Source organism: Kribbella sp. NBC_00889 (assembly GCF_045207705.1).
Taxonomy (GTDB): domain Bacteria; phylum Actinomycetota; class Actinomycetes; order Propionibacteriales; family Kribbellaceae; genus Kribbella.
The window spans coordinates 8,947,463-9,004,436 of the sequence record NZ_CP108783.1 but is presented as its reverse complement, the minus strand read 5'-3'; the positions used below and the strand labels follow the sequence as shown (position 1 = coordinate 9,004,436).

General features: G+C 68.6%; 52 protein-coding genes (2 of these 52 cut by a window edge). 20 read left to right on the top strand and 32 right to left on the bottom strand.

The features are described from left to right. From OG817_RS44395 to OG817_RS44375, 5 genes are all read right to left on the bottom strand, one after another. Nucleotides 1-664: the 5' portion of a ketose-bisphosphate aldolase gene (locus tag OG817_RS44395; RefSeq protein WP_406051157.1), read on the bottom strand. It extends 182 nt beyond the left edge of the window; 664 of the gene's 846 nt are visible here — the first part of the coding sequence; the start codon lies at nucleotides 662-664; its stop codon lies beyond the left edge, outside the window. A gap of 17 nt (nucleotides 665-681) precedes the next feature. Then, a complete protein-coding gene (locus tag OG817_RS44390; protein WP_406051155.1) occupies nucleotides 682-1,596 on the bottom strand; it encodes a 1-phosphofructokinase family hexose kinase in 915 nt (304 codons plus the stop codon). Beyond that, nucleotides 1,584-2,714, bottom strand: a complete 1,131-nt coding sequence (gene nagA, locus OG817_RS44385; RefSeq protein WP_406051154.1) for an N-acetylglucosamine-6-phosphate deacetylase — start codon at nucleotides 2,712-2,714, stop codon at nucleotides 1,584-1,586. Before nagA ends, OG817_RS44390 begins: the two co-directional genes overlap by 13 nt. After that, entirely contained in the window at nucleotides 2,711-3,664 is a 954-nt protein-coding gene (locus tag OG817_RS44380; RefSeq protein WP_360445105.1) for an ROK family protein, read from the bottom strand. The genes nagA and OG817_RS44380 overlap by 4 nt, the downstream gene beginning before the upstream one ends. A 145-nt stretch (nucleotides 3,665-3,809) precedes the next feature. Beyond that, on the bottom strand, nucleotides 3,810-4,436 hold the full coding sequence (locus OG817_RS44375; protein ID WP_406051152.1) for a TetR/AcrR family transcriptional regulator: 627 nt from the start codon (nucleotides 4,434-4,436) through the stop codon (nucleotides 3,810-3,812). A 237-nt stretch (nucleotides 4,437-4,673) separates the two neighbouring features. Here OG817_RS44375 and OG817_RS44370 point away from each other — a divergent pair, with 237 nt between their 5' ends. Further along, nucleotides 4,674-5,396, top strand: coding sequence for a hypothetical protein (locus OG817_RS44370; RefSeq protein WP_406051151.1), 723 nt, complete (start codon nucleotides 4,674-4,676; stop codon nucleotides 5,394-5,396). Here OG817_RS44370 and OG817_RS44365 read toward each other — a convergent pair. The 4 genes from OG817_RS44365 to OG817_RS44350 form a co-directional block, all read right to left on the bottom strand. After that, the gene (locus OG817_RS44365; protein WP_406051150.1) at nucleotides 5,393-6,004 is read right to left on the bottom strand and encodes a CGNR zinc finger domain-containing protein; all 612 of its coding nucleotides are present in this window, start codon (nucleotides 6,002-6,004) and stop codon (nucleotides 5,393-5,395) included. The two genes, OG817_RS44370 and OG817_RS44365, sit on opposite strands and share 4 nt — an antisense overlap. 13 nt (nucleotides 6,005-6,017) lie before the next feature. Then, nucleotides 6,018-6,980, bottom strand: a complete 963-nt coding sequence (locus OG817_RS44360) for an SPFH domain-containing protein (protein ID WP_406051149.1) — start codon at nucleotides 6,978-6,980, stop codon at nucleotides 6,018-6,020. Beyond that, complete coding sequence (locus tag OG817_RS44355; RefSeq protein ID WP_238163536.1) at nucleotides 6,980-7,273, bottom strand: hypothetical protein; 294 nt, start codon at nucleotides 7,271-7,273, stop codon at nucleotides 6,980-6,982. The genes OG817_RS44360 and OG817_RS44355 overlap by 1 nt, the downstream gene beginning before the upstream one ends. 290 nt (nucleotides 7,274-7,563) lie before the next feature. Further along, complete coding sequence (locus tag OG817_RS44350; RefSeq protein ID WP_360445093.1) at nucleotides 7,564-8,283, bottom strand: TetR/AcrR family transcriptional regulator; 720 nt, start codon at nucleotides 8,281-8,283, stop codon at nucleotides 7,564-7,566. 115 nt (nucleotides 8,284-8,398) lie between these two features. Between OG817_RS44350 and OG817_RS44345 the strand changes: the two genes are divergently transcribed. Next, nucleotides 8,399-10,588 carry an MMPL family transporter gene (locus tag OG817_RS44345; protein WP_406051146.1) on the top strand — a complete coding sequence of 730 codons (2,190 nt, stop codon included), beginning with the start codon at nucleotides 8,399-8,401 and terminating at the stop codon, nucleotides 10,586-10,588. On the opposite strand, the gene pdxH is transcribed toward OG817_RS44345, so the two are convergent. The 3 genes from pdxH to OG817_RS44330 are packed head-to-tail and all read right to left on the bottom strand — an operon-like array spanning nucleotide 10,537 to nucleotide 13,856. Then, a complete protein-coding gene (gene pdxH, locus OG817_RS44340; RefSeq protein ID WP_406051145.1) occupies nucleotides 10,537-11,178 on the bottom strand; it encodes a pyridoxamine 5'-phosphate oxidase in 642 nt (213 codons plus the stop codon). The two genes, OG817_RS44345 and pdxH, sit on opposite strands and share 52 nt — an antisense overlap. A gap of 20 nt (nucleotides 11,179-11,198) precedes the next feature. Further along, complete coding sequence (locus tag OG817_RS44335) at nucleotides 11,199-13,130, bottom strand: hypothetical protein (protein ID WP_406051143.1); 1,932 nt, start codon at nucleotides 13,128-13,130, stop codon at nucleotides 11,199-11,201. A gap of 51 nt (nucleotides 13,131-13,181) precedes the next feature. Beyond that, the gene (locus OG817_RS44330; protein ID WP_396392116.1) at nucleotides 13,182-13,856 is read right to left on the bottom strand and encodes a hypothetical protein; all 675 of its coding nucleotides are present in this window, start codon (nucleotides 13,854-13,856) and stop codon (nucleotides 13,182-13,184) included. Between the two features lie 138 nt (nucleotides 13,857-13,994). Between OG817_RS44330 and OG817_RS44325 the strand changes: the two genes are divergently transcribed. Continuing rightward, a complete protein-coding gene (locus OG817_RS44325) occupies nucleotides 13,995-15,107 on the top strand; it encodes a citrate synthase 2 (RefSeq protein WP_360445085.1) in 1,113 nt (370 codons plus the stop codon). 14 nt (nucleotides 15,108-15,121) lie between these two features. Here the strand turns inward: OG817_RS44325 and OG817_RS44320 are convergent, their stop codons facing one another. Beyond that, a complete protein-coding gene (locus OG817_RS44320) occupies nucleotides 15,122-15,889 on the bottom strand; it encodes a helix-turn-helix domain-containing protein (RefSeq protein WP_406051141.1) in 768 nt (255 codons plus the stop codon). 122 nt (nucleotides 15,890-16,011) lie between these two features. On the opposite strand from OG817_RS44320, the gene OG817_RS44315 reads away from it, so the two are divergent. Beyond that, nucleotides 16,012-16,848, top strand: coding sequence for a phytanoyl-CoA dioxygenase family protein (locus OG817_RS44315; protein ID WP_406051139.1), 837 nt, complete (start codon nucleotides 16,012-16,014; stop codon nucleotides 16,846-16,848). A 112-nt stretch (nucleotides 16,849-16,960) separates the two neighbouring features. Beyond that, nucleotides 16,961-18,085, top strand: coding sequence for a phosphoserine transaminase (gene serC / locus OG817_RS44310; protein WP_406051137.1), 1,125 nt, complete (start codon nucleotides 16,961-16,963; stop codon nucleotides 18,083-18,085). Nucleotides 18,086-18,245: 160 nt separating this feature from the next. On the opposite strand, the gene OG817_RS44305 is transcribed toward serC, so the two are convergent. The 3 genes from OG817_RS44305 to OG817_RS44295 all read right to left on the bottom strand — a co-directional run bounded on the left by OG817_RS44305 (nucleotide 18,246) and on the right by OG817_RS44295 (nucleotide 21,075). After that, a complete protein-coding gene (locus OG817_RS44305; RefSeq protein ID WP_406051135.1) occupies nucleotides 18,246-19,412 on the bottom strand; it encodes a hypothetical protein in 1,167 nt (388 codons plus the stop codon). Further along, a complete protein-coding gene (locus OG817_RS44300) occupies nucleotides 19,409-20,638 on the bottom strand; it encodes a class I SAM-dependent methyltransferase (protein ID WP_406051133.1) in 1,230 nt (409 codons plus the stop codon). Before OG817_RS44300 ends, OG817_RS44305 begins: the two co-directional genes overlap by 4 nt. Before the next feature lie 71 nt (nucleotides 20,639-20,709). Then, nucleotides 20,710-21,075 carry a hypothetical protein gene (locus OG817_RS44295; protein WP_406051131.1) on the bottom strand — a complete coding sequence of 122 codons (366 nt, stop codon included), beginning with the start codon at nucleotides 21,073-21,075 and terminating at the stop codon, nucleotides 20,710-20,712. Nucleotides 21,076-21,248: 173 nt separating this feature from the next. On the opposite strand from OG817_RS44295, the gene OG817_RS44290 reads away from it, so the two are divergent. After that, a complete protein-coding gene (locus tag OG817_RS44290; protein ID WP_406051129.1) occupies nucleotides 21,249-21,848 on the top strand; it encodes a helix-turn-helix domain-containing protein in 600 nt (199 codons plus the stop codon). Nucleotides 21,849-21,875: 27 nt separating this feature from the next. Further along, a complete protein-coding gene (locus tag OG817_RS44285; protein ID WP_406051128.1) occupies nucleotides 21,876-23,174 on the top strand; it encodes an MFS transporter in 1,299 nt (432 codons plus the stop codon). Here OG817_RS44285 and OG817_RS44280 read toward each other — a convergent pair. Next, entirely contained in the window at nucleotides 23,104-24,210 is a 1,107-nt protein-coding gene (locus tag OG817_RS44280; RefSeq protein ID WP_406051127.1) for a hypothetical protein, read from the bottom strand. The two genes, OG817_RS44285 and OG817_RS44280, sit on opposite strands and share 71 nt — an antisense overlap. 421 nt (nucleotides 24,211-24,631) lie before the next feature. Here OG817_RS44280 and OG817_RS44275 point away from each other — a divergent pair, with 421 nt between their 5' ends. After that, complete coding sequence (locus OG817_RS44275) at nucleotides 24,632-24,862, top strand: hypothetical protein (RefSeq protein ID WP_406051125.1); 231 nt, start codon at nucleotides 24,632-24,634, stop codon at nucleotides 24,860-24,862. Nucleotides 24,863-24,872: 10 nt separating this feature from the next. Further along, nucleotides 24,873-27,392, top strand: coding sequence for a hypothetical protein (locus tag OG817_RS44270; protein ID WP_406051124.1), 2,520 nt, complete (start codon nucleotides 24,873-24,875; stop codon nucleotides 27,390-27,392). Between the two features lie 109 nt (nucleotides 27,393-27,501). Here the strand turns inward: OG817_RS44270 and OG817_RS44265 are convergent, their stop codons facing one another. Beyond that, complete coding sequence (locus tag OG817_RS44265) at nucleotides 27,502-29,148, bottom strand: acyltransferase (protein ID WP_406051123.1); 1,647 nt, start codon at nucleotides 29,146-29,148, stop codon at nucleotides 27,502-27,504. Nucleotides 29,149-29,234: 86 nt separating this feature from the next. Here OG817_RS44265 and OG817_RS44260 point away from each other — a divergent pair, with 86 nt between their 5' ends. The 4 genes from OG817_RS44260 (at nucleotide 29,235) to OG817_RS44245 (ending at nucleotide 33,762) form a co-directional block, all read left to right on the top strand. Next, the gene (locus tag OG817_RS44260; RefSeq protein WP_396392131.1) at nucleotides 29,235-30,320 is read left to right on the top strand and encodes a LacI family DNA-binding transcriptional regulator; all 1,086 of its coding nucleotides are present in this window, start codon (nucleotides 29,235-29,237) and stop codon (nucleotides 30,318-30,320) included. A 215-nt stretch (nucleotides 30,321-30,535) separates the two neighbouring features. Then, nucleotides 30,536-31,855: a sugar ABC transporter substrate-binding protein gene (locus OG817_RS44255; protein ID WP_360445055.1), complete on the top strand. Its 1,320-nt coding sequence runs from the start codon at nucleotides 30,536-30,538 to the stop codon at nucleotides 31,853-31,855. 91 nt (nucleotides 31,856-31,946) lie between these two features. Continuing rightward, nucleotides 31,947-32,930 (top strand): carbohydrate ABC transporter permease, encoded by a 984-nt coding sequence (locus OG817_RS44250; protein ID WP_396392133.1) that lies wholly within the window; start codon nucleotides 31,947-31,949, stop codon nucleotides 32,928-32,930. Continuing rightward, nucleotides 32,923-33,762 (top strand): carbohydrate ABC transporter permease, encoded by an 840-nt coding sequence (locus tag OG817_RS44245; RefSeq protein WP_393379946.1) that lies wholly within the window; start codon nucleotides 32,923-32,925, stop codon nucleotides 33,760-33,762. The genes OG817_RS44250 and OG817_RS44245 overlap by 8 nt, the downstream gene beginning before the upstream one ends. 174 nt (nucleotides 33,763-33,936) lie before the next feature. Here the strand turns inward: OG817_RS44245 and OG817_RS44240 are convergent, their stop codons facing one another. The 5 genes from OG817_RS44240 to thpR are packed head-to-tail and all read right to left on the bottom strand — an operon-like array spanning nucleotide 33,937 to nucleotide 38,268. Beyond that, a complete protein-coding gene (locus OG817_RS44240) occupies nucleotides 33,937-34,362 on the bottom strand; it encodes a hypothetical protein (RefSeq protein WP_406051119.1) in 426 nt (141 codons plus the stop codon). 35 nt (nucleotides 34,363-34,397) lie between these two features. Further along, nucleotides 34,398-35,648, bottom strand: coding sequence for an iron uptake transporter deferrochelatase/peroxidase subunit (efeB, locus tag OG817_RS44235; RefSeq protein ID WP_406051118.1), 1,251 nt, complete (start codon nucleotides 35,646-35,648; stop codon nucleotides 34,398-34,400). Next, complete coding sequence (efeO, locus tag OG817_RS44230; protein WP_406051116.1) at nucleotides 35,645-36,787, bottom strand: iron uptake system protein EfeO; 1,143 nt, start codon at nucleotides 36,785-36,787, stop codon at nucleotides 35,645-35,647. The genes efeB and efeO overlap by 4 nt, the downstream gene beginning before the upstream one ends. Nucleotides 36,788-36,812: 25 nt before the next feature. Beyond that, nucleotides 36,813-37,658: an iron uptake transporter permease EfeU gene (efeU, locus tag OG817_RS44225; protein ID WP_406051115.1), complete on the bottom strand. Its 846-nt coding sequence runs from the start codon at nucleotides 37,656-37,658 to the stop codon at nucleotides 36,813-36,815. Nucleotides 37,659-37,704: 46 nt separating this feature from the next. Further along, nucleotides 37,705-38,268, bottom strand: coding sequence for an RNA 2',3'-cyclic phosphodiesterase (gene thpR / locus OG817_RS44220; protein ID WP_406051114.1), 564 nt, complete (start codon nucleotides 38,266-38,268; stop codon nucleotides 37,705-37,707). 33 nt (nucleotides 38,269-38,301) lie between these two features. On the opposite strand from thpR, the gene OG817_RS44215 reads away from it, so the two are divergent. Then, entirely contained in the window at nucleotides 38,302-39,759 is a 1,458-nt protein-coding gene (locus OG817_RS44215; RefSeq protein WP_406051113.1) for an LLM class flavin-dependent oxidoreductase, read from the top strand. Here the strand turns inward: OG817_RS44215 and OG817_RS44210 are convergent. The 3 genes from OG817_RS44210 to OG817_RS44200 are packed head-to-tail and all read right to left on the bottom strand — an operon-like array spanning nucleotide 39,742 to nucleotide 42,992. Next, a complete protein-coding gene (locus OG817_RS44210) occupies nucleotides 39,742-41,145 on the bottom strand; it encodes a mycothione reductase (RefSeq protein WP_406051111.1) in 1,404 nt (467 codons plus the stop codon). The two genes, OG817_RS44215 and OG817_RS44210, sit on opposite strands and share 18 nt — an antisense overlap. 36 nt (nucleotides 41,146-41,181) lie before the next feature. Further along, a complete protein-coding gene (locus OG817_RS44205) occupies nucleotides 41,182-42,546 on the bottom strand; it encodes an MFS transporter (RefSeq protein ID WP_406051110.1) in 1,365 nt (454 codons plus the stop codon). Continuing rightward, a complete protein-coding gene (locus OG817_RS44200; RefSeq protein WP_131518819.1) occupies nucleotides 42,543-42,992 on the bottom strand; it encodes a MarR family winged helix-turn-helix transcriptional regulator in 450 nt (149 codons plus the stop codon). Before OG817_RS44200 ends, OG817_RS44205 begins: the two co-directional genes overlap by 4 nt. A 102-nt stretch (nucleotides 42,993-43,094) precedes the next feature. On the opposite strand from OG817_RS44200, the gene OG817_RS44195 reads away from it, so the two are divergent. Next, nucleotides 43,095-44,174: a hypothetical protein gene (locus OG817_RS44195; RefSeq protein ID WP_396392143.1), complete on the top strand. Its 1,080-nt coding sequence runs from the start codon at nucleotides 43,095-43,097 to the stop codon at nucleotides 44,172-44,174. A gap of 562 nt (nucleotides 44,175-44,736) precedes the next feature. Here OG817_RS44195 and OG817_RS44190 read toward each other — a convergent pair. Both OG817_RS44190 and OG817_RS44185 read right to left on the bottom strand, forming a co-directional pair. Continuing rightward, on the bottom strand, nucleotides 44,737-46,743 hold the full coding sequence (locus OG817_RS44190; RefSeq protein ID WP_406051108.1) for a prolyl oligopeptidase family serine peptidase: 2,007 nt from the start codon (nucleotides 46,741-46,743) through the stop codon (nucleotides 44,737-44,739). Between the two features lie 189 nt (nucleotides 46,744-46,932). Continuing rightward, a complete protein-coding gene (locus OG817_RS44185) occupies nucleotides 46,933-48,405 on the bottom strand; it encodes an NCS2 family permease (protein WP_406051107.1) in 1,473 nt (490 codons plus the stop codon). 96 nt (nucleotides 48,406-48,501) lie between these two features. On the opposite strand from OG817_RS44185, the gene OG817_RS44180 reads away from it, so the two are divergent. Beyond that, entirely contained in the window at nucleotides 48,502-48,813 is a 312-nt protein-coding gene (locus tag OG817_RS44180) for a DUF2530 domain-containing protein (RefSeq protein WP_406051105.1), read from the top strand. Nucleotides 48,814-48,883: 70 nt separating this feature from the next. Here the strand turns inward: OG817_RS44180 and OG817_RS44175 are convergent, their stop codons facing one another. Then, nucleotides 48,884-49,711, bottom strand: coding sequence for a DUF3027 domain-containing protein (locus OG817_RS44175; RefSeq protein ID WP_406051103.1), 828 nt, complete (start codon nucleotides 49,709-49,711; stop codon nucleotides 48,884-48,886). 84 nt (nucleotides 49,712-49,795) lie between these two features. Here OG817_RS44175 and OG817_RS44170 point away from each other — a divergent pair, with 84 nt between their 5' ends. Then, nucleotides 49,796-51,724 (top strand): MFS transporter, encoded by a 1,929-nt coding sequence (locus tag OG817_RS44170; protein ID WP_406051102.1) that lies wholly within the window; start codon nucleotides 49,796-49,798, stop codon nucleotides 51,722-51,724. 79 nt (nucleotides 51,725-51,803) lie between these two features. On the opposite strand, the gene OG817_RS44165 is transcribed toward OG817_RS44170, so the two are convergent. Then, nucleotides 51,804-53,348, bottom strand: a complete 1,545-nt coding sequence (locus tag OG817_RS44165; protein WP_406051100.1) for an MFS transporter — start codon at nucleotides 53,346-53,348, stop codon at nucleotides 51,804-51,806. A gap of 116 nt (nucleotides 53,349-53,464) precedes the next feature. Here OG817_RS44165 and OG817_RS44160 point away from each other — a divergent pair, with 116 nt between their 5' ends. Beyond that, nucleotides 53,465-54,241, top strand: a complete 777-nt coding sequence (locus OG817_RS44160) for a TetR/AcrR family transcriptional regulator (protein ID WP_406051098.1) — start codon at nucleotides 53,465-53,467, stop codon at nucleotides 54,239-54,241. Nucleotides 54,242-54,243: 2 nt separating this feature from the next. On the opposite strand, the gene OG817_RS44155 is transcribed toward OG817_RS44160, so the two are convergent. Further along, nucleotides 54,244-54,627 (bottom strand): cold-shock protein, encoded by a 384-nt coding sequence (locus tag OG817_RS44155; protein ID WP_131360638.1) that lies wholly within the window; start codon nucleotides 54,625-54,627, stop codon nucleotides 54,244-54,246. Nucleotides 54,628-54,769: 142 nt separating this feature from the next. Next, complete coding sequence (larE, locus tag OG817_RS44150; protein WP_406051097.1) at nucleotides 54,770-56,239, bottom strand: ATP-dependent sacrificial sulfur transferase LarE; 1,470 nt, start codon at nucleotides 56,237-56,239, stop codon at nucleotides 54,770-54,772. A gap of 120 nt (nucleotides 56,240-56,359) precedes the next feature. Here larE and OG817_RS44145 point away from each other — a divergent pair, with 120 nt between their 5' ends. Continuing rightward, nucleotides 56,360-56,950, top strand: a complete 591-nt coding sequence (locus OG817_RS44145; RefSeq protein ID WP_406051095.1) for a TetR/AcrR family transcriptional regulator — start codon at nucleotides 56,360-56,362, stop codon at nucleotides 56,948-56,950. Beyond that, nucleotides 56,947-56,974: the start of a R2-like ligand-binding oxidase gene (locus tag OG817_RS44140; RefSeq protein ID WP_406051094.1), read on the top strand. The gene runs 923 nt beyond the window's last position; 28 of the gene's 951 nt are visible here — the first part of the coding sequence; its start codon is at nucleotides 56,947-56,949; the stop codon falls past the right edge of the window. The genes OG817_RS44145 and OG817_RS44140 overlap by 4 nt, the downstream gene beginning before the upstream one ends.

Here is a 56,974-nt window from a genome sequence, read left to right as displayed (position 1 = left end):
CGGCCTCGACGGCTCGGGTGAGGTCGGGGTCGGCGACACCGGAGGAGCCGTGCAGGACGAGGGGGACGGGGACGGCGGTGTGGAGTTCGGCTATGAGGTCGAAGTCCAGGGACGCCGTACGTTCGGTCATCGCGTGGGACGAGCCGACGGCGACTGCCAGGGCGTCGACGCCGGTCGCTTCGGCGAAGGCGAGGGCCTCCTCGGGGCGGGTGCGGGCGCCGGGTGCGTGCACTCCGTCCTTGCCGCCGACCTCACCGATCTCGGCCTCGACGAACACCCCGTGGTCGTGACAGAACGCCGTGACCTCGGTGGTCGACGCGACGTTGTCGGCGTACTCGAGCTTCGACGCGTCGTACATGACGGAGGTGAAGCCGAGTGAGACCGCTTCGGTGACCAGGTCGCGGTCCATCGCGTGGTCGAGGTGGACGACGACCGGGACCGTCGCGGCGGCCGCGGCGGCCAGGGTGGCGACGCCGATCGGCTTGAGGGCGCCGTGGTACTTCACCGCGTTCTCGCTGATCTGCAGGATGACCGGCGCACCGACCTGCTCGGCGCCGGCGATCAGCGCGGTCGCGTGCTCCAGCTGGATCACGTTGAACGCACCGACCCCACGACCAGCCTTGGCGGCGGCCAGCACGACCTCGGCCCCGGAGACCAACGGCATGAGCTTTCTCCTTCTGACTAACGAACGGTGACCTGGGGCTGCCAGCGCCGGTACGCGGCCAGATCGATGTCCCCGGCAACCGGTGTCAGCACCGCGGCGGCCGACGCGGCCACAGCGGACTTCAGGACGACGGACCAGTCGGGCTCCGGCGACTCGGCGACAGCCACCGCAACCACAGCTGTGCAGGCGTCGCCGGCACCGGTCGGGTTGCCACTCACCTTCTCGACCGGCAGCGCTCGCCAGACACCCTTGTTGCTGGCAGCAACCATCCCGCGTGATCCATCGGTGATCACGGCCGCGGTCGCACCCAACCCGACCAGCTGACGAGCGCCGTCCTCGACCGTCGTGTCACCCAGCGCGTCACGCAACTCGGCCGCGTTGGACCGCACCACCGCACCAGCCTTCGCAGCCGCGGTCAGCGCGGCACCGCCGGCGTCGATCACGGTCAGTACGTCGTGATGCCGCGCGCGGACCGCGAGCTCGGCGTACGCGTCAGCGGGCAGTCCCGGCGGGATGCTGCCCGAACAGGCCAGCACGCCCAATCGTGACCACGGCATCCGGTCCCCGAACGCACGCCACTCGTCGGCGGTCACCGAAGGGCCGGTCTCGTTGAAGATCGTCGCGTCCCCGTCGGCACCGTTGACGATGGCAACGGTACGCCGAGTCTCCCCGGCGATCGGCGTCAGCAGTGCGGTGAGGCCCGCATCGAACAGTTCCTCCGCAACCAGCTCACCGGTCACACCGCCGACGAACCCGAGCACCAGCACCTGGTGCCCCAACGTCGACGCCACCCGGGCGACGTTCACACCCTTGCCACCGGCCCGCTGCCGAACAGTACCGACGCGATGACTGCCACCGACGACGAGCTGGTCGACCTCGTACGTGACGTCCAGCGCGAGGTTGAGGGTGATGGTCCCGATCAGTCCAGCCACGACCCTGCCCGCATCACCTTCTGAACGACGTACTCGTCGTCCAGCACCACCAGGTCCGCCCGCTTGCCGGTCTCGATCGCGCCCACGTCGTACCAGCCGAAGGCCTGCGCCGGCGTTGTCGACGCCATCCGGGACGCGTCCACCAGGGACACACCGGCCTTCACCGCGTTGGCGTAGGACACGTCCATCGTCAAGGTACTGCCGGCGATCGAATGCTTGCCGTGGGCAAGCGTCACCAGGCCTTCCTTCACGTCCACCTCGAGGTCGCCGAGCTTGTACCGGCCGTCCGGCATCCCGGTGGCCTCCATCGCGTCGGTGATCAGGGCGATCCGGTTCACCCCGGCCGCCGCGAGGGCGACGCGGACGACCTGCGGATCCAGGTGCAGCCCGTCGTTGATCACCTCGAGCAGCAGCCGTTCGTCGTTCAGGGCGGCACCGACCGGACCCGGGTCGCGGTGGTGGAACGGCCGCATCCCGTTGAACAGATGCGTGGCGACGGTCGCCCCGGCGTCGGCGCCGGCGATCATCTGCTCGTACGTCGCATCGGTGTGCCCGAGGGCGGCGACGGCACCCGCGTCGACGACCTGGCGGATCGCGTCCAGTCCGTGCTCGAGCTCCGGCGCGATCGTCACCATCTTCACCGCGTCGCTCAGGACCTTCGTGACGTCGTCGGCGACCGGGTCGCGCAGCAGCGTCGGCTCGTGCGCACCACACCGCGCCGCGGACAGGAACGGACCTTCCAGGTGGACACCGGCGATCACGCCATCGGTGATCAGGTCGGCGAGACAGGCGGTCTGCGAGACGATGTCATCGAGGGGCGCCGTCACCAGGCTGGCGAGCGTGGTCGTCGTACCGTGCCGGGCGTGGAAGGCCGCAACCTTGCGCGCCTCCTCCGGATCGGTCGTCGAGTACGTCGATCCGCCGCCACCGTGGGTGTGGATGTCGACGAAGCCCGGGACGACGGTGACGTTGCCGAGATCCTCGGGCCGCTTGCCGTCGGCCGGCATCCCCTCCGACCTGCGGCCGAACGCGACGATGTCCGCGTCGACCACCTGGATCCAGGCGTTCTCCAGCACGTCGTCCGGCGTGACGAGCCGGCCCACGCGATAGGTAGTCATACGGTCTGATCTCCACTCTCGTCGGCCGTCACGCGGTCCCAGGCCATCACCGCGGCGCCGAGGCAGCCCGCGTCCTCACCGAGTACGGCGGCCACGATCTCGGGCTCGCGCTGAAAGGTGAGCCGCGCGTGGATGCCGTCGCGCAGCGGTTGCAGCAGTGTCTCCCCCGCGCCCACCAGTCCGCCGCCGATCGCGATCCGAGTCGGCGCGACCAGGGTCGTGTAGAGGACGAGCGCATCGATCAGCGCCTTCAGTGCGTCGTCCCAGACGTGCGCGGCGTCCGGATCACCGGCGGCCAGCAACTCCAGGACCTCACGTGCACCGTCCACGGTGCGGCCGGTCCGGGCGCCGTACCTGCGGGCCAGCGCAGCCGCGGAGGCGACCGTCTCGAGGCAGCCCCACTGGCCGCAGGCGCACTGCTCGGCCGCATCGCCGTGGACGAACCGGGTGTGGCCGAGTTCGCCGGCCCAGCCGTCGCCGCTGACCAGCGAGCCGTCGATCACCATCGCGGCGGCGATGCCGGTGCCGAGCGGCAGGAACATCGAGTTCGTGGTGCCGGTGAGCGCGCCCTGGCGGAGTTCGGCGTACCCGCCGGCGCGGACGTCGTGGGCGAGCACGATCGGTACGCCGTCTCCGATCGCGGCCTCCAGTTCGGCGCGCACCGGCGTACCGACCCAGGCCAGGTTCTCGGCGCCGACCGTGCCGGTCTCGGCGTCGATGACGCCGGGCACGACGACACCGATCGCACGCACTCGGTGACCGTCCGCAGTCGCCTTCTGGCTCAGCTCGACGACGGTCTCCAGCAGGGCATCGAGCACGGCGCGGCCCCCGGCCTCCCGGGGAGTCGGCCTGGTCTCGCGGTGCAGCACGGCACCGTCCGCGGCGACCAGGCCGCACTTCATCCGGGTTCCACCGAGATCGACGGCAACCACGACTTCACAGGGGTCCACGGAGCGCCATTATGCAGCGTTACCGGGCAGTCCGAACATCCGTGAGCAATCTCTGGACACCCTCGACCAGACCACTGGTGTCCCTGGTTCAGTTGCGTCCGAAAATCCGCGGGCAGGGCGCCGCGGGTCATCGGCCGCCACCGGATCAGGTCCGAAGGCCCCGGTCGAAGGCGGCGACCAGGAACGTGACCAGGTTCTCGGCCAGCTTGCCCGGGTCCTCGACATCATCCACGCCAGGCGCGCGGGACAAGGCCTGGGACTGGTGCAACGCAAGCAGTCCGAGCATGTTCACGTATCCGAAGGCGACCGCCTCGGGCGAGGCGTGTGGCAGGGCCGACTGAAGCGCGGCCAGGTACCGCGACTCGATCGGGTCGGACTCGGCGGCGTACAACTCCCGGATCCGCTGGCTCGGATCGAACGCGATCCGGCCGATGAAACGCGCGACCACCGCGCCACGATCACCCCGGCGCAGGACCAGGTCCAGCCCGGGCTCGATGAATGCCCGGATCAGCTGCTCCGGACTCGGCCCGCCGCGGGCCTCCAACTGGTCCAGCCGGCGCCGGCGTTCGGCGTTGACCGGCGCCATCGCCCGCGCGACCGCGGCTCGCAGCAAGGCCTCCTTCGAGCCGAAGTGGTAGTTGACCGCGGCGATGTTCGCGGCCGCCGCCACCGTGATGGCACGCAGCGACGTTCCTTCGTAGCCCCCTTCACCGAAGCGTTGCTCGGCGACGTTGAGCAATCTCTCCCGGGTCGATTCGACCGGTGTTTCCACAGACTTCTCCTTCCCCCCGGCTACCGCTCGCTCAGGCACCCCACCTGCTCACTCGCCGTAGCCTGCAGTCAGCATAGTTCAAGCGGTCGTTTGAACTGGAGGGCTTAGCTCTTTAATCTCCGAGAATTCCTCAGATTTATCTGAAAACTCCTTCCTTCCCATGGTTCACAGCCCTCACACGTCCCGATCGCGGTCCGGTTGCCGGCCGGATCGGGCGTCTGGTTAGGGTCATGCGGTATGAGTCTGGTTCGGGTGGAACGGCGGTTTCAGGGACCCAAGCGGTCGGGCAACGGCGGGTACGTCGCCGGACAGGTGGGTACGGCGCTGGCCGCGCGGATCGACGCCGGCGTGGTGCCGCGGGTGACGCTGCGAATGCCGCCGCCGATCGAGAAGGACCTGACGCTGGACGCGGACGTCGAAGGGGCGCGGTTGACGGACGGCGAGGCCGTCGTTGCCGACGCCGTACCGGTGGACGCGGACTTCCTGGCCGACGCGACCATCGACCCGGTATCGCCCGACGAGGCTCGCGCGGCCGAGGCGGCGTACAAGGGTTTGAGCAATCATCCGTTCCCGAGCTGCTTCGTCTGCGGGCCGGAGAACGCGGACGGCCTGCAACTCAAGCCGGGTCCGCTCGGCGACGGACGGACGGCGTGCACGTGGCAGCCGGGCGGCGATCTGGTGACCGGCGGCCTGGTGGACGACGTCTTCCTGTGGTCCGCGCTCGACTGCCCCGGCGGCTGGGCGATCGACCTGGAGGGCCGCCCGTCGGTGCTCGGTCAGTTGACGGCCTGCATCGACGCGCGCCCGCAGCCCGGCGAGCAGTGCGTGGCACTCGGCCGCTACCTCGGTGAGGAGGGCCGCAAGACGTTCACCGCCAGCACCCTGTACGACGCCGACGGCCGCGTGCTCGCCCGCGCCCGGCACACGTGGATCACGGTCGACCCCGCCGTCTTCAACTAACGGGCGCGCGCCGCGTGCGCGCGGACCTTGGCCCGGTTCCCGCAGGTGGCCATCGAACACCACCGCCGGCGCCCGCGGGGATCGAGGAACAACCAGCCGCACGACTCCCCCGGGCACATCCGAACGTGCGCCCGCGACGGCCCGGTCAGCAGCTCACCCGCGAGCAGCGCCAGGTTGTCCAGCGGCAGCGCCAGATCCTCCGGCAGCTCCCACACTGGGCCGTCGTCCGCCAGGACCAGCTGCCGTCGCCCGGACGCCCGTTCGATCACCCGGGCCACGGCCTCGAACGACTCATCGGTCGCCTGCCCGGTCAGGACGTCGTACAGCTCGGTCCTGAACTCGAGTGTCGCGTGCAGCCGCCGCGCCGCCTCGGTCGGCTTGCCACCGGCCTGCTCGATCAGCCGGAACACGGTCGCCGGCGGCACCAGGCCGACGTACGAGGTCCAGATCAGGAAGGCCTCGTACGACGTCAGCCACTCGGTCCGGGCCGGGCCACGGGTGGTCCAGTCGGACCGGGTGTTGACGAAGTCGAGGACCGGGTCCGCGCCGACCGGCTTGGGCAGGACGACGCCCTGCACGAGCTCGAGGTGCGACGGCAGCGCGGACATGTCCCAGCTCAGCTCAGTTGGCGGGCTGCTGGGTCGTGGTGGTCGGTGTCGGCACCGGGATGCTGACGTTGCCGTTCTGCGGGATGACCATGAACTGGATCTTGCCCGATTCGATCGCGGTCTTCAGCAGGTAGCCCTGCGCGCCGAGCATCGCGACCTGCGCCTTGACCGACTGCAGTTCGACGTTGACCTGCTGGTTCTTCTGCTCCTGGGTCGCCTTGGCCAGCTCGGCCCGCTGCTTGGCCTCGAGGCCGTCGATGATGCCCTTGTCCAGCGGCGTCGGCTTCTGGATCGTGAAGGACAGCTCGCCACAGTCGTTGGTGCCGTTGTACGACGGGCCGCAGAAGTAGTCACCACCGACGGCGGCCGGCAGCAGCCGGGTGAACTCCTTGGCCGCGGCGGACTGGAACGCCGCCTTCTTCGACTCGTTGTTGTAGAGCTCGGCCCAGCCGTAGTCGGCCGCGACCGCCGCCAGCGCCCGGTCGATCTGGGGCCGGAAGTAGCTCTGCAGCATCTGGTCCCAGCCGTCGTCCTCGTAGGCGTCGGTCTTGAGCCCGATCCGCTCGTGGAACGACTTCAGCACCGCCTCGTCGCGGTTCAGCGTGAAGTAGACCTGGACCCGGACGCCGAGCCGGACGTTGTCCTTGCTGACCACGGTGACCTCGTCGGCCGCGTCGGTGTCGGCGCCGTCGCCGCCGATGATGTACGAGCGCTGGTCGATCGGGTAGGTGTAGACGGTGTCGCCCGGGCCGATCAGCGTGTTCGTCGAGCCCGGGGGGATGACGGACTTGAACTTCTTGTCCTCGATCACGCCACCGCCGTAGTGCAGACCGATCCGGTTCGCGTCGGTGTCGGCGAAGTTGAAGATGTTGAACAGCGCGATGATCACGATCACGGCCACGATCAGGCCGCCGATCACCTTGACCTTCGTGCTTCCGCCCTTGGCGACGGCGGTCGCACTCCCCAGTTTGGCCATCAGTCGTCGAGCTCCTTGCGTTCCACCAGTCGCCGGATGTCGGCGAGGGTCAGGTCTGCGGTGACCGCGACATCGCGCGGCACCGACGGATGCGAGCTGAGCGTACGCAAGCCCTGCTCGGCAGCCGCGACCGCCCGTTCCAGCGTCCTGACCTCGTGCATCAATGCCCGGTGTTCGGCGTTGACCTCGGCCAGGGCCTGCTCGGCCTGGGCAGCCCGGCGGTACGACGCCCACGCCATCCAGGCGGTTCCGACCAGCAGGATCACGATGACCGGAAGTCCGAGTCTCAGCATGTCTCCTATGGGACCACGGCACCCCGTTCGTCTGTGCGCGAAAACTGGTTGAACGCCGGGCCTTCGGCCAGTAGGTTTTCAGTACACGCGAAGGGAGGTGGTCCAACGCATGAATTGCTATCGGACTCGTGAGGTGGCGGCGGGCTAACCGCCAACCACTAACAAGTGGGCATGTGGTCGGCCAATTCAACGCCAGCCACCGGGCCCGCGGGCAGTCAGGTCAGTCCGCCTGACCCAGAGTTCGGCCACCCGGTCGCGGTCTGGAAGCGCTCGCGGGCTTTTTTCTGCCCTCACTCCGGCAGTGGGCAGTCCAGGCCGAGCTCTTCGCCGATCTCGCGGAGCTGGGCTTCGAAGTACGCGCCGGCATCCGGCAGCACCCAGTGCAGTTGTCCGAAGACCTCCATGCAGATCAGGCCGTAGAGCCTGACCCAGTAGCTCAGCGCGAGGTAGATCGCGCCGGCCGGCATGCCCTGGAACTCCTCGGTCTCTTGCTGCAACTGAGCGAGCAGCACCGGTCCGAGGTCCTCGTCGGCCGGGTACGGGAACGGCTTCCAGTGCCAGATCTGCGCGACCAGGTCCTTGAACACGGCCCCGAACCGCATCGCCGCCTGATGCCCAGGCGTGTCCGCGTGGTCCTCGGCCTCCGGGTTCGGGATCGCCGTACCGAACAGCAGCGCGAACTCGGACGGATGGGCCAGCGCCCAGTCCCGCAGTCCATTGGTCAGCAAGAACAACCTGGCACCGAGATCCGCATCGGTGTCGGCGGCCTGCAACTCCATCAGCGCACCGGTCAGTTCGTCGTACAGGTCGGCGATGAGGGCGGTGACGAGGGCCTCGTGGCTCGGGAAGTAGCGGTACAGGGCCGGCGGGGTCAGGCCGAGCTCGCGCGCGACCGCACGCAGGCCGACCGCGCCCACGCCGCCGCTGACCAGCAGCCGCCGCGCGACCGCCTTGATGTCGGCCAGTGTCGCGGCCCGCTGCCGGTCACGCCGGGTCGCACCCTCGTCCATCGAAATTCTCCTTGACAGGCCGGCCTCCCGGATGTCTAGAGTTAACACCGTTAACAGTTAACGCTGTTCACTGAGACACCCGCCGCTCAAATCTAACTTGCTGGGGGAGAGTTTCGTGTTCGAGACGCTCGGCCACTTCACGTTCCGGCGCCGCCGCCTGGTGCTCGCCCTGACCGGAGTCCTCGTCGCCGTCGGGCTGGCCTGGGGCACCGGCGTGTTCGGATCGCTGGCCAACGGCGGGTTCGACGCACCGGACACCGAGGCCGCCAACGCTGTCGCGACGATCGAGCAGAACGTCGGCCGCACCGGTACCGACGTGATCGTGCTCTACCGCAGTTCCACGCAGACCGTCGCGGACCCGACGTTCCGGCAGTCCGTCGAGCAGCACCTCTCGGGCCTGCCGTCCCAGGATGTGCGGAGTACGACGACGTACTGGAGCAGCCGCTCGCCCCTGTTCGTCTCCAAGGACCAGCACAGCACGTACGCCGTGCTCACACTGGCCGGCGCGGACCAGGAGGAGCGGCTGGCGACGTTCCACCGGATCGCCGACCAGGTGCGGACCGCGCCATCCGGGCTGGACGCGAAGGTGGGCGGCGAGATCGCGGTCTTCGACGAGGTGAACACCCAGACCGAGCACGACATCGTGCATGCCGAGACGATCTCGACGCCGATCGTGCTGGTGCTGCTGGTGGTCGTCTTCGGCGGCCTGGTCGCCGCCAGCCTGCCGTTGTTCGTCGGCGCGCTGGCGATCCTGGGCGCCTTCGTGCTGCTGCGCGGGCTGACCGCGATCACCGACGTGTCGATCTTCACGATCAACATCGTCACGATGATCGGCCTCGGACTCGCGATCGACTACGCGCTGTTCATCGTCACCCGGTTCCGCGAAGAGCTTGCCAAGGGCAATGATGTGGAGACAGCGCTGACCGCGACGATGTCGACGGCCGGCCGGACCGTTGCGTTCTCCGGCATCACTGTCGGCGTCGCGATCAGCAGTCTGGTGCTGTTCCCGGTGATGTTCCTGCGCTCGATGGCGTACGGCGGTGCGGCCGCCGTGCTGGTCGCGATGGTGGCGGCATTGACCGCGCTGCCTGCCTTGCTCGCGGTGCTGGGGCATCGGGTGAACAGCTTGCGGCTGCCGTTCCTCAAGCCTCGCAAGGCGCGCGCCGAGCACGGAGCGTGGTACCGGCTCGCGCACAGCGTGATGCGGCGCCCGGTGCGGTATGTGCTCGTCCTGGTGCCGGTGTTGCTGGTGCTAGGGATCCCCTTCCTGCAGGCGCAACTCGGTGGCGTCGACCACCGGTCGTTGCCTGCCGGCGCCACCTCCCGCACGGTGACCGAGACGCTGCAAAGTGACTTCGCTGGTGCGGGTGGGTCGGACATCGTCGTGGCAGTCCGCTTCGATTCGCCGCCATCCGATCCGTCCGCGGCACTGGCGCCGTACCTCGGGAAGCTGCGGCAGGTCGCGAACGTCGAGAACGTGCGGGTCGGCGGGTACGAGAACGGCGTCGCGGAGGTGGTCGTGCATACGCACTTCACCGCGCAGGAACTGGCCGCGCGCGATGTCGTCCACGACGTACGGGCGATCGCGCCGCCGGGTGGGACGCAGACCGAGGTCGGTGGTGAGACGGCCGCGGTGATCGACCTGCTCGATGTGCTGGCCGAGCGGGCGCCGTACATGGCCGGATTCGTCGTGCTGGTGACGTTCGTGCTGCTGTTCGTCGCGTTCGGATCGTTCGTGCTGCCGGCCAAGGCGCTGCTGATGAACGTGCTGTCACTGTCCGCGGCGTTCGGCGCGATGGTCTGGATCTTCCAGGACGGCCACCTGTCCGGGCTGCTCGACTTCACCCCGGCCGGATTCCTCGACGCGACCAACCCGGTGCTGTTGTTCGCCGTGCTGTTCGGGCTCTCGATGGACTACGAGGTGTTCCTGCTCAGCCGGATCCGGGAGGAGTACGACCGGACCGGCGACAACACGCAGGCGGTCGCGCTCGGACTCCAGCGGACCGGCGGCATCATTACCAGTGCGGCGCTGCTGCTGATCATCGTCGTGGCGGCGTTCTCGACCTCGGGCATCGTGTTCGTGAAGATGATCGGCGTCGGGCTGGTGATCGCGATCGCACTGGACGCGACGATCGTGCGGGCGTTGCTGGTGCCGGCGACGATGCGGTTGCTCGGCCGGGCCAACTGGTGGGCGCCGGCTCCGCTGGTGCGGTGGTGGCAGCGCAACGGCTTCCGCGAGACCTCGGAGGCTCCTCAGGGCTGGAGCCGCGACAACTCCCAGCCTTCGGAGTTGGTACGCCGGTAGGCCAGGCGGTCATGCAGCCGGCCGGTCCGGCCCTGCCAGAACTCGAACGCGTCCGGCCGGACCAGGTAGCCACCCCAGAAGTACGGCGTGGAGATCTCGGTGCCCTCCGGCCACTGACGCTCGTACGACGCGTACTGCAGGTCGAGCTCCTCGCGGGACGCGACCGGCTGGCTCTGCTGTGACGCCCAGGCCCCGAGCTGTGACTCGCGCGGCCGGTTGCCGAAATACGCGTCGACCTCGTCGCCGGGGAGCTTGGTCGCGCTGCCCTCGATGCGCACCTGCCGCTCCATCGCATGCCAGGGGAGGACGAGCGCGCAGTGCGGGTTCACGGCCAGGTCGTCGGCCTTGCGGGACTCCTGGTTGGTGAAGAACACGAAGCCGCGCTCGTCGAGGCCCTTCAGCAGCACAGTCCGCGCCGACGGCCGGCCGTCGCCGTCCGCGGTGGCCAGCACCATCGCGTTCGGCTCCGGCAGGCCGGCTTCGGTCGCCTGCGCCAGCCAGGTCCGGAACTGGACGATCGGGTCCGGATCGACCTGGCTCTCGAGCAACTCTCCGAGGCCATAGGCCCGCCGCATCTCCGCAAGATCCACGGTCCGAGCCTACTGGGGCCCTACTTGCTGAGGCTGCGCCAGGACCGGCCGAGTTTGCTGGCGCGGAAGGTCCGCCACAGGACGGTCGATGCCAGCAGCCGGGCGGCCGAGTTCCGGACCAGGCGGCGGTTCTTCGGGATCACGACCGGCGCGGGCCGCGGTGAGGCGATCCGAACGACCGGGCGGGTGTCCTCCGGCAGGTGGCGGTTGATCTCCTCGAGATGCTGGTCGAACGTCGCCCGCCAGAGCGCCTGCCGCAGAGTGGCCTCGCCGCCGGCCGAGCTGGCGCCCGCCGTGGACGCCGCCCACAGCGTGCTGAGCGACCCCGGATCGAAGCCGTCGACCTCGGTCAGGAGTTGCTCGATCAGTTCGCGGTCGGGCGCGTCGGCCAGGCAGCGGACCGTGCTCTTGGCCGGTCGAGGTGTCGCCGGGGCGACGACCGGCTTGAAGAACGGTACGTCGGCCCACTCGGGCACCAGGTGCCGCACCAGCTTGCGGTGCAGGGCGTTCTCGACCCGCTGACTGGGATCCAGAGCGAACGCGGCCCGGACGAACGCCGGGATCAGCAGCGGCGATACGACACCGCTGCGCTCCCCCGTCGTCCCCCAGCGACGCAGTCGTTCGACCACGTAGAAGTAGTCGATCATGGTCGCGTTCTCGATGCCGCCGTGCACCGCGTTACGCAGTACATGCTCGATCTGCTCGGCGACGGTGGTCCGGGATCGCTCGGACGGGCCCGCGGTCGGGGTCAGCCGGGTCTGCAGACGGTTGCCGAAGGCATGCAGCTTGTCGTGCAGCGGGAGGGCGTCGAGCTGGAGTACGTCGTTCGGGTAGAAGTGGCCGTGGGCTACTTCACCGCCGGCACCGCCGATGGCCAGGTGGGCGACGTTGGCCAGAGTGGCGGGCGGCGCGTGGAACAGGTAGCTGGCCGGACGGAGGCCCTCCGCGTACCGGTGCCAGCGCAACGCACGCTCCACCAGCGCCGGCGACTTCGGCGGCTGGGCCGATACCTTCGCCGCCTTCACGCCCACCGCCTTGCGGGTGGTGAAGTGCTCGACCTGCTGCGGGAGCATCTGCACCAGCGATTCGGCCACGTCGAGCTCACCCGGCACTGCGTCGTAGCTGTTGAGCTTCACGTCCACACCGGCGGCAAGGAACGAGGCGGCGACCACTCTGGAGTCGCGGCCACCACTCAGGTCGACGGTCGGCTTGCCGGGCCACAGGCGACCTACTGATCGCGCGACATCCTGCAGCGCCTCGGCCGTCTCCTCCACCGTGTCCGGGCTGTCGGTCGACCACACGCTGGTGGTCTCGATCCGACTGACGGTCTGCCGACGATGCTTGCCGTCGGCAATGATGTGGGTCGCCCCGGGCACCGCGAGGACCCCGTCGTACGGCGTACTGTCGTCCATGAACCAGCCGCAGGCCGCGGCAAAGGTCCAGCCGCGCCGGTTCGACGCGGCATGGGTGCCGCCGAACAGCAGCGCGGCCACCGGCCGGTTGCTCCACACCCAGCCGTCGGACAGCCGCAGCTGGAAGAGCCGGCCGACACCGATCGAGTCGGTGAACAGGTCCAGGCGGTCCTCGTCCGGATCCAGCACCGTCATCGTGAACGGTGGGGCAAGCTCCAGGAAGCCGGCCGGGTTCCGGCGTACCGCGTGCGCCAGCTTGGCCGGCGCGTCGTGCGGCGGGACGTCGCCGATCACCCGCTGATAGCCCAGCGGTGCGTGCTGGGTGGCGATCCGGAGCTCACCGGCGTCGTGCCAGGACGGCCAGAACGAACCGCTGTCGTCCCGGTCCCACACGTGCAGACCGATCGTGCTGCCGTCGTACCCGCTGTGCTTGCCCTTGCGGTCCCAGAGGCCGTCGTAGTACGCCTCGATCCGTGCCCGCCCCGCGGCAGCCCGGGAGGCGCTGTCGTTGTTGAAGGCGTAGGCGACCAGAGTTTCCATGCAGAGCCAGATGCACGTTCCGAGCGGAAAGTTACGATCCAGTCCGGAAATTTACCGTGGCGGTTGCTGACCGGGGAAAGTGCTGCCGGGCGGCTGCTGACCGGGGTACGCCCCGGGCTGCTGCCGGTCCTGATGCTGGCCCGGTTGCTGACCTGGTTGCTGGGCCTGTTGGGGCTGGCCCGGGTAGGCCTGCGGATGCGGCTGGGGCTGCTGTTGCTGGCCCGGGTAGCCACCCCACTGCTGCGGCTGCGCGGCGTAGGCCGGGTTGTAGCCTCCGCTCTCGCCACGGAGCGCCCGAGTGGTCTTGGCGTCGCCTGCCCAGCGTCCGATGCCGCCGATCAGCAGCACGATGCCGATGAACAGTGCTGACCCATCGGTGAGCATGTAGGCGATCGTCCTCGTGCCGGGGACCTGGAACAGCTTGACCACGTCGTAGGCGGCGCGGATCGGCGCAAGCATCACGACCAGTCCGGCCACCGTCATCAGAGCGCCGGCTCCGACCATGACGCCGGCCCCGATCGACCGGATCGCCATCAGCAGACCGACGATGACCGCGATGGCCACCAGCATCAGGAGCCACTGCAGACCGTGGGTGAGGATGCTGTCGAACCTGACCTGACGCGTCAGGGCCAGCCGGGTGCCGGCGTACGACCCGCCGACGATTCCGGCGTAACCAATGATGATCCCGAGCACGAGACCCAGGACGGGATTGGGCTTGGCTGGCATGTGCTCCACCGTAGACCTCGAACCGGTCACACATCTGTCCGGTCGCCGAGCCGGAGACATATGCTGCCTGGGCGCCCAACGGTGCGCGCGGCTCTCCTGGTGGGCTTCGTGCGTCGATCACGAGGACGAGGGAGTCGCATGTCAGATCCGAGGACCGAGGTGCAGCACGGGCTCGAGGGCGTGGTCGCCTTCGACACCCAGATCGCGGAGCCGGACAAGGAAGGTTCGGCGCTGCGCTACCGGGGCGTGGACATCGAGGACCTGGTCGGCCGGGTGCCGTTCGAGAACGTCTGGGGTCTGCTGGTCGACGGTGCGTTCACCCCGGGTCTGCCGCCGGCCGAGCCGTTCCCGCTGCCGGTCCATACCGGTGACGTGCGGGTCGACGTGCAGTCCGCGCTGGCCATGCTCGCGCCCGCCTGGGGTCTGCGGCCGCTGTACGACATCGACGACGTACAGGCGCGTGAGGATCTGTCCCGGGCGGCGGTGATGGCGCTGTCGTACGTCGCCCAGGCGGCTCGTGGCATCGGGCAACCGATGGTGCCGCAACGTGAGGTGGACAAGGCGACGACGATCACCGAGCGGTTCATGATCCGGTGGCGCGGCGAGCCCGATCCCAAGCACGTGAAGGCGGTCGACGCGTACTGGACCTCCGCGGCCGAGCACGGCATGAACGCATCGACCTTCACCGCGCGCGTGATCGCGTCGACCGGTGCAGATGTCGCGGCCGCGCTGTCCGGCGCGGTCGGTGCGATGTCTGGACCGCTGCATGGTGGTGCGCCGGCGCGAGTGCTGACGATGATCGAGGGCGTGGAGCGCGGCGGCGACGCGCGTGCGTACGTGAAGGGGCTGCTGGACGCGGGCGAGCGGCTGATGGGTTTCGGGCATCGCGTGTACCGCGCGGAGGACCCGCGGGCCCGGGTGCTTCGTCGTACGGCGCGGGAGCTGTCGGCACCGCGGTACGAGGTGGCTGAGGCGTTGGAGCAGGCTGCGCTGGCCGAGCTGCGGGAGCGGCGGCCGGACCGGGTGCTGGAGACCAACGTGGAGTTCTGGGCGGCGATCGTGCTGGACTTCGCCGAAGTACCGCCGCCGATGTTCACGTCCATGTTCACCTGTGCGCGGACGGCCGGGTGGAGCGCGCATGTGCTGGAGCAGAAGCGGACCGGGCGGCTGATCCGGCCGTCGGCGATCTACTCCGGCCCGAGCACGCGCCCTGCCACCGCCATCGAGGGCTGGAATCCGGGCTGGGCCTAGCGGTCCTGGCTGGGTTAGCGGTCCTGGCTGGGTGAGCGGCCGGTGCGCTGCTTGTACTGGCGGCTGAAGTAAGGGACGTCGGTGTAGCCGAGGGCGGCGGCCGTCTGAGTGACTGTCAGGCCGGTCTCGGTGAGCAACTCGTGAGCGCGGTCGATCCTGCACTGGATGAGGTACTGCGCTGGTGACATGCCGAGCTGCGCGACGAACCGGCGCGTGAACTGCGCTCTGGACAGGGCAGCGCCGCGTGCCATCTCGGCGACGGTCCAGTCGTGCCCCGGGTCCTGGCGGAGCTGCCGTGCCACCTCGTCGACCGCGGTGTCGGTAGCGCTCCGGCCGGGGTTGTGCACGGCGTCCCAGACGAGCCCGAGCACCTGCTCCAAGCACAACTCCGCTTGCCGTCTGCCCAACGGATCCTGCCGCCGGTACGACGCATCACTTGTCCGCGCGAGCACGCCGAGCAACTCCCGGTCCATCACCTCGCCCCACCGCGGCTCCGGCACCACTCCGCGCCGGTCGACCTGGAAATGCATACCGAACACCAGCAGTCGCCGCCGCGGATCGTGCGTGGCTCTTGGCGCATCACCTGGCGCGAAAACTGCGCACACACCCGGATGCAGCTCTCGTCGCTCGCCCGCCAGCTCCATGGAGCCTCGTCCGTCCAGCACACACCACAGCAGGTGATCCGGCAGCGGACGGGACACCCACGACCAGCTGGGCTCGCAGCGCCAGAACGTCGGCGGCGACAACAGGCCGAGCGTCAACGGTGCCGGGTAATGCGACAAAAGTTCAACTCCTCGCGCGAATCATCCGTGGCCGGTCTCAGCGGACATCTGGAGAATAATGCTGTCTGGAAGACGGTAGACGACTCCGGACACCGATGACGGATCTCTCGCGGGAGCTGTGCATGAGCGTTTCGTACAAGGAAGAGTTCGAGCAGGCGGGCTACACGCTGGTGCGTGGGCTGTTCGAGGTCGACGAGGTCGAGCGGCTGCGTGACCACTACATGGAACTGCGGCACCGGGGGTCGTACCAGGGCGACTTCGCCGGTCACACCTCGGCCGACCGCGACCCGCTCCGCCGGTACCCGCGGATGGCGCAGATGCACCGCTGGGACGACACGTCGCTGCGCTGGATGATCGATGCGCGGCTCGACAAGGTGATGACCGAGATCCTCGGCCGGTCGCCGTACGCGGTCCAGACGATGATCTACTTCAAGCCGCCGGGGTCTCGCGGGCAGGCGCTGCACCAGGACAACTTCTACCTGAAGGCCGAGCCCGGCACCTGCGTGGCCGCGTGGATGGCGCTCGATGACGTGGACGAGGCGAACGGTTGCCTCGAGGTCGTTCCCGGCAGCCACCGCTGGCCGATCCTGTGCACCGAGAAGGCGGACACCACGGTCAGCTTCACCGACGTGACCGTTCCGCTGCCGGCGCAGGGCGCCGCCGTACCGATCGCGATGGAACCAGGTGATGTGCTGTTCTTCCACGGCGCGCTGGTCCACGGCAGCAACCCGAACGTCACCACGGACCGCTTCCGGCGCGCGCTGATCGGCCACTACATCGAGGGTGAGGCCGAGAAGGTCGCGTCCTACTACCACCCGGCGTTGCGGATGGACGACGGCTCGGAGTTGACGCTCGAGGTCGCCGAGGGCGGCGGTGAGTGCGGCGAGTGGACCGACACCCCGGACGGGCCTGTCGCGGTGCTGACCGGGACTCAGACCATCACCCGCAAGCACGAGTAGCCGCGCGCCCCCGGGTGAGACCCGGAGCGGTCGGGCTGGTGCGGTATGGGAGTATGGGGTTCGCTGACAGCGTCGTCGGCTCAGGAATGGCAGACGACGAAGGGAAACGCTGGTGACCAGCGACATTCAGATTCCTGCAGAGCTCAAGCCCGCCGACGGCCGCTTCGGGGCCGGACCGTCGAAGGTGCGTCCGGAAGCCGTTGCCGCGCTGGCGACCGAAGGCGCGAAGCTGCTCGGTACGTCGCACCGGCAGGCGCCGGTCAAGAACCTGGTGGCCCGGGTGCAGCAGGGTGTGGCGGATCTGTTCCAGCTGCCCGACGGGTACCAGGTGGTGCTCGGGAACGGCGGATCGACCGCGTTCTGGGACATCGCGACGTTCGGGCTGATCCGGGAGAAGAGCCAGCACCTGAGCTTCGGTGAGTTCTCCTCGAAGTTCGCGAAGGCCGCGCAGCTCGCGCCGCACCTGGGCGACCCGACGGTGGTGAAGTCCGATCCCGGGACGCGCCCGGTCGCGGTCGCGGAGGCCGGCGTGGACCTGTACGCCTGGCCGCACAACGAGACCTCCACCGGTGTGATGGCGCCGGTCCAGCGGGTGGCGGGCGCCGACGAGGGTGCGCTGGTCGCGATCGACGCCACCTCGGGTGCGGGTGGTCTGCCGGTCGACATCAACGAGGTCGACGTGTACTACTTCGCGCCGCAGAAGTGCTTCGCGTCCGACGGTGGGCTGTGGATCGCCGTGATGAGCCCGGCGGCGCTGGCGCGGGTCGAGGAGATCACCGCGTCCGGGCGATGGATCCCGGCGTTCCTGGACCTGGCGACCGCGATCGACAACTCGAGCAAGAACCAGACGTACAACACGCCGTCGCTGGCCACGCTGTTCCTGATGGCGGAGCAGACGGACTGGATCAACAACCAGGGCGGGCTGGAGTGGAGCGTCGGGCGGACGACCGACTCGAGCAACCGGCTGTACACCTGGGCCGAGAAGTCCGACTACGCCACGCCGTACGTCGAAGACCCGGATGCACGGTCGCTGGTCATCGGGACCGTGGATCTGGATGACTCGATCGACGCTGCGGCAGTCGCGAAGACCCTGCGCGCGAACGGGATCGTCGACACCGAGCCCTACCGCAAACTCGGCCGCAACCAGCTCCGGGTCGCGATGTTCCCGGCCGTCGACCCCGACGACGTCGAAAAGCTCACCCAAGCCATCGATTACGTAGTCGACCATCTGAAGTAACCCCGTACGCCGATCAGCCGCCGATCTCCTCGTGAGGTCGGCGGCTGATTGGCGTGCATCCGGGGTCGATGGCGGGTTATCTCACCGCTGGCCGGTTGTTGTCCGCCATCGGCCAAACAACCCGCCAGCGACCCGGTTGGGCAGCGAGGGGCGGCGGGCGTTAGGTGTGGCGGCGGTGGGGGGTGGGTGGGGCTTGGCCGGTCAGGCGGGCGTTTTCGGCTTGGCGGTCTCGGCGTTCCCGGCGGCCTGGGGGGAAGGTGAGGATGGTGATGAGCAGGGCGAAGGCAGCGGCGCCGACCAGGATCCAGCGGAGGCTGTGGTTCTTCTTGGACTCGGTGCCGGCCTCGTTGGTCGCGCCAGGCTTCGGAGTCGCGCTCGCGGAGGGTGCAGGCGAGGAGGCCTTCTTCACCGGAACCGGGACCTGGTAGACGGGCGAGTCCTTGGCGTCGTACCCGACCAGGAGCGTGTTGTCGGTCTTGCCGAGAGCGACCGACTCCCCCTGCCCCAGCGGCGCGGCACCCTTCGCGACCACCTTCGGCGTCTCACCCCAGGCAACGGTCTGCACGTCGGTGTACGTGCGCAGCACCGCCTGCTGGCCGTCAGCCAGGAACACGCCGTCGGTGACTCCCGCGGGCGCGGGCGCGAACTTCGTCAGCTCGTTCGTGCCCTCCCGCGACGGACCCGGCGGCGCGGCATAGATCGCGGCGCCCTTGGTGGCCTTCGTCACGATGTACAGCTGGTTGGTCCCGGGCTCCACCAGTAGCGTCTCGGCGTCGTGGGCCCCGTCGGGATAGGTGAAGTCGTACCGGTGGTAGGTCATCTTCTCCACGTCGCCGCGCTGCTTGGGCTCGGGCATCGTGTAGATCGAGACCATGTCCCGGTTGGCCCCGTTGTCGCCGATGTCGGCGACGTAGATGAAACCGTCCTTGTCGACCGCGATCGCCTCGACGTCGCTCACCTGCGCGTTGAAGTTGAGCACCATCTCGACCTTGCCGGACAGGTCGATGCCGAACACCCGGGCGCGATCGCCGGAGTCGTTGATCGTCCAGTAGATGTCGTCGAAGTTGTGCGACTTCGCCAGCCCGGACGACTCCTCGATCCGGGAGTCCCCGATCGTGAACAGCTTCTTCGCCGCCCCCGGCGTCGGATCCGCGATCGGCACCCCCGCAGACTCTGCCGAGCCCGCCGCCGTCGCCGCCGCTGACGTCAGCCCGGCCGCCGCGGTGGTCGCCGAGGAGCCGGCGGCCACTGCCGACGGGGCGAGCGGAAGCACTCCGAGGGTGAAGAACGTGGCGGCGGCCAGGGCGAGGGGACGGAAGAGGGTCACGAGCGAACCTCGCGGTCGTCGGACAGCACGAGTTGGGCGAGCCGGGGTGTGACCTGCCACTCGTCGATCAACGTCCGGTACTCGGACTCCAGCTCCGGCGTCGGCCTGGCGCCGGTCCGGGCGGCGCGGAGCAGCAGGTTACGCGGAGTGTGCTGACTGTCCACGAACTGCACAACCTCCACCCGGTATCCGACCTGTCGCAGGACCGCCGCCCGAAGGGAATCCGTCAGGACGTCGGCGAACCGCTCACGAACGATGCCATATCTGGTCATCAGCGCATAAGGCGCCGGTGGTGAGACGCTCTTGAGCTGCTTTTGGATGTCGTGATGGCAACACGGAGCCGCGAGCACCAGCGGAGCCTCCCAGTCGACCGCCCGCGCCAGCGCGTCGTCGGTCGCGGTATCGCACGCGTGCAGCGCCAGCACCACGTCCGGCCGTACGTCGAGCTCCGCGTCCTTGATCGTCGCGTCGACGAATCGCAGATGGTCATGCCAGCCGAGCGCCTCCACCCGCCGCGTGTTCCGCGTCCGCGCCTGCGGATTGCGGTCGATCCCGATCATCCGTACGTCGTGCCCGGCCTCCGTGAGCAGGTGGTACGCGGCGAGCGTGAGGTAGGCGTTGCCACAGCCGAGGTCGACCACCTGCAGCGGTCGCCCGGTTGCGATCCGGCCCGCCGCGACCGCCTCGTCCAGCGCGGGCGCGAGCAGCTTGCAGAACTCGTCGATCTGCTTGTACTTCGACTGCCGCGACGGCTTCACCCGGCCGAGGTGGTCGCTGATGCCGAGCTCGATCAGGAACGGCGCATCCGGATCGAGCGCCCGCTGCTTCACCCGGTCGTGGCCGGTCTCCTGCTCCCGGCCGTCCTCCTGCCGGTGCAGCAACTCCTTGCCCTTCTTGGTGTACCGCAGCCGGAGCGTCTCGCTTGTGGTCTCGACGTGCCACGACCCGTAAGGCACGTCCAGCAGCTCGTCCACCGCCTTCGCCGCTTCCGGTCCGGCGGCCAGGTTGCGGGTGTGCGCCTGGCGCTCGTCGTACTCGGTGATCTGCAGGTGGCGGTGGCCCTTGAGGTCGACGTACCGCAGCTCGACGCGCTGGTACTGCGGCTGGTCGTGGCCGCGCCGACGCCCGGATCCGAGCGCACGGACGAGGGACGCCTGGTCCACCAACGCCGTGCGAATCGCCTCCCGTGCGCCGGGCTGCTGATCCGGATCCACCTCTGCCTGCATCGCGCCATTGTCGCCGACCGCTCCAGCCGATCCAAAAGGGTCTCGTCGACCGTCGGTCGCAGTGAGTGAACTCATTGCAATTTCTGGTCGTCGGCGAGCAGCCCCAGCGAGCGCAGCCGGGTCGCGATCCCGCCCACCTGACGGCCGAGCGTCTCGACCAGTTCCTCCTTGCTTGAGCCGCCCTTGAACAGGTCGGTCAGCGTCTGCTCCTCCTCCGGCGTCCAGGGGCGGAACGCGTTCGGGTGGTTCTTGCGGGCGTCCCGGATCTTGCGTGTCATCGAGCGCATGTCCAGCAACTCCAGGGAGCGGATCCGTGCCTGGCGGTGCCGGCCGACCTCCTCGCCCTCGCGCCAGAAGACCACCGCTCCCTCGTCGAACGTCATCAGGTCGGCCGGGACGTCGCAATAGTCGGCCTCGTCGAGCATCACTCGCAGCATGGTGGTTCTCTCCGTTTCGTGGTGCGGACCGCCGCTCCGGTCCCTTGTCACCGGAGAAGATGCCGCGACCCGGCCCCGCCCCGACGCCCACTTCACGACCTGTGGACAACCAACCGCAGAACTTCTTTGCAAAATTGCTTTGCAAAGAGCCTTTGCAGTCCTACGATCGGTCCATGAGCGACGAGAGGGACGACCTGACACCGGCAGCTCCGGGCAAGACTGTCCACCTGGACCGGCACCTGGTACGGGCGCTGGCGCACCCGATGCGGAACCGGATGCTCGCGATGCTCCGGATGTACGGCCCGCAGACGGCGACGACGCTGGCCGGTCGGCTCGGGGTGAACACCGGCGCCACCAGTTACCACCTGCGCCAGCTGGCCGAGGCCGGGCTGGTGGTCGAGGACGACAGTCGCGGCAACGCGCGAGACCGGTGGTGGAAGTCGGCACACCAGAGCACCCAGTTCGATCCGACCGCACTGCTGGATGAGGAGCCCGAGCTGGCGATGGGGTTCCTGCACGGCATCGGGCAGACGTACGCCGAGAACATGTTCGGCTTCATCGACTCGATGCAGACGCTGACGCCCGAGTGGAAGGACGCCAGCCTCCTGTCGGACTACATGTTCCACCTGCGTTCGGAGGAGCTGAAAGCGCTGCAGGTCGAACTGCTGGCGGTGCTGGAGAAGTACAAGACGGCCGATCTGACCGCACCGCTGCCGGAAGGCGCGGAGCAGGTGTCGGTGCAGATCCAGGCGTATCCGCGCGAGACCCGGTGAACGACCAGACGAAGTGAGGTGAGGGGTGTGGGCACTGTGAGGCAGGCGGATCGAGCGCCGCTGGTGGCGTTCCTGGTGGCGAACGTCGTGTCGATCTGCGGGACGCGGGTCAGCGCGATCGCGATTCCGTGGTTCGTACTGATGACGACCGGGTCGCCGGTCAAGACCGGTGTGGTGGCCCTGGCGGAGATGGGCCCGCTGGTCCTTTCCAAAGCGTTCGGTGGCCCGTGGATCGATCGGGTCGGGCCGAGAAGGATCAGCGTCCTGGCAGATGCCGCCAGCGCTGGAGTGGTGGCGCTCATCCCTCTTCTGCACCTGTTGCACGCGCTCTCGTTCCCGGTGCTGCTGGTGCTGGTCGCCGTTGCGGGGGCGCTCCGGGGACCGGGCGATGCCGCCAAGGGGACGTTGATCCCGGACATCGCGGAGGCGGCCAAGGTGCCGCTGGAGCGCGTGACCGGACTGGAGAGCACGACCGAGCGGTTGGCCGGCTTCATCGCGTTCGCGATCGCCGGTGCACTCATCACGCTGGTCGGCGAGGTGAATGCACTGTGGATCGACGCCGCGTCGTTCGGAGTCTGCGCCGTACTGATCTACCGATGGATCCCGCGACGGCACCAGGCCGCCAAGAACGCAGCGGACGAAGAGCCGGAGGGCAGCTACGGTCAACGGCTGCTGGAGGGCTGGCGATTCCTCCGCAAGGACAAGCTGATGATGCCGCTGGTCCTGATGATCGCGGTGACCAACCTGCTCGACGCCGCGATCGCGGCCGTACTACTGCCGGTCTGGATCAGAGACCACGGCTTCGGGCCTGGGCACACCAGTCTGATCCTCCTCTCGTTCGGAATCACTGCCACGGTGTTCGCACTGGTCGCGTCGGCCGTCGGCGACCGGATCCCGCGCAAGCTGGTCTTCACGCTCGCGTTCCTGATCTGCGGTGCGCCACGGTTCGTCGTGATGGCGTTCGACGCGCCGGTGTGGATGGTGATGGCGATCTACGCCGTCGGAGGCATCGGGGCCGGCTTCATCAACCCGGTGCTGGGCGCCCTGTTCATCGAGCGGATCCCGCGGCAGATGCTCGGCCGGGTCAACTCGCTGGCTGACGCGGTCTGCTGGACCGGCGTACCGCTGGGTGGCGTCGTGGCCGGTGCTGCGATCGCCGGCATCGGTCTGGCGCCCGCATTGCTCGCGGCCGGAGCGGTCTACCTGGTCGCGACCATGTCACCGGTGCTGATCGGCCGGAACGAGCGGTGGAAGGCTACACAGGATCCGACGGGTCCTCGGGAAACGGAGGCCGGCTTGAGTCCGGTGGCAGTCCCCACGTCTTAGCCTTCGCCGCCTCGGTCTCCTGGCGCCGCATCCGGTCGCGCTCGGCGCCCAGCAGCCCGAGCAGCACCAGGTCGAGCAGCATCCCGCCGACCGCCGCGAACTGGGTCCCGGCGAACTGGAACACCTGGGTGACCAGCAACGACACCAGCACCGCCAGCTCGAACAACCGGATCGCCCGGGCCCGGTTGCCCTTCCGCAGCTGCAGCCAGCCGCGCACCGTGAAGGTTGCCGACAGCAAACTCCCGGCCGCCACCCCGAGCACCGGGAAGTCGGTGAACAGCCCGTCGTCGAAGCGGATCCCCGCCGCGATGACTGGCGCCCCGATCGCCTGGACCACCAGTACGCCGACAGCCACGCGAGGCGCGTAGCGATGCGTGGCCAGTCGGTCGAAGCCACGCTGGAGGGCCTGCCACGCGGCGTCCACCGGCGCGGCCAGCTCCACCTCATCGGCCGGGCACGCGGCCAACAGCTCCCGGGTCTCCTGACGGCCCGCCACGTCGAGGCCCACCTGACGAAGCTGCTGCGACGCCTGCGCGAGCCGACGGCGGGACAAGCCACCCGCCACGCCCTCCACGGCATGGTCGACCACGTTGGCCAACTGCTCGCGCGGATCGATCGGCCGCCGGGTGGCGATGAACCGGGTGCCCAGGACGATGAGCACGAAGATCACGTACACGATCGCGGCGGCCGGTTGGTAGAAGTAGTCGTTGTCGGACGTCACGAACTTCCCGACCTCGTCGATGAACAGGCCGAACCCGACCCCGCCGACCAGTGCGGCCGCGGGTCGCACGACCGGGCCGACGTACCCGAGGAGCAGGACGATGGCGACCAGCATCAGCAGGCCTCCGGGGAGCACGTGGGCGATATGCAGCCCCTTGCCGCCGATCTGGGGGTAGCCGCTCAAGCCGAGAAACAGACGGGTGATCAGCACGGTCGCCACCCCGGACACCACGAAGGTGGTGAGGTGCTCCCCCGATCGCACGTTGCGGACCAGGCCCGCCCGCAGCAGGTACGGCGACCGCGCACTGGAGCTCATGCGCCAGAACCTTAGCGCCCGGCCGAGTCGGCGAGCGCCGGCGGCAGAGCTGTTCCAGGCTGATGAATACGAATGCACTCCGGTCTTGCGCATCGTCCGGAGGCGTCCTAATCTCTCGCGTAGTGGAACCCCACTTCCACCAAGCGGTAACTCTTGAACGTCCAACAACTCCGGCCGGAGTCCTCCAGACACCAGATCTGAAGACTTCGGCCGATTTTCCGAACCGCTTCTACATCGGTGAAGAAGGACCCTGAGAGGAGGCCCGACCTTCCCGGCGCCGAGCAGCTACCTGTCGCTGAACGCCAAGAGCCAGCGCGCGGACGATGCCACCCGCTTCATCAACTGGTTCGCCAACGGCGAGGAGGCCGCGAAGACCCTGCGGCTGATCAGCGGACCGCCCGCCTCGGCTTCCGGCCGGGACGTGCTGCTGAAGGGCAGTGACCTGTCGGCGAGCGAGAAGCAGGTGCTGGCCTACACCGACCTGGCGCTGAAGAACGCCTTCGCCCCGCCGCAGGCCGGCCCGGCCGCTTCGACCGCCGTCAGCGACCTGTTGCTGAAGACCAGCCAGGACATCGCGTTCAAGAAGATCTCGATCCAGCAGGGTGTCCCGAAGTTCCTCGCCGACGCCGGCAAAACCCTCGACGGCAAGTGATTGGAGCCCTATGAACGAGCAGAACCCCGTCACCACCGGCCGCACCGCCACCTGGGCGATCGAGCAGCTCCTGCAAGCCCTGGCGGAGCGGGGGATCGCCGCCGACGACCCACCGGTCCGGCTGGCCACCCCCGACGAGGTCCCCGCCGCGGACCTCGCAGATGAGCCCGAGTCGTACGCCGTACTCCGTGTCGACGACGAGATCGCTGTCGTCAGCAACGATGAGACCGGCCTCCGGTGCGGCGTGCTCGAACTCGCGGACCGGGTCGCGGCCGGCCAGGACCTCGCCGGTACGACGCCCTTCGCCGAGCAGCCGGCCGTTCCCGTCCGGGGCGTGGTGCGGTCGTTCTCCAGCGTGGACGAGGATCTGTCCTGGTTCCACGACCAGCAGTTCTGGACCGAGTACCTGACCTGGCTGGCCGCCTCCCGGTTCAACCGGTTCCACCTGGCGCTCGGCATGCAGTACAACTACGGCGCCGATCGGCACGGCGCCACCGACAACTACCTGTGCCTTGCCTATCCCTTCCTGTTCGACGTGGACGGCTACGACGTACGGGCCGAGGGGGTCGGAGCAGATGAGCAGAAGCGCAACCTGGAGACACTGCGCTTCATCGCCGCCGAGAGCAAGCGCCGTGGGCTGAAGTTCCAGCTCGGCCTGTGGAACCACGCGTACGACTACGGCCGGGACTCGGTCCACCGATACCCGATCAGCGGGCTCGGCCCGGACAACCACGCGGCGTACTGCGGGGCCGGCATCGCCAAGCTGCTCACCGAGTGCCCCGACATCGACGGGCTCACCTTCCGGGTGCACTACGAGGGCGGCATCCCCGACGATCGGCACGAGATCTTCTGGCGGGCTGTGTTCGAGGGGGCGAACTCGGTCGGCCGGCCGCTGGAGATCGACATGCACGCCAAGGGGGTCGACCAGGCCCTGCTCGACGCCGTCGACCTGCCGAACCTGTCCCCGGTGCTGTCCGCGAAGTACTGGGCCGAGCATGTCGGACTGCCGTACCACCAGGCCTCGATCCGGGCCAAGGAGGCCGCCAAGCCGATTCCGCCCGGCCACGAGATGAAGGGCATCACCGAGTTCTCCCGCCGGTTCACCCGCTACGGGTACGGCGACTTCCTGCGCGAGGACCGGACCGTCGACCTGATGTTCCGGGTCTGGCCGGGGACGCAGAAGCTGCTGGCATGGGGCGATCCCGCGATCGCGGCCGGGTACGGGCGGTTGTCGACGTTCGGTGGATCCCGCGGTGTCGACCTGTGTGAACCCCTCTTCTTCAAGGGACGCCACGGCAGCGGCGAACCCGGCGGGCGCGACCCGTACGTCCGCGACGACCTCCGGCTGCCCGGCAACCGGGAGTGGACCAAGTACCGCTACGGCTACCTGTTGTGGGGCAGGCTCCTCTACAACCCCGATGCCGAGCCCGAGACGTGGCAGCGCCACCTTCGGTCGACGTACGGCGAGGCCGCGGCGGCTGTGGAGGACGCGCTGAGCCCGCTCAGCCGGATCCTCCCACTGGTGACAGTGGTCCACGGTGTCGGTGGATCGAACAACGGCTACTGGCCGGAGGTGTACCTCAACCTCCCGATCTCATCCCGGGTGCACTCGGATCACTACGCCGGCGACACCGACCCCCCGGCGAACTGGGGTGGCGTCAGCCCGTTCGACCCGACCACCTTCTACGGCATCGACGAGTACGTCGCTGCGCTGGCCGGCCACCGGCTCTCGGCGAAGTACACGCCGCTGGAGGTGGCCTCGTGGATCGAGCAGTTGGTCGCCGACGGACAGCAGGCCCTCGATCGCGCCACCCAGGTCGTGGACCAGTCGGACGCGCAGGTTCGCCGGGTCATGATCGATCTGGAGATCCTGGTCAGGATGGGCCGGTTCTTCGCCGGCAAGTTCCGGGCCGCGGTCGACTACTCGATCTTCCGGACCACCGAGGACGTCAGCTCGCTGGAGTCTGCGCTTCGGCACTATCGGGCCGCACGGGACGCGTACGCCGAGATCCCGGGCATCGTCGACGGCGTCTACCAGACGGATCTGCGGTTCGGGATCGAGGCCTCCGAGCACGGCCACTGGGCGGACCGGATCCCGGACATGGATATCGACCTGGCGGCCCTGGCCGGCGAACTGCAGGAAGCAGCAGGCACGACGCCGGCCGCAGCACTGCTGGCAGCCCCGGCCCGGCCGGCCACGCCTGGCGTGAACCACACGGCGCCGGAGAGCTTCGACCGCGGCAAGCCGGTCACGCTCTCGCTGGAGGTGGGTGCTCCGACCGTTGTCGGCGCGACACTGCACTACCGGCACGTGGACCAGTCCGAGTCCTGGCAGCAGGTCCCGATGGAGCTGTCCGGGCAGACCTTGTCCGGCACGATCGACGGCGACTACACGGCATCGACGTACCCGCTGATGTACTTCTTCAGCGTGCTGCATCGTGACGGCGGGCAGGCGCTCTACCCCGGTCTGGCCGCCGACCTGTCCAACCAGCCGTACGTCGTCCTGGGCTCCTCGACCGTCAGCGGATGACCGCTGCGATCACGACGATCGCGACGAGCGCTGCCAGGACGACAGAGGTGACGAGTCGACGGGTGCGGGGGTCCACTGGTTCAGGCTAGTGGACCCCCGTCCGGGCAGATCACCCCAGTGGGTAGTTGCCGACCAGCGGCTCGGGGCGGTGGACTCCGCGGGGGCGGTAGCCGAGCGCGTCGGACAGGCCGAGGTAGTCGGACAGCAGCCAGATGATGGCGAGCCACATCTCGGTGCCCTGCAGACCGGGGATCGCGCGGTCGTCGGAGCCGTCGGGCGCGAAGGCGAACCCTTCACCGTCCACCCAGCGATCCAGGATCCGGCTGAGCTGATCCTCGGCCCAGCGCTTCCCCTCGTCCAGCCCGACCCTCGTCTGCTTGCGCGCCAGCCACAACGGGTGGATCACGTCCAGCACGTTGCAGGAGTTGTAGTTGTCGCCACTGAACATCCGGCGGTCATTGCTATGGGCAAGCACAGTCTTCACGGCCTGCTCCGGGTACGGCAGCGGAAGGCCGAACTGCGCATACGTACCACGGGTCAAGCGGTAGAACCCGTTGACGACCTGCAACCAGCCGTCGTCCGGATGCGGCTGACCCCAAGCGCCACTCGACGGATCGGCCCGGACCGTCAGCCAGCCGAGCAACGTCATCAAGGGCCCGGTTTCCTTGTGGTCATGGAGATTCCGGGCGAGTGCGGTGCCCAAGGCATCGATCGCGGAACCCGCCGACCAGGCGTGCCGCGCCCACGGCAGACGGTCGAGTTCGCCCGGCTCGAAGTCGGTCCGGATCGGGTGCTCGAAGCTGCTGTCCAGGACCTGCAACGCGTACCCGACGCACAGGATGTGGTAGCTCGCCGGCCCTTCCAGCACAGCGAGTCCGGCGTCGGAGGGGACCTCCAGACCGGCGTCAGCGAGGTCCCCCGGCGCCACCAGTCCGCTCTTCGGATCCTGCCGCGCGCGGAGGCGGCGTACCAGGTCGTCGCGGGTGTGACCTGCGGGCGTACGACGGAGCAGTACGTCGGCGATCTCGATCGCGTCGCACCACGGGCGGATCGCAGGTTCGTGCTCGAGCCCTGGGCGGTCGACGAAGCGCTCGCCGTCCCAGCACCGGGCCAGTACGTCGTCCACCTGGTCACGCGCCTTGGCGGCGAAGGCGGTCAGGCGCGAGGCCAGATCAGACGTGGGAGCCACCGAAGCGCCGGACTCGCGGGACCGGAGCACCCGGGCCGGATTGCCGGCCACGACCGTGCTGGCCGGAACGTCCTTCGTGACCACCGCGCCGGCACCGATGATCGAGTGCGGTCCGACCGTCACCCCATCGAGGATCGTCACGTTGGAGCCGATCCAGACGTCGTCACCGACCGTGATGCCGAGCGCCGTGTGCGGCTGCCGGAAGATCGGCTGACCCGGCGCGGTGCCGTGGTTGAACGCGAGCAGCGACGTATGCGCCCCGATCCGCACGCCGTCACCGATCGTGATCCGGCCGCGCACCGCCGAGAACGGATTGATGGTCGAGTCCGACCCCAGCGCGATGTGGCCGGTGACGTAGGCGTGCGCCGCGATGTACGACCGCTCCCCCATCTCCAGCTCGTCGCAGTACACCGCGGCCGACTCGGCGACGTACGCCGTGCCGGCGAGCGTGAGCGATCCGCCCAGCCGCTGCTGCCGCTCGGCCTGCCGTTCACGCTCCTCGTCGGTGGCGATCCGGTGGTACTCCCAGGGCAGGAAATCGAGTCGCAGCGGCTCAGTAGATATCATGGGATAACGCTATCCAAGACTCGCGATCCGCGCCTGCCCACAACCGGCGCTGCTACTCTCCCGTCTGTGCGGGGTAGGGAACAACCATGACGACACCCGGATCCTTGGCCGGCGGTGAGACCGCTGACGACGGTCCGGCGAGCAGTGGTGGGCGCCGGAGTCACCGAGTCACGATCAGCGATCTCGCGCGCCTTCTGCAGATCTCGAAGGCGTCGGTCTCGTACGCGCTGAACGGCCGGGCCGGCGTCAGCGAGGAGACCCGGCAGCGGGTCCTCGCGCTGGCCGACGAGCTCGGCTTCCACCCCAACTCGGCCGCCGTCGCGCTGTCCGCCAGCCGGACCCGGACGATCGGCATCGTGATCGCCCGCGACCCGGCGCTGATCTCGACCGAAGCGTTCTACATGCGCACCCTGGTCGGCATCGAGCAGTACCTGAACGAGGTCGACTCCTCGCTGCTGCTCCGGCTGACCGGCGAGCACGGCGAGGACCTCGACGTACTGCGGCGATGGTCGCGGCAGGGGCGGGTCGACGGGTTCATCCTGTTCGACGAGCACGACGACGACCCGCGGATCCCGCTGCTGCAGGACCTCGGGGTGCCGTGCGTGGTGGTCAGCTCGAACGCGCCGAACGACCAGGCCGGCCGGCTGATCAGCTCGCCGGAGGAGACCGTCACGCTGCTGCTCGACCACCTGGCCGGGCTCGGGCACCGCGACATCGCGCACATCAGCGGGCCGTTCACGTTCGTGCACGAGCAACTGCGGGTGCGGATGCTGCACGAGCACGCCGAGCAGCGCGGGATCCGCGTCCGGCACATCGAGGGCAGCTACCGGTACGACGACGGCGCGGAGCAGACCCGGCTGCTGCTGACCGGGCCGAACCCGCCGACCGCGATCGTGCTCGGCAACGACCTGATGGCGGTCGCCTCGCTCCGGGTCGCGATGGATCTCGGTACGGCGGTCCCCGGCGAGGTCTCGATCCTGGCCTGGGACGACTCGCCCCTGTGCCAACTGGCCCGGCCCGGCATCACCGCGATCGACCAGAAGACGATGGAACGCGGCCGCGCCGCCGCCGACCTGCTGTTCCGGGTCGCGGCCGGCGAAACCGACCTGCACGAACAAGCACCGGCCGGGGAACTGCGGGTGCGGGAGTCGACCGGGCCGGCGAACTCCTGACGGCGGTCTTTGAAGACTCTGTGAATTCGGGCGGATCCGGAGTGTGTCGGATTGCGCTTGCCCGGCCGGAGGTGAAGGTTGGCCGGGTCACGAGGTAGTAACGAACACACCTCTACTGAACCGGTTAGGGTTTCGAAACTTAACCGGTTAGGCCACTATGGGGCCGATCCGCCTTCACAGGTCCGTGGAGGCTCGACGGGACGAGGGAGTCCGACGTGAGACTGCGTTCGCTTGTAGCCGCGGCAGCGGTGACCGCCTTGGGAATCAGCCTGGCCGCCTGCGGTGGCAGCGACTCAGGTGATTCCTCCGACGGTGGTTCGGGTGGAGACCAGACGCTGACCTACTGGGCCAGCAACCAGGGCACCAGCCTGGACAACGACAAGGAGGTGCTGACCCCGGTCCTGCAGAAGTTCACCCAGGACACCGGCATCAAGGTCAACCTCGAGGTGATCGGCTGGAACGACCTCCAGACCCGGATCCAGACCGCCATCACCTCCGGCCAGGCGCCGGACGTGGTCAACATCGGCAACACCTGGGCCGCGTCGCTGCAGGCGACCGACGCGTTCCTGCCGTTCGACGGCGACGCGATGAGCGCGATCGGTGGCAAGGACAAGTTCGTGCCGACGGCCCTGGCGACCGGCGGCAAGGAGGGCACCGACCCGACCTCGGTCCCGCTCTACGGTCTGGCCTACGGCCTGTACTACAACAAGGCGATGTTCGCCGCGGCCGGCCTGCAGCCGCCGAAGACCTGGGAAGAGATGGTCACCGACGCGCAGAAGCTGACCAACCCCGCGAAGAAGCAGTGGGGCATGGCGCTGGCGGCCGGCAGCTACACCGAGAACGTGCACTTCGCCTTCATCAACGCCGCGCAGAACAAGGCCGACTGGTTCAACAGCGACGGCAAGCCGACCTTCACCGGTGACGGCAACGTGCAGGGCGTCCTGCGGTACCTCGACCTGATGCAGAAGGACAAGGTCGCGAACCCGTCCAACGCGCAGTACGACAACGGCACCAAGTCGGTGAACGACTTCGCCACCAAGAAGGTCGCGATGGTCATCAACCAGAACAACGCCGACTCCTCGATCGTTGCCAACGGCATGAAGGCCGGCGAGTACGGCGTCGTGCCGTTCCCGGCCCCCTCCGGCGGTGAGCAGGTGGCCAGCCACGTCGCCGGCATCAACCTGTCGGTCTTCAAGAACACCAAGCACAAGGACGCGGCGCTGAAGTTCGTCAAGTACATGACGGACGCGACCACCCAGACCACGCTGGGCAAGCCGTTCGCCTCGCTGCCGGTGCTGAAGGACGCCAAGCCGGTCTTCACCACCGACGCGACCGAGGCCGCGACCTTCGCCGACGTGTACAACACCAAGTCCAAGCCGCTGCCGCTGGTGCCGGCCGAGGACCAGTTCGAGAGCACCGTCGGCAAGGCGATGAACACCATGTTCGCCAAGATCGCCACCGGCGGGACGGTGACCGCCGACGATGTGAAGGCGGCCCTGAAGACCGCCGAGGATCAGGTGGCCGCGAGTAGCTGACGCCACGCCCAGTGGCCCGGACGACGCCGTCCGGGCCACTGCCCGCGTCAGCCCACCACCGATCCCGACAAGACAGGAGGCGACCCAGACGATGTCCGTCGCCACATCCGAAGCACGGCCGGCAGCCGAGGCCAAACCCGCGAAGAACAAGAAGCGCGGCCCGGAGCACCGGCCCGGTCTGAACCGGTGGCTGCCCTACCTCCTGCTGGCACCGGCGGTGCTGGCGGAACTGCTCATCCACATCGTCCCGATGTTCGTCGGCATCTGGATGAGCTTCGTCAAACTGACCAAGTTCTACATCGCGAACTGGTCCGCCGCGCCGAGCGCCGGGCTGAACAACTACAAGGTCGCCCTGGACTTCAACAACGCGGTCGGCGAGGGCCTGCTGAAGTCGTTCGGGGTCACCGTCGCCTTCTCGCTGATCACGGTCGGGCTCTCGTGGGTGTTCGGGATGGCCGCGGCGGTCGCGCTGCAGCCGCAGTTCCGGGGCCGCAGTCTCGTCCGCACGCTGTTCCTGGTCCCCTACGCGTTGCCGGCGTACGCCGGGATCCTGACCTGGAACTTCATGCTGCAGCGTGACACCGGCGTGGTGAACCACGTGCTGGTGGACAACCTGCACCTGAGCTCCGACCGGCCGTTCTGGCTGATCGGCAGCAACGCGCTCGTCTCGCTCATCACGGTCGCGACCTGGAAGCTGTGGACGTTCGCGTTCCTGACCCTGATGGCCGGCCTGCAGAGCATCCCGCGGGATGTCTACGAGGCGGCGGCGGTGGACGGGGCCGGCAACCTGCGGCAATGGCGCAACATCACGCTGCCTTCGCTGCGGCCGGTCAACCTCGTGCTCGTGCTGGTGCTGTTCCTGTGGACGTTCAGCGACTTCAACACGCCGTACGTGCTGTTCGGTACGGCGCAGCCGCCGGCCGGTGACCTGATCACGTTCCACATCTACAACGCGTCGTTCCTGACCTGGAACTTCGGCACCGGTGCGGCGATGTCCGTGCTGCTGCTGATCTTCCTGATGATCGTCACCGGCGCCTATCTGCTCATCACGGGAAGGAGGTCGCGCCGTGCGTGAGACCAGAGGTTTCAAGGTCTACCGGGGTGTCGTGCTGGTCGTCCTCGGGCTGTTCGTGCTGATCCCGCTGTACGTGATGATCACCTCGTCGCTGAAACCGCTGAAGGACGTCCAGGGCGCCTTCACCTGGTGGCCGTCGAACCTGACCATCGCGCCGTTCGTGGACATGTGGAAGACGGTCCCGCTGGCCCGGTACTTCGTGAACAGCACGGTGGTCTCCGTGGCCGCGACGGTGCTGTCGGTGGTGCTGGCGATCCTGGCCGCGTTCGCGGTGTCGCGGTTCAAGTTCCGCGGCCGGACCGTGTTCACCACCACGGTGCTGTCGACGCAGATGTTCCCCGGTGTGCTGTTCCTGCTCCCGTTGTTCCTGATCTTCGTGAACATCAACAACTCGTTCGGGCTGCAACTGGTCGGCACGCGGCTCGGGCTGATCATCACGTACCTGACGTTCAGCCTGCCGTTCTCGATCTGGATGCTGGCCGGGTACTTCGACAGCATCCCGAGGGAGCTGGACGAGGCGGCACTGGTGGACGGCTGCGGCCCGATGGGCGCCCTGTGGCGCGTCGTACTCCCGGCCGCGCGGCCCGGTGTCATCGCGGTCGCGATCTACTCCTTCATGACCGCGTGGGGTGAGGTCCTGTTCGCGTCGGTGATGACAACAGAGGCCAATCGCACCCTGTCCGTCGGCCTGCGCCAGTACTCCACCCAGACGAACATCTACTGGAACCAGATCATGGCCGCCGCCCTCGTGGTCAGCGTCCCCGTGGTGATCGGCTTCCTGCTCGCCCAACGCCACTTCGTCGCCGGCGTCACCGCGGGCGCGGTCAAGTAGCCCTTCCCCTCCCCCGGACCAGGCTCCCCGTTTGATGGGCTGACCCAGCAGAGTGTGGGTTGACCTGCCGCATGCAGTGGGCGAACCCACCCGGTGATGGGTCAGCCCATCAAACGGGGGTGACGGGGAAGGGTGGGGACGGGGGTGACGGGGAAGGGTGGGGGCGGGGCGGGGTCAGACGCGGCGGCCGTTGAACATGATCGGGATGGACCAGCTGGTGACCTGTTTCGTTCCGCTGCCGATCGTGATGGCCGACGGCCTCGTGCACTCGACGCCGTAGCCTCCGATGTTCGTGGGCGCGGCACACCCCGGTACGGCGGTCGTCAGCCAAGCAGCGATCTGCTCTCGCGTCCCGGTGTCGGAGAACAGAGCGGCCAGGACGAAGGGCAGGTCGGCACGAGCCTTGGCCACTGCCTGACCCTGCGGGTAGGCGCCGGGGCCGCCGCTGAAGGTGTGCAGGGTGACGCCGCCGACCAGCGTCTTGTCCCGCGCGAGGCCGTTGCGGATCGAGATCAGGTCCTGATCGTTGGGCTTTCGGCACTCGGTCGTGCCTGGGCCGTCGGCCTTGCACGTCCAGCCCTTGGCCTTGATCTTGGCCACCAGCGCGGGGATCGGCAGACCCGGGAAGCACTGGATCAGGCGAAGAGCTTCTCGCCCCAGTAGGAGCCCGGGGTCACGCCGGCCGGGCAGGCGAAGATGCCGGAGCCGACGTGGTGGATGTACTCGTTCATCGTGTCGGTGCGGGCCAACTGGTTCTGGATCGGGATGAACTGCTTGCGCGGATCCCGCTGGTAGGCGAGGAAGAACAGCCCCGCGTCCAGCCGGCCGAGACCGTCCGAACCGTCGACGAAGTTGTAGCCGCGGCGGAGCAACTCGGCGCCCTTGTTGAACTGCGGGTGCGCCAGCCGGATGTGCGAGTCCATCGGGACCTTCGGTTCGCCGTCGGAGGTCTTGGCGGCGAAGTCGATCGCGTCGAACTCGTCGGCCTTGCCCAGGGGCGCCCCGGTGCCCTTGCCCCGGCCGATGATGGTCTCCTGCTCGCCCAGCGACGTACGGTCCCAGATCTCGATGTTCATCCGGATCCGCCGCGACACCAGGTAGGAGCCGCCGACCATCCAGCCCGGGCCGTCCTCCGGCTGCACCCACAGCTGCTGCTCGAGCTTGTCGGTGTCCTCCAGCTTGAGGTTGTTCGTGCCGTCCTTGAAGCCGAACAGGTTGCGCGGGGTGGCCTGCGCTTTCGACGTGGACGACGTCCGGCCGAACCCGAGCTGCGAGTAGCGGACCGCGACCCGGCCGAAGCCGATCCGGGCCAGGTTGCGGATCGCGTGCACCGCGACCTGCGGATCGTCGGAGCACGCCTGTACGGCGATGTCGCCGCCGGACCGGTTCGGGTCGAGGTCGTCACCGATGAAGTGCGGCAGATCGACCAGCGCCTTGGGACGCTTGGCTGCCAGCCCGAACCGCTTGTCGAACAGCGAAGGCCCGAACCCGATGGTCAGCGTCAGCCGGGCCGGCGGCAGGCCGACCGCCTCACCGGTGTCCTCCGGCGGTGCCTCATCCGGTCCGTTCACCGCGCCGTACTGGCCGATGTCGCGACCAGCAGTCATCAGCGCGGCCGCGGCCGTCCACTCCTTCAGCAGGGCGATCAGGTCGTCCCGGTTGGTCGTGGTCACGTCGAATGCGGCGAAGTGCAGCCGGTCCTGGACCGGCGTGACGATCCCGGCCTGGTGCGCTCCGTGGAACTCGACCGGGCCGGTGTTGTCCGCGGCCTGCGACTCCTCGCCGGTCAGCGCCGAGTGCGCGGCGTACCCGGCGACTCCGGTGGCGACTGCGACACCCGCCGCGCCGAACAGGCCACGGCGGGAGATGCCTTTACCTTCGGTCATTTCTTCGCGATCACTCCTGCAACCTGGCTGACCGGCTCGGCCAGACCGTCGACGACCCGGCTGAGCTCCTTCTTCTCCGCCTCACTGACCTGGTACGGCTTGAAGCCGTCGCCCACGCGGTACTTGTCGACCGCGGCGAACACCGCCTTGAAGTTGGTGTCGAGCGAGGTGACCAGCGCCGCGTCCCGGGCCTGCAGGGCCGGGCGGAGCGCCTGGACCGCCGCCTGCGAACCCTCCACGTTGGCCTGGAAGTCCCACAGGTCGGTGTGCGAGTAGCGGTCCTCCTCACCGGTGATCTTGCCGGTGGCAACCTCGTCCAGCAGTTCCTTCGCACCGTTGGCCAGCTGCAGCGGGTTGAGCTTGACGACCTTGGCCTTCGCCACCACCGTCTTCACGTCGACCAGCAGCTGGTCGGCGTACTTCTCCATGCCCTTGGTGGTGTTGGAGACCCAGAGCGCCTGCTCGATCCGGTGGTACCCGGTCCACTCGGTGCCCGGCTCGACGTCGTTCACCCGGGCGTCGATCTTCGGGTCCAGGTCGCCGAACGACTCCGCGACCGGCTCGATCCGCTCCCAGTACGTCCGCGACACCGGGAACAGCTCCTTGGCCTTGGCCACGTCGCCGGCCTTCACCGCGGTGACGAACTCGGTGGTCTTCTGCTCCAGCGCGACCGCCTGCGAGTTCACGTACCGCTGGTAGCTGTCGGTGGCCTGCTTCAGCAGGGTGTCCTCGTCCACCTGGGCCGGGGCGTCGCCTGCGACGGTCAGGTCGCCGCGGATGCCGTCGCCGACCATGCCGGGCTTGCAGACGGCCTGGTACTTGCCGGTCGGCAGCTCGACGATCAGGTCGCGTTTCAGGCCGGGGCCGATGTTCTCGACCTCGCCCATCACGCGGTCACCCTCGGCGTACACGTAGAACTCGGTGACCTTGCTCCCGCCGTTGGAGACCGAGAAGGTGCTGGTCCCGGACTTCACGTCGCGGCGGCTGAGGTCGCACGACGAATCGCTCGCCTTGACCGACACCGGTCCGGCGCCGTCGTCGGCGGAGGCGGCCGGCTGGTCATCCGCACAACCGGTCAGCATGGCGAGCCCCAGTACTGCGCCGAGAGCGATGACCCCGCGGGTCGTGGACGTGAACATGTTTCTCCTGGACGGTGAGGTGGGATCAGGCCGCTTCGGCGGTCTTGGCCGGTACGGCGGGCGGCGCGCTGGTCTTGACCGGGCGGAAGTACAGCACGAGCACGGGGACGAGGTACGCCAGCCACGCGACCGCCTCGAGGACGGTCGGCGCGGGGTTGAAGTTGAAGATGCCCTTCAGCAGTACGCCGTACCAGCTGTCCGGCGGGATCACGTGCGAGATGTCGAAGGCGAGGTGCTGCAGCCCGGGCAGGATGCCCGCCTCCTGCAGGTCGTGGAAGCCGTAGGCGAAGATGCCGGCCGCGACCAGGATCAGGATCGCGCCGGTCCACTTGAAGAACACCGCCAGGTTGACCTTCACCGCACCGCGGTAGATCGCCACTCCGAGCAGGACCGAGGTGGCCAGGCCGAGCAGGACGCCGACGAACGGTACGGCGGTGGTCGCGGTGGCGGCCGACGCGTACACGATGAAGGCGGTCTCGATGCTCTCCCGGAACACGGCCAGGAAAGCCAGGATGACGACGGCGCGGGCGCCGACCTCGAGCGCCACGCCCATCCGGTCGCGCAACTCCCTGGCGATGCTGCGCGACGCCTTGCGCATCCAGAAGATCATCCAGGTGACGAAGCCGACCGCGAGGATCGACATCACGCCGCCGACGGTCTCCTGGGTGGTGAACGACTTCGCGGTCAGCGCGGTGACGAACTGCAGCAGACCCCAGGCGGCGGCAGCGACGGCCAGCGCCGCGGCCACTCCGATCCATACCAGTTTGAGTCGATCCCGATGTCCTGACTTGACCAGGAAGGTGGCGAGGATGCTGACGACCAGCGATGCCTCGAGGCCTTCACGGAGTCCGATCAGATAGTTCGCGAGCATGGCGGGGACTCTTTCACGTGATTAGGTACGGCTAACCTTCCTGAGGTTAACCTAAGAAGTCCCATTCGCCTACTGCGGTGTACGCCGCACTGTGCCCGGGACCCTCGCCGAGCCGGGACTCGATCAGGCGCACCGATCCCGCCGTCCAAACGGGTCCCTCGTACCCGTCGAAGATCCGCACCCAACGGGTCACGTCGAGCGGCCGCCGCAGCCGGGCCAGGGTCAGATGCGGTGTGAACTTCCGGCCCTCCACCATCACGCCGGCGCGGTTCGCGGCGGAACGGGTCGTCATCGCCAGGTGCGACAGCGACTCGGTGTCGTCGCGGATCCCGGCGTACAGAACGCGCGCGTCGGGCACGCCCGGAAAGGCGCCCGCTCCGGTGACCTGTGCCTCGAACGGCTTCTGCCGCTTCGCGGCCCCCTCCAGTCGCTCCCCCAGTTCATCGGTCTTCCAGTCCGGCACGTCGCCCAGGAACGCCAGCGTGATGTGCCAGTGCTCGTCCGCGGCCCATCGGATGTCGTCATCCGGATGCTGCCGCCTGGGTTCGACGAACTCGCTCAGATCCTCCACTACCTCGAGAGGTGGCACGACGGCCACGAACAATCGCATCGCAAAAGCCTATCGGTGGTGGAAACTGCTTTTGTGGAAGAACTGAAACTGCCGTCGCCGTGTGTGGTGATTCTGGTTGGGGCCGGGGCGTCGGGGAAGTCGACGTGGGCGACGGAGCGGTTCGCGGACGGGCTGATCGTGTCGAGTGATCGGCTGCGGGCGTTGGTCGGGGCCGGCGAGGACGATCTCGCGGCGAGCGCGGACGCGTTCGCGTTGCTGGAAGAAGTGGTGCGGCAGCGGATCGGGCGGCAGCTGACGACCGTGATCGACACGTTGGGCCTGGACAAGGAACGGCGGCTGCGGTGGCTCGAACTGGCTCGTGCAGCCGGGATGCCTTGTGTCGCGGTCGGTTTCGACACCCCGGCCGCCGAGTGCCGGCTGCGGAACCGCGAACGGCTGAAGCGGATCCCCGCCGACGTGCTCACCAGTCAGCTGCGCTCGTGGACGGCCGTGAAGAAGGAGCTGCCGCTCGAGGGGTACGACGACGTACTGCAGCCGACCGCGCTGCGCGTCGTACCGGAGGCGTTCGTGGATGCGGGAGCTGCGGCGGCGCGGCAGTCGGAAGCTCCGGCGGGGTTGCGCTTCGGGCTGCAGTTGAGCAGCTACACGCACAAGGCCGGACGGGCCGGGACGGCCGATTGGATCCGGGATGTCGCAGGCCGGGCCGAGGCCGCCGGGTTCGACGCGATCTATGTGATGGACCACTTCCGGCAGATCCCGCAGGTGGGGCGCGCCTGGGACGACTTCCTGGAGAGCTGGACGACGCTCGGCTATCTGGCTGCCTGTACGACGCGGATGCGGTTGGGGACCTTGGTCTCGGGGATCACGTATCGCAACGTCGCGCATCTGGGGAAGATCGCGGCGACGCTCGACGTACTGAGTGGCGGGCGGGCCGTCTGCGGCGTCGGGCTCGCGTGGTTCGAGGCCGAGCACAAGGCGTACGGGTGGACGTTCCCGCCGGTGGCCGAGCGGTATGCGCTGCTCGAGGACACCTTGCAGTTGCTTCCGGTTTTATGGGGACCAGGCAACAAACCGTTCCACGGCAAGGTGCTCGACGTACCGGACACCACTTGTTATCCGCGGCCTCTGCAAGAGCATCTGCCGGTGCTCGTCGGCGGCAGCGGACGCCGGACGCTGCGGTTGGCGGCGCGGTACGCCGACGCGGTCAACGTGTTCGGCGATGCCACCGCTGTCCGTCAGCACGCCGGCTACCTTCGCGAACTGACGGACCGCCCGATCGAGGTCACGCATCTGTCCACAACCCTTGTGGGTAAGGATTCCCGGACCGTTGACGACCTGGTCGAACGACTCCGGCCACGCAACCAGAACCCGGCCCGGTACGCAGCCTCGGTCAACGCCGGCACGGTCGACGACCAGATCGGCCGCTTCCGCGAACTCTCCGAGGCCGGCGCGGCGGAAGTGATGATCAGCCTCCCCGACCTCGACACCCTGGACACGATCGGTGACGTGATCTCAGCCTTTCGGCCGTAGCTCCAGATGCAGCAGGGCGTTCTCGATCAGCTCGGACATCGCCGGGTGGATCCAGTACTGGTTCCGGGCCATCGAGTAGGCGTCCAGGCCGAAGCTCATCGCCTGGATGACGGGCTGGATCACCGAGGACGCCTGCGGGCCGATGATGTGGCAGCCGATGATCTGGCCGGACTTCGGGTCGGCCAGGATCTTGGCGAACCCGCTGGTGTCCTCCATCGCCCAGCCGTAGGCGATGTCGGCGTAGTTCTCGCGGCCGACGACGTACTCGATGCCGCGCTCGCGAGCCTCCTCCTCGGTCAGGCCGACGGACGCGATCTGCGGCGAGCTGAAGACAGCGTGCGGGACGAAGCGGTGGTCGGCCTCGATCCGGTCGGTGGGGTTGAGCAGGTTGTGCTTCACCACGCGCGCCTCGTGATTCGCGACGTGCTTGAGCTGGTGCGGCGTGGTCACGTCGCCGAGCGCGTAGATGCCGTCGACGGTGGTCTGCTGGTACTCGTCGACGACCACCCGGCCCTCGTGGTCGACCTCGACGCCGGTGGCATCCAGGTCCAGTACGTCCGAGTTCGGCGTACGGCCGACGGCGATCAGGAGCTCATCGACCTCGATCTTGTCGGCGCCGTCCGGGTACAGCGTCCGGATCAGGATCGACCCGTCGTCGTTGCGGGCCACCCCGATCGTCTCGTGGTCGAGCCGTACGTCGTACTTGCCGCGGGCGAGCTCGGTGAAGCGCTTGGCGATGTCGGCGTCCTCGTGGCGCAGCAGCAGGTCCGACCGGGCGATCAGCGTGACGTCGACGCCGTACGACGAGAAGATGTGGGCGAACTCGGCGGCGACGAAACCGCTGCCGATGATGCCGAGCCGGCGCGGCAGCTTCTCCAGCCGCATGATCGTGTTCGACGTGTGGTAGCCGGTCTCCTCGAGGCCGGGGATGAACGGGATGATCGGCCGGCTGCCGGCCGCGAGCACGTACCGGTCGGCCGTGATCACGCTGGTCCGGCCGTCCTTGCCGTCGACCGTCAGCTCCTTGGTACCGGTGAACCGGCCGGTGCCGTCGTACACGGTGATGTTGGCGTTGTCGGCGTGGTGGTGCCGGTACTCCGAGCCGGACGCGGCGATCGGGTCGATCCGGTCGAAGATCCGGTCCCGGACCTCCGGCCAGCGCACCCCGATCAGCTCCTCGTCGACGCCGTACCGGGAACTGATCGACGGGGTGGCGGCCAGGTCGGCGGTGTGCACGAACATCTTGGTGGGGATACAGCCCACGTTCAGGCAGGTCCCGCCGAACGTGCCACGCTCGACGATCGCCACCTTCCAGTCCGCGAACCGCCGGTTCACGATCGTGTTGCCGGAGCCGGTCCCGATAATCACCAGGTCGTAATGGGTCACACCCCATTGTGCCCCTGTGACCCCAGCTCCCGTTCGTCAGGCGACCCGGGGACCCAGCTCCTTGGTGTCGTCGAGGGCCTCGGACTTCAACCCAGTGACGACCTCGGTCTGCGGACCGGCGTCGACCACTGCCTTCTCGCCGAGGAGCTCGGTCTGCGGCAGCACCTCCAGCCGCGGGCGGGGCAGCAGTCGCGGCCGGATCGCGAGTCCGCGTCGGCGGGAGAAGTACAGCACCGATCCGACCGTGCCGAGCACCGTCAGTCCGCCGCCGACGATCAGCGTGTAGCGGGCGCCGAACTCCTGGCCGACCCAGCCGATGAATGGCGACCCGAGCGGCGAACCGCCCATCAGGACCGTCATGTAGAGCGCCATCACCCGGCCGCGCATGCTCGGCTCGATACCGAGCTGCATGGTCGCGTTCGCCGAGGTCAGCATGGTCAGCGAAGCCAGCCCGACCAGCGGCAGCACGAGCGCGAAGGTCAGGTACGTCGGCATCAGCGCGCTGATGATCTCGAAAGCACCGAAGGCGAGTGCGGCGCCGATCACCAGGCGAGCCCGGATCCGGACCCGGCGGGCCGCCAGCAGCGCACCGGACAGCGAGCCGATCGCGAGCACCGAGCCGAGGATGCCGTACTCCCCCGCGCCCTTGTGGAACACCTGGGTCGCCATCAGCGCCGAGGTCAGCTGGAAGTTCAGGCCGAAGGTGCCCGCGAAGAACACCGCGACCAGCACCATCATCAGGTCCGGCCGGCGCCACAGGTAGCGCATGCCGTCGCGGATCATGCCCTTCTCGCGGCCCGCAGGAGTGGGTGTGTGCAGCTCGTGGACCCGCATCAGGCGCAGCGACAGGATCACGGCCGCGTAGGTGAAGCCGTTGATCAGGATGACCGGACCGGTGCCGATCCAGTTGATCAGCAGACCGGCCAGGGCCGGGCCGAGCAGCCGGGCCGCGTTGAAGGACGCCGAGTTCAGCCCGACTGCGTTGGACAGCTCTTCGCGGCCGACCATCTCGACCACGAAGGACTGCCGGGTCGGGGCGTCGAAGGCAGTGCCGACACCGAACAACAGGGCCAGCAGGTACACGTGCCAGGGCTGGACGACCCCGGCGATGGTGAGGCTGCCGAGGACCAGGGCGACGGAGGCCATCGCGATCTGGGTGCACGTCAGCACCGTCCGCTTCGGCAAGCGGTCGGCGACCAGACCGGCGTACGGGCCGAGCAGCAGGGCCGGCAGGAACTGCAGTCCGGTGACGATGCCGAGCGCCGTACCGGAATGGGTCAGCTCCAGGACCAGCCAGTCCTGTGCGACCCGCTGCATCCAGGTGCCGACGTTCGAGACGATCGCACCGGAGGCGTAGAGACGGAAGTTACGGACTTTGAACGCGCGGAAGGTCGGACTCATGTGGCCGCCAGGCGTTCGAGAACAGGGGCTGCTTTGCGCAGGATGTCGCGCTCCTCGTGGGTCAGTTGCTTGAGCTTGGTCTGCAGCCACTCGTCGCGGCGCCGCCGGTTGGCGTGGATGAGCTCGCCGGCCTTCGCCGTCAGTTCGACCATGATCTGGCGCTTGTCGGTCGGATGCGGGCGGCGGACGACCAGGCCCGCCTCCTCCATGTTGGTCACGATCCGCGTCATCGACGGCGGCTTGACCTGCTCATGGGCAGCCAGCTCACCGATCGTCATCGCCTCGTGCTTGGACAACGCGCCGAGCACGCTGAGCTGGTTGGCGCTGAGGTCGTGACCGGGCTCGCGCTGCCGCCGGATCTGCCGGGACAGGCGCAGGGTCGACGACCGCAGGGCACTCGCCAGCCCGACGTCACTCTTCACCTGCTGTGCTACGACTTCGGGCATACCGTTACCTTAACTTATTACCTTTGCTAAAGAAAACGCATTACCATCCGATGCTATTCCCGGTCGCTCGGTGACGCCGGCGGGCCGCTAGAGTTCGCGGGCATGGGGACGAGTGCTGAGCTGGCGCGGTTCGAGCAACGGTTCCGGCGGGCCGGGCTGCCGTTGTTCATCGAAGACTTCTCGCCGACCCACGACATCTTCACCCGGGCCACGCCGCTGCTGGTGCTGGTGTTTCTCGCCGAGGTTCTCGGGGCGACCTCGCTGCAGTGGCCGGTCTGGGTGAACGTGCTCGCGGCGTTGGGCGCCATGCTGGTGCTGATCGCCGGATTCGGCCTGCTGAACGGCTTCCGTGGCCGCCCGTTCTGGTCGCTGCCGACCCGGTTCGGCGTACCCGAGCTGGCTGTCTTCGTCCTACTCCCGGCCCTGTTGCCCGTGGTCACCCAGGGCCAGCTCCGCCAGTTCTTCGGCGTTGCCATCGGCAACCTCCTGCTGGTCGGCGTGGTGTACGTCGTGATCGGCTACGGGCTGATCGGGACGATCTTCTGGAGCCTGCGGCGGCTGGCGAGCGAGCTGGCGAACTCGGTGGCCAGCCTGGTCCGGGCGCTGCCGTTGCTGCTGGTGTTCTCACTGGTGCTGTTCGTGAACACGGAGATGTGGCAGGTGTTCGCCGGGATGCCGGTCGCGTTCATCGTCGTCTCGGTGGTCGCCTTCACCGTGCTGAGCACCCTGTTCCTGCTGATCCGGCTGCCCCGGGAGGTGGACGCGATCGAGCGTGACGCCGGCTCCGGACCGCCGCTGCGCCGGATCCAGCGGATGAACATCAGCATCAGCCTGGTCATCCGGCAATGGATGCAGGCGCTGGTGGTGAGCGCCGGCGTCGGACTCTTCTTCGTCGCCTTCGGCATGCTCGCGATCAGCGAGCACATCTACGAGCAGTGGGGCATCACCCCCGGCTCCTGGTCGTACCGCATCGATCTGCTGGATCACCAGATGCTGATCAGCGAAGCGCTGGTGAAGGTTGCCATCGGCATCGCCAACTTCACCGGGCTGTACTACTCCATCGCGCTGCTGACCGACTCGACGTACCGGACCGAGTTCCTCGACCACGTGAGCACCGAACTGCGTGACCTGTTCGCCGCACGGGCGGAGTACCTCGAGCTGCGGCGTACGACGACCACCTAGGTGAACTCGGCCAGGACACCGGTCACAGGCGGCGGCGCGGCCGAGGTCGCGACCGATCGGTTCTGCCCGCCTCGAAGGCCAGAGTGGGGAGTTCTACACGCCGAATCCGGTGACTACGCTCCCCGGTCCCGGTTCAGACGCGGTTTGACCGCGTGGGTTGGGCTGGGCCCCGGGGATGTCAGCTGGACTGGTCAGTGTGCAGATCGACAGGTAGTGCACCGGCGATACACCGTACGCGCGGGCGCCTTCAGGCCCAGGCGCACTACGGGCCGCCGGACACCTCCTGTCCAAACTGGCCACCTCCCGGTCTCGGCGGCTCAGGACCCGCTGACACGCCTGTGCGGTCGGCCCACGGCCCCGATCCCACCCGCCGCACCGCGGGTCGGAAGCGGATCGAACGGGACCTGACCAACGCCCCAGAGCCGGCTCGAACCCGCTGGAGCGGATCTGTGCCACTCACCAACCAGACACCGCCCCTGCCGGCCACGCTCAGACCTGCGCCGGTGATGCCCCGACCGAAGGGTTGGTGAGTGCCTCAGGTCCACCAACAATCCGGGCAGACCTAGAGGGACTCCTTGAGGAAGCGGAGCTCGTGGTGCATCAGTCCTTCCAGGGTCGCCGCGTCGGTGGGCATGTGGGTGGCCCCGGACAGTGGCAGCACCTGATGCTGACGGCCGGCCGCGAGCAATGCGGCCGACAGCCGCAGAGTGTGGGCGGCAACCACGTTGTCGTCGGCCAGACCATGCACCAGCAGCAGAGGACGATGGAGATCGGCCGCGTAGGTGAGCAGTGACGAGCGGTCGTAGACCTCGGGGTTCTCATCGGGATGCCCCAGGAACCGCTCGCGCCAGTGCGTGTCGTACATCCGCGAGTCGCTCGGGGGAGCGCCGGCGATCGCCGCATGGAAGACATCCGGCCGGCGGAGGACCGCAGCCGCGGCGAGCAGGCCGCCGTAGCTCCAGCCCCGCATGGCGACCTTGGTCAGATCGAGGGCACCGGTCTGCTCCGCGACGGAGCGCAACGCCGTCACCTGATCCTCGAGCGGAGCCGTCATGGTGTCGAGATGGACCGCCTTCTCCCACGTCGGACCGCGTCCCGGCGTACCCCGGCCGTCGGCGATGACCACGGCGAACCCGGCTTCGGCGTACCACTGAGCAGTGGCGAACCACCCACCGGTGACCCGCACCGCAAGCTGCGCGGCGGAACCGCCGTACGGCGACATCACGACCGGCAGCGGCGCGTCGCCGGGCTGATGCCAGGACGGCAGCAGGAGGGCGGTCCGCAGCTGCAGTTCGCCGGCCTGCAACCAGGTGATCCGCGGAGTGAGCACTGGCTTGGCGTTGAGCGCACTGATCGCTCGGTCCGGCCGGCCGGCCCTCCGCGCGACGAACGATCGGCCGGCCTCCGTGTTGGAGACCACCAGGAGCGCGCCGGGGACGCGGCTTCCGGTGTGAATGCCTGCGCCTTCGCTCAGCTGATGCGGCCCGGTCTCGTCGTACAGCCAGAGGTGGCGCTCGGTCGGCTCGTCGTTCGCCTCGAAGAGGACCGCCTCGCCTGAGACATCCAGGACGGCGCGGACCTGCAGACCGTCTGGGGTGACCGCTGCTCCGCCGACCAGTAGCCGCCGGGTCTCCCCCGCATCCTCGGTGTGGACGAGGCGGCCCGATTCGGTGCGTGCAGGGGTTCCGGCGATGAGCTCGACCCAGGCGGGATCACGCTGCTCGTGCACGAGGTGCGTCTCGCCGGTGTCCGGATCGGCCGCTCGCACCTGCAGCGTGCGTTGGTCGCGGGACTGCACACCGATCAACGGCCCGTGCGAGTCCCAGCCGGCCGAAGTCAGATACTCGTACGCCGCCCTGTCCCACCGCAGCTCGACGCCTCCGGAGCTCTCCAGCGAGCGCTGGGTGCCCGAGCCGCCGGACACGTCGAACGCGTGCAGGGTGACGAGGGCGTTCGGCGTACCGGCGGCGGGGTAGGCGATCTCGCGGGGCTTCCGGCCAGGGTTGGCCGGGTCCGCGATCCACCAGCGCTGGACCGGGGTCTGGTCGACCCTTGCCGCCAGCAACCGGGTGCCGTCGGGAGCCCACCAGTGGCCGCGGTTCCGCTGCATCGACTCCGCGGCAACGTGCTCGGGGAGGCCCCAGGCGACCTCGGGGTCCGGGTCCGCGGCCAGTTGCTGATCGTTGCCAGTAGCAAGCTCCACCACGTGCAGTGCACGGCCCGTCACGTACGCGACCCGGCGGCCGGTCGGGTCGATGCGCGGATCGACAACAGGTCCCGCGGTTGGCACAGCTGCCGGCCGGCGCTCGGGGCTGTCGAGGTCGAGGTGGTACAGGTCGCCCCTGACCGCAAAGGCGACCTGGCGGACCGCACGATCGGTCGAGTACGCGACGACACCAGCGGTGCGCTCGCGACTCCGCTCGCGACGGATCAGCTCGGCCTCGGGCACCGGCCCGTCGTCTCCGAGGTTCTCCGGCGCGACCAGGAGATGCTCCTGACCGTCGTTCAGATCGAGCAGCCAGAGGCAACCGGCCCGGTCCTCCGGCCCACGGGTCCGAAGGAAGAGCACACGCTCGCCGTCCGGAGACAGCGTGAACGCACGAGGCAGACCAAGCGTGAACCGACCAGTACGAGCAGACTGTGCAGGAAAAGCCTCAACAGGATCCACTCCCGGACAGTACGCCGCCGCCAGTTCACCATCGTCGGCCCCCACGCCCATCTACCCGCACTCGGTCGTCTGGCGCGACGACAACCTGAGCTAGGTGAGCCAGTCGCTGAGTGGGCCGATCGCGAAGTACACGACGAACAGCGCCGACACGATCCACATCAGCGGGTGAATGTCGCGGGTCCTGCCCCGAATCACCTTCAGGATGACGTACATCACGAAGCCCGCGCCGATGCCGGCCGTGATCGAGTACGTGAACGGCATCAGGATGATGGTCAGGAACGCCGGGAACGCGATGTCGAAGTCATCGAAGTTGATCCCCTTCACCTGCGCCATCATCAGGAACCCGACCAGGATCAACGCCGGCGTCGCCGCTTCGTACGGCACCAGCGTGACCAGCGGCGCGACCACCATCGAGATCAGGAAGCAGATCCCGGTCACCACGCTCGCGAGCCCGGTCCGGGCTCCTTCACCGACACCGGACGCCGACTCGATGTACGACGTGTTGCTCGAGACCGACGCGGCGCCACCGGCCGCGGCCGCGACGCTGTCGACGACCAGGATGCGCTGCGCGTTCGGCGGGTTGCCCTCCTTGTCGAGCAGCCCGGCCTCGGCGCCGATCGCAGTCATCGTGCCCATCGTGTCGAAGAAGTCCGCCAGCATCAGCGTGAAGATCAGCAGCAGCGCGGAGATCACGCCGACCCGCTCGAACGACCCGAACAGGCTGAACTCGCCGATCGTGTCGAAGTTCGGTTTGGTGAACCAGTCGTCCGGCAGCTTCGGCACGCTCAGGCCCCAGCCGCCCGGGTTCTTGTCGCTGCGGGCACCGATCCCGGCGATCGCCTCGATCACGAGCGACAACGCGGTCGCGCCCAGAATGCCGATCAGGATGGCGCCTTTCACCTTCCGCGCGTACAGCGTGACGATCAGGACCAGGCCGAACACGAAGACCAGCACCGGCCAGCCCCGAAGGTTGCCGGCGACTCCGAGCTCGACCGGCGGCCCGGCCAGTGCCGCCGGGCGACGGACGAAGCCCGCATCGATGAAGCCGATGAACGCGATGAACAGGCCGATACCGACACTGATCGCGACTTTCAGCTGCAGTGGCACCGCCTCGAACACCGCCTTGCGGAACCCGGTCAGCACCAGGACCAGGATGATCAGACCCTCCCACACCACCAGGCCCATCGCGTCGGCCCAGGTCATCTTGGTCGCGACCGAGAACGCGATGAACGCGTTCAGGCCGAGGCCGGTGGCCAGCGCGAGCGGGAAGTTCGCCACCACGCCCATCAGGATGGTGACCACGCCGGCGACCAGCGCCGTGGCGACCGCGATCTTCGCGATCGAGGCCGCCGTACTGGTGCCACCACCGACGAGCTGGCCGTCGCCGTCCTGCACCGTGCCGATGATCAGCGGGTTCAGCACCACGATGTAGGCCATCGTGAAGAACGTGACCAGCCCGCCACGGATCTCCCGGCTGAGGGTGGATCCACGTTGGCTGATCTTGAAGTACGAGTCGACGACATTCGATCCGGAGCGGGCCGTCGTGGCCTGGGGCGAGCTCATGCCCGCATCGTGCCAGTTCCTGCCCACCGGTTGCGAGCACTGACGCAAAACTGTTCCGCTGCCGGTGGCTGGGGTGATGGGTACTAAGGTAGTGCCGTGTCAGACGAACGGGAGGCGTCGAAGAAGCGGACCGACCCCACGAGCCAGCTCGCCCGCGGCGAACTGGTCCACGCCGAGGTGAAGCCGCTCGACCTGTCCGGCATCCCCAGCGTCATCGTCGGGATCATCGCCTGGGCGGTCGCGTTCGTCGTCGTCCTGATCTTCCGCGACGAGCTCAAAGAAGACGGCCTCGAATGGTGGCTCTGGGTCACCGTCGCCGGATTCGGCCTCGGTCTCATCGGCCTCTGGTACTGCCGCCGCCGTTGGGCCGCCATCCAAGCCGGCCACCGCCCAGAACACGAGGACTAGAACCCACCGCCAAAGGACACCGCGAGTGCCTCGTGGTTGAGGTCCAGCAGCACGGTGGGGGATGCGGCCTTTACTTGAGTTCGTCGTCCGATTCTGGTTCGGCGGCGGCCTCGACCTCGGATTGGACGGCGTCGGCTAGTTCGAGGGTGTCGTAGCCGGTGGTGTCGAAGGCGTGTTCGGCGGACGGTTGATCCGGGAGGTCGATGACCGCGTCGGAGTGGGCGCCGCAGCCGTAGTCGTACGCGACGACGCGGCCCTCGCCCGGAGCCATCTCGTTCGCACAGATGCCGAAGGCTTGGCCGAGGCTGTCGGCCAGGCGGATCCAGTAGCCGCACGAGTGGCACTTGTACGGGACGGCCTGCGCGATCGGCGCGCTCGGACCGAAGTCACCGGCGTACCAGCGCTCGGCCGCTTCCTCACGACCGAACGGCGAGAGCACGCGCTCGCGGCCCAGGCCGAGTTCGTCGACGACTGCGCGTACGTCGTCCGGGGCGCCGGTGTCGGTGAAGCCGGCCTCGAGGCGCGGGTCGTCGGCGTGGGTCGGGAACAGGTCGCCGGGGCGGAGGTCGCCCGGCTGGACGCGCTCGGACCACGGGACCCACTCCGGCGCGACGACTGCCGCGTCGCCGGGAAGCATGACGACCTCGTTGACCGTGACCGTCTTCGCCCGGGAGGCGCGGGTCACCGTGACCGCCCACCGCCAGCCCCGGTAGCCCGGGTGGGTGGAGGCGAAGTAGTGGGTGACGAGGCGCTCACCCTCGACCGAATGACCGAGGTACTCCCCGACCTGCGCAGCACCGGCCTCGTCGATCGCCGCCTCACGGGCAGGGTCGACCGCCGCGACACTGATCGCGTCGGCCTTGGCACGCACCGGTTCCGGAGTTCTGACGGGAGTCACAATCGCCCATTCTCGCACGGCCGAGGCGGTCTTCCGAACGCGCCGTGACTACGGTCTGTCCCCCGCAGGAGGCAGGATGGTTCCATGCACAGCCCAGACCCCGCCGACCCGAAGTCGACGCCCGGCGGAAAGCCCGCCGGCGAGCGACCGACCGGCGGGCAGCCGAGGGCTGAAAAGCCGTCCGGTGGGCAATCGACCGGCGGGCAGTCGGCGGCGGGGAAATCGCCCGGTGATCGGTTCAGCGACGCACGGGACAAGCTGGGAACTGCGAGCAAGAAGGTCGGCCACGCCTCGAAGGTCGGCGCGACCGGGTTCGCTACCGCGTCGAAGAAGACAGCGGCCGTGGGTGGCAAGGTCGGCCGGGCCACCGGCCGCCGGATCCGCGGACTGACGGGCGCTCAGGGCGCCCGCGAATCGGGTCTGTCCCGGCTGATCGAGCTGGGCGCGGTCAACGCTGCCGGTGACACCGCGTTCGCGGTCTCGCTGGCCGGGACCGTGTTCTTCACCGTGCCGAGCGACCAGGCCCGCGACCGTGTCGCCTTGTTCCTGCTGCTGACGATGGCGCCGTTCGCCCTGATGGCGCCGCTGATCGGACCGATCCTGGACCGGTTCCGCCACGGCCGCCGCTGGGCGATCGGAGCGACGCTCGGCCTCCGCGGCTTCCTGGTCTGGAGCCTCGCCGCGTCGATGACCGGCTCGGGCTCGGCCTGGCTCTACCCGGCCGCACTCGGTTGCCTGGTCGCGTCCAAGGCGTACGGCGTGACCCGCGCCTCCGCCGTACCGCGCTTGCTGCCGAAGGAGATCACGCTCGTCACGGCCAACTCCCGGATCTCGCTGGCCGGTGTCGTGGGCGCGACCGTCGGCGCGGTCATCGCGGGAGCATTCGCCGCGATCGGGCCGCAGTGGTCGCTGCGCTGGGCCGCGGTCGTGTACACGATCGGCCTGATCCTCGCGATCCGGCTGCCCAGCGAGGTCGACTCACCCGCGGACGAGGAGATCACCGGTACGGCGGGGCGCGACGCGCGGCGGAGGGCGATCACCGCGGCGGTGGCACGCGGCATCCGATGCAACCTCGGACTCCGGTTCGTGTCCGGCTTCCTCACCATGTATCTGGCCTTCCTGCTCCGGGACAAACCGATCAGTGGGGTCGACGGCGCGATCGCGGTCGCCGCGGTGATCGCCGCGGCCGGGATCGGCAACAGCCTCGGCACCCTGAGCGGATCGTTGCTCAAGGCACGAAAACCCGAGGTGGTCGTGCTGGTGGTCCTGATCGTGGACGCGACGCTCGCGGTCGCGGTGGCGGTGCTGTACGGGTTCCCGAGCCTCATCGCACTCGGCCTGATCGCGGGTCTGTGCAGTTCGCTCGGGAAGCTGTCGCTGGACGCGATGATCCAGCGCGACGTCGCGGAGTCCGTCCGTACGTCGGTCTTCGCACGCTCGGAGACCGTGTTGCAACTGGCCTGGGTGATCGGTGGCGGCTGCGGCATCGTGCTGCCCCTGATCCCGCGACTCGGCTTCGGTTTCCTTGCAGTTGTCCTGCTCGCGGTGGTCTTCCTGGTCATCCGGATGAAGCCGTCGAAGCCGCTACCCACCGGCCTGCGGGCCGAGGGCGGGCCAGGTCGCAGGCCGGGCGGCGGCGAGCCGCACCGGCGGTCCGGCGATGCGCCGCGCCGGGCGGACGACGCGGAGTCTGAGCATCCTCCCAGCACGAGCCGCACGATCATGACCACCAGCGTCGCCGAGCAGCGCGCGAACCGCGCCCAGCGCTCCGACCGGTACGACGAGCCGACGGTGGAGCTGAGGACCGAGGATCAGAAGCCACCTGGTGGTGGGCAACGGGATGGCGGGGAGCAGCCGGTCGGGCGCTGGTGGAGTGGGCAGAAGGACGACGAGGACGAGGACACGCTCGAGGATCAGGCCCGGTGGGCCGAGGAGCCGACCGTCGAACGCCAGCCCGAGCAGGACCCACGCTTCTTCAAACGCCGCCCCCGTGGGCGCCGCCCACCCCGCTGAAACGGACCGGCGCAGATCAGCCCCGGCGCGGGTGCGCCGGGGCTGATCTATGGAGGGGGTCAGGCGACTCCGGTGGGGCTTACGCGACTGGCTGGAGTTCTGTGTCGTCCTCCTCTTCGGAGACGGGGACGAGCTCCGGGGAGGCTGCGGTGCCGCGCAGGGTGGTGGTGGCGACGACCGCGGTGACCAGAAGAAGGACGCAACCGACGACGGCGACCAGGTTCATGCTGTGGGTGAAGGCGTGCCGCGCGGTGGTCAGAACGGTCTCGGCGACCTGGCCGGGCAGATGAGCCGCCGCTGCGGTCGCGGCCGGCAGACCCTCGCGGACCGGAGCCGCTACACCCGACGGCAGGTCCGAGCGGTAGGCCGCAGTACCGATCGAGCCGAGGACCGCGATGCCCAGCGCGCCACCGAACTCGCTGCAGGTCTCCATCACCGCGGAGGCCGAACCGGCCCGCTCCGGAGCGACGGATCCGACGATGGCCTCGGTCACCAGCGACATCACCATCACCAGACCGGCGGCCAGCAGCGCGGCTCCGGTCAGGACGACCGCCAGCGAGGAGTCGACCCGCACCTGGGTCAGGACGCCGAACCCGGAAGCCGCCAGGACGAAGGCGCCGCCGATCACGTACGCCCGATCGATCCGCCGAGCCAGCGAGGCTGCCAGAGGCGCCGCACCGCCAACCACCACCGACGGAGCTAGTGACCAAAGAGCCGCCTTGAACGGGCTCAGGCCATGCACCAGCTGCAAGTACTGGGTCATGAAGACCGCGTTGCCCACCAGGGCCAGAGTCCCGACAGTATTGGCCACCAGCGAGCCGCTGAACGCCATGTTGCGGAACATCCCCAGCTCGATCATCGGGTACGCCGCAGTCCGCTGCCGCTGCACGAACATCACTCCGAAGACCAGGCCGGCCACGATCGCGACCACCGGCAACGCGGACGCCCCGTTCGCCGCCAGCTCCTTGATCCCCCAGATCACCGGCAGTACGGCGGCCAGCGACAGCAGCGATCCGATCAGGTCGAACCGGCCACCGGTCGGGGCCTTGAACTCCGGCAGCAGCATCGGCGCGAGCACCAGCAGCAGCAGCATCGCCGGGGTGTTGATCAGGAACACCGAACCCCACCAGAAGTGCTCCAGCAGGAAGCCACCGAGCACCGGGCCGAGCGAGATCCCACCCATCATCACCGCGCTCCAGAACGCGATCGCCTTTGCCCGCTGCTGAGCGTCGTGGAACATGTTCCGGATCAGCGCGAGGGTCGACGGCATCAGGGTCGCGCCACCGATTCCGAGCACCGCGCGGGCGGCGATCAGCTGCTCCGGGCTCTGCGCGTACGCCGCGGCCACCGAGGCCAGACCGAACGCGACGGCACCGAAGATCAGCAGTCGGCGGCGGCCGATCCGGTCACCGAGCGAACCCATGGTGATCAGCAGACCGGCCAGCACGAACCCGTAGATGTCGAAGATCCACAGCTGCTCGGTCGCCGAGACCCCCAGGTCCGCGCTGATGTACGGGACCGCGAAGTACAGGACCGAGACGTCCATCGACACCAGCAACAGCGGCAGTGCGAGCACGCCGAGCGCGATCCACTCTTTGCGTCCCGCTCGTTCGGTCGGACCCATGATGCCCCTCCGGATTTATCTGTCTGCGCCGCACACTGTGTGCGCCATACACAGACCATAGCCGCATCTGTCTATGATGTAAACAGTCATTCCCGATGGACGCCGAGGAGGGCCACATGGACGAGCAGGTGGAGCTGCCGCGAGTGCTGCAGCAGCTGTGGGGGATCGAAGGGCCGGCCCGGCCTGGGCCGAAGCCGGCGTTCCACCTGAGCGACATTGGCCAGGCAGCGATCCGGCTGGCCGACACGGGCGGCCTGGCCGCGGTCTCGATGAGCAAGGTGGCGGCCGAGCTCGGCTTCACCACGATGTCGCTCTACCGGTACGTCGATTCCAAGGACGACCTGTACGCCGTGATGCTCGAAGAAGCGTTCGGCGAGGCACCCGAGCCGGTGGCCGGGCAGGACTGGCGCGGCCGCATCACCGGGTGGGCCGAGGCGTTTCGTGACAGCCTGCGGCAGCACCCGTGGATCCTGCAGGTGCCGGTGTCCGAGCCGCCGCTGTCACCCAACCAGCTGACTTGGATGGAGTCGGCGTTGCAGGCGTTCGACGGCACGCCGCTGACGGCGAACGAGAGGCTGTCGTCGATGCTGCTGGTGAACATCTACGTCCGCGGGACCATGCAGCTGACCTTGACCATGCTGACGCAGACCCCCGAGGAGGCCGCGACCGCGGGCCGGCTCTACAACCAGCGACTGCGCCTGCTCGCGACCGAGGACCGGTTCCCGGCGATCGCGGCCGGCGTACAGCAGCCGAACTCGGTGGATGACCTCGACCTGGACTTCGAGGACGACGGATTCCGGGACGGCCTGGGGACCGTGCTCGACGGCATCCAGTCCCGGATCGACCGACATGCCCCGATCGACCGGAAGGCCCCGACCGATCGGCAGGGCTGAGCTCAGATGTCCAGCTTGTCGGCGACCCCGCGCAGCACGGTCGCGACCTGACGGGCCGCCTTGTTGTCGGGGTGGCGGCCGCGGCGGTAGCCCTCGCCGAGGTTGTCCAGCAGCTTGATCAGGTCCTCGATGACGAGCTGCATCTCCTCCGGCTTCGGCCGCATCGCCTTCGCCACCGACGGCGGCGGGTCGATCAGCCGGACCTGGAGGGCCTGCTCACCCTTGCGGCCCTCGACGACACCGAACTCGACCTTCTGCCCCGGCTTGAGGTTGGTCACTCCGGCGGGCAGGGCCTCGGCCCGGACGTAGACGTCACCGCCCTCTTCCTTGCTGAGGAAGCCGAACCCCTTCTCGGAGTCATACCACTTGACCTTGCCAACGGGCACGGGAACCTCTTCAGTCGTCAATCGTCGGAACCGACCGGGCGGGCGGCCTGATCGGGAACCCAGCGTACGTGAACCGGCGCCGCGGCGCCTCCGGGAAACTATCTGATCCGGCAGGCTTCCCACAGATACCGCGACCCACACCTCATCGGTACTTCTCCGGATCCTTCAGGCGCTCGTTCATCGAACCCGAGCGGAAGCCGCGGGGGTCGAGCCGGGCGGCCGGGAAGCCCTCGGCGACGACGGCTGCGATGAGTGGCTCGTGGTCCACCCGGTCCAGCAGGTCGCCGTCGATCTCGATGCTCGCGGCGTCGCCCAGATCCCGGACCCGGACGTTCTGGACGCCGTACGGCGTGAGGCGGGAACGGACCACCTCTTCGGCCCGGTCGACCCGGGCCAGCAGGTTCGGCGTGATGCGGATGCCGTACGCGATCCGGCTGGACAGACAGGCCGCGGCCGGCTTGTCCGAGGTCTCCAGTCCCCAGCTGCGGGAGGCCTCGCGGATCTGCGCTTTGGTCAGCCGCGCGTCCTTCAGCGGTGTGAGCGCGCCCCGTTCGAAGGCGGCGCGGATGCCCGGCCGGAATCCGGCGATCGCGTCGTCGGCGTTCGTGCCGGTCGCGATCGCGGTGATGCCGAACTCGTCCGCGATCGGCTGCAGCGTCTCGACCAGTTCGGCCTTGCAGAAGTAGCACCGGTCGCCCGCGTTGGCCTGGTAGCCCTCGCGGTCCATCTCGTGCGTGTGCGGGGTCAGATGCCGGACGCCGAGGCTGTCGGCGAAGCGCGCGGCCGGCTCGAGCTCGGCTGCGGGAAGGCTCGGCGAGATCGCGGTGGCGGCGACCACGTTGGCCGGGCCGATCGCCCGAACCGCGGCCGCCAGCAGGAACGCCGAATCGGCGCCGCCACTGAACGCGACGACCATCTTGTCGTAGCCGGACAGCCGCTTCATCAACGCTTCCAGCCGCTGCTCGAGCACATACGCATCCAGCCAGGCCGGGAACTCGGTCAGGTCGTTCAGTACGACGTCCGCGCCGTACGCACGCAACTCGTCCGCGGTGAACGGCCCGGTCGCCACGGCTACCGCGACCGCTCCGGCGGCACGGGCTCCCTCGATGTCGGCGGTGTGGTCACCCACGTAGATCGTCGCCTTGTGCTCGCGCAGCGCCGTACCCTTCTGCGCGCCGTGCAGGTCGCCGACCGGCTCGTCGATGTCGAGGCCGAGGTGCTGCATGTGCAGCAGCACCGATGGCGTGTACTTCGCCGACACCACCATGGTCCGGCCACGCAGGGCGCGAACCGCGGCCAGCGACTCGGCCGCACCGGGCAGCGGCAGGCTCCCGGTGATCGCGTGCGACGGGTAGTGCTCGCGGTACCGCACGACCATCGCGTCGATCTGCTCCGGCGGGAACCAGTTCGCCATCTCGATGGTCAGCGGCGGTCCGAGCCGGCTGACCACCAGGTCGGAATCGATCGGTACGCCGGTCTCCGCGGCGAGCAGGTCCCAGACGGCCTGGATCCCCGGCCGCGAGTCGATCAGCGTCATGTCCAGGTCGAAGCCGACCACCAGTTCCGGCACATCGGCGGTGGTGGGCGCGGGCTGGATCTCGGCGGTTGACACGTCCCCAACCCTACGTGTTCCCCCGCCGGGACCGCGCGCGGATTCCGCAATCACTTGACAATTTAAGATGACCTGTCCGATTACTTGACACTCGCGAGGAATATGTAAACCATCGACGCCATGGACTCGTTCGCCGACCGGACCAAGCGCCGACTGCGCGAGGAGTTGCTCGACGCCGCCTACGAGGCGATCGTCGCCGGCGGGTACGACGGACTCCGGATGGCCGACGTCGCCCGGCGGACCGGCGTCTCCCGCCAGACCGTCTACAACGAGTTCGGCGACAAGTGGGGCGTGCTGCAGGCCGTCGTCGCGCGTGAGACCGAACGGTTCCTGGTCGAGGTGAACGCTGCGCTCGCCGAGCAGTCCGACCCGATCGACGGCCTCCGGGCCGCGGTCGAGCGGGCGCTCCGGCAGGCCGCGGACAACCCGCTGCTGAAGGCGGCGCTGGGACAACCGGGATCCGACCAGGCCAGTCAGCTGCTGACCACACGGGGGCAGCAGGTGCTGGAGCTGTGTCATCAGCGGCTCGACGCCCACGTACGCACACATTGGCCCCAGATCCCGGCCGACGACGCAACCGCCTGTGTAGACGTCGCATTGCGTGTCGTGATCAGTCACATCGTCAGTCCCGGTCCCGCGCCGGTCCTGGTCGCCGACCAGCTGGCCGGAGTCCTCGGTCCGTTCCTGAGCACAACTGGAGGTCGCGCATGACGAATCCTTTGTACCGGCAGGGTT

What these genes read in the sequence shown, in the direction of transcription:
- nagA (WP_406051154.1), bottom strand. Translation starts at nt 2,714, where the DNA reads ATGACTACCTATCGCGTGGGCCGGCTCGTCACGCCGGACGACGTGCTG.
- OG817_RS44370 (WP_406051151.1), top strand. Translation starts at nt 4,674, where the DNA reads ATGAGTCTGGTTCGGGTGGAACGGCGGTTTCAGGGACCCAAGCGGTCG.
- OG817_RS44365 (WP_406051150.1), bottom strand. Translation starts at nt 6,004, where the DNA reads ATGTCCGCGCTGCCGTCGCACCTCGAGCTCGTGCAGGGCGTCGTCCTG.
- OG817_RS44360 (WP_406051149.1), bottom strand. Translation starts at nt 6,980, where the DNA reads ATGGCCAAACTGGGGAGTGCGACCGCCGTCGCCAAGGGCGGAAGCACG.
- OG817_RS44355 (WP_238163536.1), bottom strand. Translation starts at nt 7,273, where the DNA reads ATGCTGAGACTCGGACTTCCGGTCATCGTGATCCTGCTGGTCGGAACC.
- OG817_RS44350 (WP_360445093.1), bottom strand. Translation starts at nt 8,283, where the DNA reads ATGGACGAGGGTGCGACCCGGCGTGACCGGCAGCGGGCCGCGACACTG.
- OG817_RS44335 (WP_406051143.1), bottom strand. Translation starts at nt 13,130, where the DNA reads ATGGAAACTCTGGTCGCCTACGCCTTCAACAACGACAGCGCCTCCCGG.
- OG817_RS44330 (WP_396392116.1), bottom strand. Translation starts at nt 13,856, where the DNA reads ATGCCAGCCAAGCCCAATCCCGTCCTGGGTCTCGTGCTCGGGATCATC.
- OG817_RS44325 (WP_360445085.1), top strand. Translation starts at nt 13,995, where the DNA reads ATGTCAGATCCGAGGACCGAGGTGCAGCACGGGCTCGAGGGCGTGGTC.
- OG817_RS44315 (WP_406051139.1), top strand. Translation starts at nt 16,012, where the DNA reads ATGAGCGTTTCGTACAAGGAAGAGTTCGAGCAGGCGGGCTACACGCTG.
- OG817_RS44300 (WP_406051133.1), bottom strand. Translation starts at nt 20,638, where the DNA reads ATGCAGGCAGAGGTGGATCCGGATCAGCAGCCCGGCGCACGGGAGGCG.
- OG817_RS44295 (WP_406051131.1), bottom strand. Translation starts at nt 21,075, where the DNA reads ATGCTGCGAGTGATGCTCGACGAGGCCGACTATTGCGACGTCCCGGCC.
- OG817_RS44290 (WP_406051129.1), top strand. Translation starts at nt 21,249, where the DNA reads ATGAGCGACGAGAGGGACGACCTGACACCGGCAGCTCCGGGCAAGACT.
- OG817_RS44280 (WP_406051127.1), bottom strand. Translation starts at nt 24,210, where the DNA reads ATGAGCTCCAGTGCGCGGTCGCCGTACCTGCTGCGGGCGGGCCTGGTC.
- OG817_RS44270 (WP_406051124.1), top strand. Translation starts at nt 24,873, where the DNA reads ATGAACGAGCAGAACCCCGTCACCACCGGCCGCACCGCCACCTGGGCG.
- OG817_RS44265 (WP_406051123.1), bottom strand. Translation starts at nt 29,148, where the DNA reads ATGATATCTACTGAGCCGCTGCGACTCGATTTCCTGCCCTGGGAGTAC.
- OG817_RS44260 (WP_396392131.1), top strand. Translation starts at nt 29,235, where the DNA reads ATGACGACACCCGGATCCTTGGCCGGCGGTGAGACCGCTGACGACGGT.
- OG817_RS44250 (WP_396392133.1), top strand. Translation starts at nt 31,947, where the DNA reads ATGTCCGTCGCCACATCCGAAGCACGGCCGGCAGCCGAGGCCAAACCC.
- efeB (WP_406051118.1), bottom strand. Translation starts at nt 35,648, where the DNA reads ATGACCGAAGGTAAAGGCATCTCCCGCCGTGGCCTGTTCGGCGCGGCG.
- efeO (WP_406051116.1), bottom strand. Translation starts at nt 36,787, where the DNA reads ATGTTCACGTCCACGACCCGCGGGGTCATCGCTCTCGGCGCAGTACTG.
- efeU (WP_406051115.1), bottom strand. Translation starts at nt 37,658, where the DNA reads ATGCTCGCGAACTATCTGATCGGACTCCGTGAAGGCCTCGAGGCATCG.
- thpR (WP_406051114.1), bottom strand. Translation starts at nt 38,268, where the DNA reads ATGCGATTGTTCGTGGCCGTCGTGCCACCTCTCGAGGTAGTGGAGGAT.
- OG817_RS44205 (WP_406051110.1), bottom strand. Translation starts at nt 42,546, where the DNA reads ATGAGTCCGACCTTCCGCGCGTTCAAAGTCCGTAACTTCCGTCTCTAC.
- OG817_RS44200 (WP_131518819.1), bottom strand. Translation starts at nt 42,992, where the DNA reads ATGCCCGAAGTCGTAGCACAGCAGGTGAAGAGTGACGTCGGGCTGGCG.
- OG817_RS44195 (WP_396392143.1), top strand. Translation starts at nt 43,095, where the DNA reads ATGGGGACGAGTGCTGAGCTGGCGCGGTTCGAGCAACGGTTCCGGCGG.
- OG817_RS44185 (WP_406051107.1), bottom strand. Translation starts at nt 48,405, where the DNA reads ATGAGCTCGCCCCAGGCCACGACGGCCCGCTCCGGATCGAATGTCGTC.
- OG817_RS44170 (WP_406051102.1), top strand. Translation starts at nt 49,796, where the DNA reads ATGCACAGCCCAGACCCCGCCGACCCGAAGTCGACGCCCGGCGGAAAG.
- OG817_RS44165 (WP_406051100.1), bottom strand. Translation starts at nt 53,348, where the DNA reads ATGGGTCCGACCGAACGAGCGGGACGCAAAGAGTGGATCGCGCTCGGC.
- OG817_RS44160 (WP_406051098.1), top strand. Translation starts at nt 53,465, where the DNA reads ATGGACGAGCAGGTGGAGCTGCCGCGAGTGCTGCAGCAGCTGTGGGGG.
- OG817_RS44145 (WP_406051095.1), top strand. Translation starts at nt 56,360, where the DNA reads ATGGACTCGTTCGCCGACCGGACCAAGCGCCGACTGCGCGAGGAGTTG.